General features: G+C 54.4%; 39 protein-coding genes. 27 read left to right on the top strand and 12 right to left on the bottom strand.

What is annotated here, in order from left to right; all coding sequences use genetic code 11:
- The first annotated feature begins 141 nt into the window (after window positions 1-141).
- The 7 genes from larC (at window position 142) to codA (ending at window position 8,400) form a co-directional block, all read left to right on the top strand.
- A complete protein-coding gene (gene larC, locus AC0QHF_RS26100) occupies window positions 142-1,392 on the top strand; it encodes a nickel pincer cofactor biosynthesis protein LarC (RefSeq protein ID WP_324707199.1) in 1,251 nt (416 codons plus the stop codon).
- Between the two features lie 402 nt (window positions 1,393-1,794).
- Complete coding sequence (hpsE, locus tag AC0QHF_RS26095; RefSeq protein ID WP_324707198.1) at window positions 1,795-2,778, top strand: hormogonium polysaccharide biosynthesis glycosyltransferase HpsE; 984 nt, start codon at window positions 1,795-1,797, stop codon at window positions 2,776-2,778.
- 59 nt (window positions 2,779-2,837) lie between these two features.
- A complete protein-coding gene (locus tag AC0QHF_RS26090; RefSeq protein ID WP_324707197.1) occupies window positions 2,838-4,028 on the top strand; it encodes a glycosyltransferase family 4 protein in 1,191 nt (396 codons plus the stop codon).
- 55 nt (window positions 4,029-4,083) lie between these two features.
- Complete coding sequence (locus AC0QHF_RS26085; protein ID WP_324707196.1) at window positions 4,084-4,989, top strand: sulfotransferase family protein; 906 nt, start codon at window positions 4,084-4,086, stop codon at window positions 4,987-4,989.
- Window positions 4,990-5,000: 11 nt separating this feature from the next.
- Window positions 5,001-5,915, top strand: coding sequence for a glycosyltransferase family 2 protein (locus AC0QHF_RS26080; protein WP_324707195.1), 915 nt, complete (start codon window positions 5,001-5,003; stop codon window positions 5,913-5,915).
- Window positions 5,912-7,108, top strand: coding sequence for a glycosyltransferase (locus AC0QHF_RS26075; RefSeq protein WP_324707194.1), 1,197 nt, complete (start codon window positions 5,912-5,914; stop codon window positions 7,106-7,108). The genes AC0QHF_RS26080 and AC0QHF_RS26075 overlap by 4 nt, the downstream gene beginning before the upstream one ends.
- Window positions 7,109-7,143: 35 nt before the next feature.
- A complete protein-coding gene (codA, locus tag AC0QHF_RS26070) occupies window positions 7,144-8,400 on the top strand; it encodes a cytosine deaminase (RefSeq protein WP_324707193.1) in 1,257 nt (418 codons plus the stop codon).
- A 129-nt stretch (window positions 8,401-8,529) separates the two neighbouring features.
- Here codA and AC0QHF_RS26065 read toward each other — a convergent pair whose 3' ends face one another.
- A complete protein-coding gene (locus AC0QHF_RS26065; RefSeq protein ID WP_324707192.1) occupies window positions 8,530-9,252 on the bottom strand; it encodes a carbonic anhydrase in 723 nt (240 codons plus the stop codon).
- Window positions 9,253-9,449: 197 nt separating this feature from the next.
- On the opposite strand from AC0QHF_RS26065, the gene AC0QHF_RS26060 reads away from it, so the two are divergent.
- On the top strand, window positions 9,450-9,599 hold the full coding sequence (locus AC0QHF_RS26060; protein ID WP_324707191.1) for a hypothetical protein: 150 nt from the start codon (window positions 9,450-9,452) through the stop codon (window positions 9,597-9,599).
- 7 nt (window positions 9,600-9,606) lie between these two features.
- Here the strand turns inward: AC0QHF_RS26060 and AC0QHF_RS26055 are convergent, their stop codons facing one another.
- A complete protein-coding gene (locus tag AC0QHF_RS26055) occupies window positions 9,607-11,940 on the bottom strand; it encodes a phosphodiester glycosidase family protein (RefSeq protein WP_324707190.1) in 2,334 nt (777 codons plus the stop codon).
- 579 nt (window positions 11,941-12,519) lie between these two features.
- Between AC0QHF_RS26055 and AC0QHF_RS26050 the strand changes: the two genes are divergently transcribed.
- From AC0QHF_RS26050 to AC0QHF_RS26030, 5 genes are all read left to right on the top strand, one after another.
- Window positions 12,520-12,729 (top strand): hypothetical protein, encoded by a 210-nt coding sequence (locus AC0QHF_RS26050; RefSeq protein ID WP_324707189.1) that lies wholly within the window; start codon window positions 12,520-12,522, stop codon window positions 12,727-12,729.
- A 515-nt stretch (window positions 12,730-13,244) separates the two neighbouring features.
- On the top strand, window positions 13,245-13,460 hold the full coding sequence (locus AC0QHF_RS26045; RefSeq protein ID WP_324707188.1) for a hypothetical protein: 216 nt from the start codon (window positions 13,245-13,247) through the stop codon (window positions 13,458-13,460).
- Window positions 13,461-13,550: 90 nt separating this feature from the next.
- Window positions 13,551-14,966 (top strand): HD domain-containing phosphohydrolase, encoded by a 1,416-nt coding sequence (locus AC0QHF_RS26040; protein WP_324707187.1) that lies wholly within the window; start codon window positions 13,551-13,553, stop codon window positions 14,964-14,966.
- Between the two features lie 48 nt (window positions 14,967-15,014).
- A complete protein-coding gene (locus AC0QHF_RS26035; RefSeq protein ID WP_324707186.1) occupies window positions 15,015-15,626 on the top strand; it encodes a pentapeptide repeat-containing protein in 612 nt (203 codons plus the stop codon).
- A 51-nt stretch (window positions 15,627-15,677) separates the two neighbouring features.
- On the top strand, window positions 15,678-17,525 hold the full coding sequence (locus AC0QHF_RS26030) for an AAA family ATPase (protein ID WP_324707185.1): 1,848 nt from the start codon (window positions 15,678-15,680) through the stop codon (window positions 17,523-17,525).
- 484 nt (window positions 17,526-18,009) lie between these two features.
- Here the strand turns inward: AC0QHF_RS26030 and AC0QHF_RS26025 are convergent, their stop codons facing one another.
- Entirely contained in the window at window positions 18,010-18,306 is a 297-nt protein-coding gene (locus tag AC0QHF_RS26025; protein WP_324707184.1) for a hypothetical protein, read from the bottom strand.
- 9 nt (window positions 18,307-18,315) lie between these two features.
- On the opposite strand from AC0QHF_RS26025, the gene AC0QHF_RS26020 reads away from it, so the two are divergent.
- Window positions 18,316-19,980 (top strand): S8 family peptidase, encoded by a 1,665-nt coding sequence (locus AC0QHF_RS26020; protein ID WP_324707183.1) that lies wholly within the window; start codon window positions 18,316-18,318, stop codon window positions 19,978-19,980.
- 19 nt (window positions 19,981-19,999) lie between these two features.
- Here AC0QHF_RS26020 and AC0QHF_RS26015 read toward each other — a convergent pair whose 3' ends face one another.
- Window positions 20,000-20,272, bottom strand: a complete 273-nt coding sequence (locus AC0QHF_RS26015; RefSeq protein WP_324707182.1) for a hypothetical protein — start codon at window positions 20,270-20,272, stop codon at window positions 20,000-20,002.
- Window positions 20,273-20,562: 290 nt separating this feature from the next.
- Between AC0QHF_RS26015 and AC0QHF_RS26010 the strand changes: the two genes are divergently transcribed.
- Window positions 20,563-22,437 (top strand): S8 family serine peptidase, encoded by a 1,875-nt coding sequence (locus AC0QHF_RS26010; RefSeq protein WP_324707181.1) that lies wholly within the window; start codon window positions 20,563-20,565, stop codon window positions 22,435-22,437.
- Between the two features lie 350 nt (window positions 22,438-22,787).
- On the opposite strand, the gene AC0QHF_RS26005 is transcribed toward AC0QHF_RS26010, so the two are convergent.
- Together AC0QHF_RS26005 and AC0QHF_RS26000 are read right to left on the bottom strand one after the other, a co-directional pair.
- Window positions 22,788-23,105: an ArsR/SmtB family transcription factor gene (locus tag AC0QHF_RS26005; protein WP_324707180.1), complete on the bottom strand. Its 318-nt coding sequence runs from the start codon at window positions 23,103-23,105 to the stop codon at window positions 22,788-22,790.
- 325 nt (window positions 23,106-23,430) lie between these two features.
- Window positions 23,431-24,747 (bottom strand): NAD(P)/FAD-dependent oxidoreductase, encoded by a 1,317-nt coding sequence (locus AC0QHF_RS26000; protein WP_324707179.1) that lies wholly within the window; start codon window positions 24,745-24,747, stop codon window positions 23,431-23,433.
- Window positions 24,748-24,968: 221 nt separating this feature from the next.
- Between AC0QHF_RS26000 and AC0QHF_RS25995 the strand changes: the two genes are divergently transcribed.
- The 5 genes from AC0QHF_RS25995 to AC0QHF_RS25975 all read left to right on the top strand — a co-directional run bounded on the left by AC0QHF_RS25995 (window position 24,969) and on the right by AC0QHF_RS25975 (window position 27,707).
- The gene (locus tag AC0QHF_RS25995) at window positions 24,969-25,373 is read left to right on the top strand and encodes a DUF302 domain-containing protein (RefSeq protein WP_324707178.1); all 405 of its coding nucleotides are present in this window, start codon (window positions 24,969-24,971) and stop codon (window positions 25,371-25,373) included.
- 118 nt (window positions 25,374-25,491) lie between these two features.
- On the top strand, window positions 25,492-25,701 hold the full coding sequence (locus AC0QHF_RS25990; protein ID WP_324707177.1) for a YgaP family membrane protein: 210 nt from the start codon (window positions 25,492-25,494) through the stop codon (window positions 25,699-25,701).
- 31 nt (window positions 25,702-25,732) lie between these two features.
- Entirely contained in the window at window positions 25,733-26,269 is a 537-nt protein-coding gene (gene petC, locus AC0QHF_RS25985; protein ID WP_324707176.1) for a cytochrome b6-f complex iron-sulfur subunit, read from the top strand.
- Window positions 26,257-26,634 (top strand): rhodanese-like domain-containing protein, encoded by a 378-nt coding sequence (locus AC0QHF_RS25980; RefSeq protein WP_324707175.1) that lies wholly within the window; start codon window positions 26,257-26,259, stop codon window positions 26,632-26,634. Before petC ends, AC0QHF_RS25980 begins: the two co-directional genes overlap by 13 nt.
- Window positions 26,635-26,726: 92 nt before the next feature.
- The gene (locus AC0QHF_RS25975) at window positions 26,727-27,707 is read left to right on the top strand and encodes an arsenic resistance protein (RefSeq protein WP_324707174.1); all 981 of its coding nucleotides are present in this window, start codon (window positions 26,727-26,729) and stop codon (window positions 27,705-27,707) included.
- A gap of 143 nt (window positions 27,708-27,850) precedes the next feature.
- Here the strand turns inward: AC0QHF_RS25975 and AC0QHF_RS25970 are convergent, their stop codons facing one another.
- Window positions 27,851-28,714: a GAF domain-containing protein gene (locus AC0QHF_RS25970; RefSeq protein ID WP_324707173.1), complete on the bottom strand. Its 864-nt coding sequence runs from the start codon at window positions 28,712-28,714 to the stop codon at window positions 27,851-27,853.
- A gap of 140 nt (window positions 28,715-28,854) precedes the next feature.
- On the opposite strand from AC0QHF_RS25970, the gene AC0QHF_RS25965 reads away from it, so the two are divergent.
- Both AC0QHF_RS25965 and AC0QHF_RS25960 read left to right on the top strand, forming a co-directional pair.
- The gene (locus AC0QHF_RS25965) at window positions 28,855-29,688 is read left to right on the top strand and encodes a Tab2/Atab2 family RNA-binding protein (protein WP_324707172.1); all 834 of its coding nucleotides are present in this window, start codon (window positions 28,855-28,857) and stop codon (window positions 29,686-29,688) included.
- A gap of 18 nt (window positions 29,689-29,706) precedes the next feature.
- Window positions 29,707-30,006, top strand: a complete 300-nt coding sequence (locus tag AC0QHF_RS25960) for a hypothetical protein (RefSeq protein ID WP_324707171.1) — start codon at window positions 29,707-29,709, stop codon at window positions 30,004-30,006.
- A 6-nt stretch (window positions 30,007-30,012) separates the two neighbouring features.
- On the opposite strand, the gene AC0QHF_RS25955 is transcribed toward AC0QHF_RS25960, so the two are convergent.
- Window positions 30,013-32,676: an AAA-like domain-containing protein gene (locus AC0QHF_RS25955; protein WP_324707170.1), complete on the bottom strand. Its 2,664-nt coding sequence runs from the start codon at window positions 32,674-32,676 to the stop codon at window positions 30,013-30,015.
- A gap of 238 nt (window positions 32,677-32,914) precedes the next feature.
- A complete protein-coding gene (locus AC0QHF_RS25950; protein ID WP_324707169.1) occupies window positions 32,915-34,987 on the bottom strand; it encodes an AAA-like domain-containing protein in 2,073 nt (690 codons plus the stop codon).
- A 330-nt stretch (window positions 34,988-35,317) separates the two neighbouring features.
- Between AC0QHF_RS25950 and AC0QHF_RS25945 the strand changes: the two genes are divergently transcribed.
- The gene (locus tag AC0QHF_RS25945) at window positions 35,318-36,988 is read left to right on the top strand and encodes an ABC transporter substrate-binding protein (RefSeq protein ID WP_324707168.1); all 1,671 of its coding nucleotides are present in this window, start codon (window positions 35,318-35,320) and stop codon (window positions 36,986-36,988) included.
- 73 nt (window positions 36,989-37,061) lie between these two features.
- On the opposite strand, the gene AC0QHF_RS25940 is transcribed toward AC0QHF_RS25945, so the two are convergent.
- The 3 genes from AC0QHF_RS25940 to AC0QHF_RS25930 form a co-directional block, all read right to left on the bottom strand.
- On the bottom strand, window positions 37,062-38,183 hold the full coding sequence (locus AC0QHF_RS25940) for a GDSL-type esterase/lipase family protein (protein ID WP_324707167.1): 1,122 nt from the start codon (window positions 38,181-38,183) through the stop codon (window positions 37,062-37,064).
- Between the two features lie 83 nt (window positions 38,184-38,266).
- The gene (locus AC0QHF_RS25935) at window positions 38,267-38,788 is read right to left on the bottom strand and encodes a methyltransferase family protein (protein ID WP_324707166.1); all 522 of its coding nucleotides are present in this window, start codon (window positions 38,786-38,788) and stop codon (window positions 38,267-38,269) included.
- On the bottom strand, window positions 38,785-39,477 hold the full coding sequence (locus tag AC0QHF_RS25930) for a HEAT repeat domain-containing protein (RefSeq protein WP_324707165.1): 693 nt from the start codon (window positions 39,475-39,477) through the stop codon (window positions 38,785-38,787). The genes AC0QHF_RS25935 and AC0QHF_RS25930 overlap by 4 nt, the downstream gene beginning before the upstream one ends.
- Before the next feature lie 160 nt (window positions 39,478-39,637).
- Between AC0QHF_RS25930 and AC0QHF_RS25925 the strand changes: the two genes are divergently transcribed.
- The 4 genes from AC0QHF_RS25925 to AC0QHF_RS25910 all read left to right on the top strand — a co-directional run bounded on the left by AC0QHF_RS25925 (window position 39,638) and on the right by AC0QHF_RS25910 (window position 47,151).
- Window positions 39,638-42,034, top strand: coding sequence for a CBS domain-containing protein (locus tag AC0QHF_RS25925; RefSeq protein ID WP_324707164.1), 2,397 nt, complete (start codon window positions 39,638-39,640; stop codon window positions 42,032-42,034).
- Between the two features lie 73 nt (window positions 42,035-42,107).
- The gene (locus tag AC0QHF_RS25920) at window positions 42,108-42,509 is read left to right on the top strand and encodes a phosphomannose isomerase type II C-terminal cupin domain (RefSeq protein WP_324707163.1); all 402 of its coding nucleotides are present in this window, start codon (window positions 42,108-42,110) and stop codon (window positions 42,507-42,509) included.
- A 255-nt stretch (window positions 42,510-42,764) separates the two neighbouring features.
- On the top strand, window positions 42,765-46,301 hold the full coding sequence (locus tag AC0QHF_RS25915; protein WP_324707162.1) for a PAS domain S-box protein: 3,537 nt from the start codon (window positions 42,765-42,767) through the stop codon (window positions 46,299-46,301).
- Window positions 46,302-46,695: 394 nt separating this feature from the next.
- Window positions 46,696-47,151: a response regulator gene (locus tag AC0QHF_RS25910; protein ID WP_324707161.1), complete on the top strand. Its 456-nt coding sequence runs from the start codon at window positions 46,696-46,698 to the stop codon at window positions 47,149-47,151.
- Window positions 47,152-47,311 lie beyond the last annotated feature (160 nt).

The following is a 47,311-nucleotide window of genomic DNA, read 5'->3' as shown; positions in this document are numbered from 1 at the left end:
GCAACCCTGTAAGGTGGCCCCACCTGGGCAACCCTGTAAGGTGGCCCCACCTGGGCAACCCTGTAAGGTGGCCCCACAGACCCTGGGAATTTAAGGTTTGAACTTTGGAGAGGTATCATAAGAAAAAATAGACCGCCGACCATGACGAAGATCGCTTATCTCCAATGTCCGACCGGAATCGCCGGAGATATGTGTCTCGGCGCCCTCGTCCATGCGGGGGTTCCGCTGGAGTATTTGGCCGAAAATTTGGAGAAACTGGGAGTGGCCGAGGAATACAACCTGCGGTCTGAGAAGGTATTGCGAAACGGCCAACAGGCGACAAAAGTTCACGTCGATTTGACCGAGCACCACCACCACACCCGCCACCTGTCGGACATCGAAAATCGGATCGGGGCGGCGGAACTGCCCCCACGGGCGAAAAACTGGAGTTTGGCGGTATTTCGCAAACTGGCGGAAGCGGAGGGGGCCGTACACGGGATCGACCCCCAGCAAGTCCACTTCCACGAAGTCGGGGCCACGGATGCGATCGTCGATATCGTCGGCACCTGTCTGGGACTCGACTGGCTGAACGTCGATCGCCTCTCCTGTTCTCCGTTTCCGGTAGGTGGGGGGACCGTCCGGACGGCCCACGGAAAACTCCCGGTGCCCGCCCCCGCCACCCTGAAACTCTGGGAAATGCGAAGCGTCCCCCTCTACAGCAACGGCATCGAACGGGAACTGGTGACGCCCACCGGCGCCGCGATCGCCGTCACCCTGGCCACAGATTTCGGCCCCCCGCCGCCGATGGTACTCGGACGGGTGGGGTTGGGGGCGGGTTCGGCCGATTTGCCCCTGCCCAACATTCTGCGGCTGTGGTTGGGGGAGGGGACGGAAGCGGAGGGTCATTCCCACGGGACTCATGCCGCCCATTCCCACGGCGAAACCGTGGCGGTATTGGAAACCCAAATAGACGACCTCAGCCCCCAGGCGATCGCGTACACTTCGGAGGCGTTATTTGAGGTGGGGGCGGTGGACGTGTTCGCCCAACCCGTGACCATGAAAAAATCCCGCCTGGGGACGTTGCTGACGGCGATCTGCCACCCGGAAAAAATTCGCGACTGCGAAACTATTCTATTCCGAGAAACCACAACTTTGGGGATTCGCCACAGTTATCAATCCCGGACAATTTTGCAGCGGGAATTGCAGGCGGTGGAGACGGAATACGGACCGGTGCGGATGAAGGTGGCATTTTCCGGCGATCGCATCATCAACGTCCATCCCGAATACGAAGATTGTGCCGCGATCGCCAAACGGCATCAAATCCCCTGGTTGGACGTTCACCGCAATGCTTTGCACCGTTGGTATTTGTCGGGGAACCCCACCCAACATAGCCCTCAGTCAGGGCGGGGCTAAAAACTGATGCGATCGCATGGAATCGGGGCGATGGTCGCTGGAAAGTGAGATTCCGAGCCGGATTCTCAACTTTACAAAATTTCATATTAAGTCGGACATTTTTTACAATAGCTTCTTGTTTGAACTATACAATCGGTGTTATATTGATAGCATTCGAGATTTGCATCTTCCTTTGTCGTTCCACTTTCGTCCCCTTCGGGAACTCAAGTTTCCGGAGCCGGCGATCGGGCTGGAACTGCTATATCAATCTTCGCCCAGCCTCCAGGGATTCAGCGCGTGTCTATCCAAGTGATCAGTGGAACGTCAGAACCATCACCGGGAAGATTCTGTCGGTTCCTTCTCCGGACAACTGCCAGCCACTTAAACGGTCAACCGAATCTTTTTTTTACCTCGTGAGAATCAATGGTTAACCCTGATTTTACCGTAGCAGTTAGAGCGTATAATGCCGAACAAAGACTGCCGAATATTTTAGATAAGCTGCGATCGCAAATCGACACAGAAAAGATTTGTTGGGACATCGTAATCGTCGATAATAACAGCACGGATAACACGGCTAAAATCATTCAAGAATATCAGTCAAGCCAGCCCGAATCATGTCCCATAAAATATTATTTTGAACCCCGACAAGGAGCCAGCTATGCCCGACAAAGAGCCATGCAAGAAGCCCGAGGTTCCCTGGTCGGATTTTTGGATGATGATAATTTACCCTCTCCTGACTGGGTCGCCAATGCCCATGCTTTCGGGGTTTCCCATCCAAAAGCAGGAGCTTATAGTGGTGTAGTTCACGGCATTTATGAAGTCGAGCCTCCCCAAAACTTTCGGAGAATAGCTTCCTGTTTGGCGATTATTGAATGGTCGTCAAAAGATGCTTTTTGCTTCAATTCCCAAGATCCCTTAAAAACAGGACTTTTACCGCCAGGAGCAGGTCTGGTTATCAGAAAAAAGGCTTGGGAAGAAAACGCGATCAAAAATTTAAAATTAAGGGGGCCAGTCCAGGATTCTTTAAATGTAAAAGGTGAAGATTTAGAAGCGCTGTGGTATATTAGAAAAGCAGGGTGGGAAATCTGGTTTAATCCAGAAATGCGTATCTACCATCAAATTCCTAAGCATCGTTTGGAAAAGGAATACTTGACGAGATTGTTGCGGGGTGTCGGTTTGAGCCGTCATTTCACCAGGATGTTGAGACATCAACCTTGGCAAAGACCTTTGGTTATTCCCTTATATATGGCCAACGATTTGCGGAAAGCGATCAACCACAAGCTCAAATATGGAAAAGAGTTAGACACCGATATTGTGGCGGCCAGCGAAATGGAAATGTATTGGGGGAGTGTGGAAAGTCACTTGAGGGCATTGGGGAAATTTTTGAAAGTCGAAAAAACGGAGTAAGAAACCTAAAAATATAGGCGGTTACGCTGGAAAGCATTCAGTCAAACATAACTTTAACAATGGACAATTCAAATCATAAATTTGAAAATAAAAGAATTAAATTAGGGATTATCGCCAACGAATTCTTTGAACTTTCCCAAGGGAGGATGGGTGGTTTCGGTTGGGCAACTCGTCAGGTGACAACCTTATTTAACTCCGATCCCAATCTGGGAGTAGAGCCGGTATTACTGGCGGGGGAAACTTATGGAAAACCAGGAGAGCCAGACCCGGTCGTTCATAATACTAAGCTGATTCTGCGCCAGCGCAATAAACTAGAATATATTCGTCGCCTCTGGGCTGAAAAAATCGATCTAATTCTGTCGATTGACTATCGCCCCAATTATCGTCCTGTATTCTGGAGCTTACCCAGAACTCCGATTATTTTATGGGTGCGCGACCCCAGACCGCCAGAAGATGTGGCTAAAATAGATACGGTTCGCGTTCCGGGGTCGGAAGATGTTTATCCCCAAGGGTTAAAGTGCTTTGATTGTACTTCTTTTGCTGGAGTCGTTCGGGTTTCTCAATGGGTGAATCGTCAGGTTTTATTTGCTACCCCAGCACGTTTTTTAAAAGCCAAAGTGCCGGGAACTTATGGGGTAGAACCGCCAGAGGTGGAATTTTTACCGAATATTATTGACATGGAACCAGCAGAGGTCGTAAAAAGTGATAAACCCACGGTAGTTTTCTTGGCCCGTCTTGACCCCTACAAGCGCCCCTGGTTGTTTGCTGAAATAGCCCGCCATTTTCCCGATGTGGATTTTATTTTTATGGGTAAACCTCATTTTGAGGGAAAGGGTGCTTGGGAACCGACGGGATTACCCGATAATGTTAAATTAATGGGTCATGTGGGGGAAGTGGATAAAATTCGGATGCTTTCGGAAGCCTGGGTTTTGATTAATACTTCCATTCACGAGGGGTTGGCGGTTAGTTTTCAGGAAGCCTTGAAGTGCGAAACGCCGATTTTGAGTTGTTTAGACCCGGAAAGTGTAGTGTCTCGGTTTGGGATTTATGTGGGGCGTTATGATGGTACGGGGATGGAGGGAATACCGAAGTTTGTTGAGGGATTGAAAACTCTTTTAGAAAACCATGAACTACGAACTAAGTTGGGGAAAGAAGGACGAAAATGGGTGAGCGAAGATCATAATAAAGAACGTTTTTTAGAGGCGTTTGTCGAGTTTTGCGATCGGGTTGGTGTTAAGCGTTCTAATTAAATGATTCTTGAGAAACGGATCTAGTAATTACAAAAAGAGAAGTAAAAATATGACAATGCCTAATTTTCTGATTATTGGTGCACCTAAGGCAGGAACTACAGCACTGTATCGTTATCTCAAACAGCATCCACAAATCTATATGAGTCCGTTAAAAGAAACTCAGTTTTTTGTATTTGTGGATGAGGAAAATCTGGCTTTTAATAGCAACGAACCATTTTTGAGAAAATACCAGCAAATTAAAGATATAGAGTCTTACCGCGAGCTATTTAAAAAAGTTTCAGGAGAAATAGCAATTGGTGAAGTATCTCCTTGGTACATTTATTTGCCAAATGTGGCTAGTAAAATTAAGCAATACATTCCTGATGTAAAAATAATTGCGATGCTGCGAGATCCAGTTGAAAGAGCTTATTCAAACTTTTTGCATTCAGTTCGTGACGATCTAGAGCCAATTAATGTTGATTTTGTGCAAGCAATGGAGTTAGAATCAGAACGAATCCTCAAAAATTGGTCTCCTCGTTTTCATTATAAACAAAAGGGATTTTATTATGGACAAATGAAACGTTATTTTGATTTGTTTGAAGCCGAAAAAATTAAAGTCTGTATATATGAAAATTTTCAGGAACAACAGATTGGCGTTTTGCAAGATATTTTTAGATTTTTGGGTGTAGATGATAGCTTCGTTCCAGATAACTCAAAAAAACATAATGATTCTCGTATCCCAAGGAGTAGAGTTTATAACAAAATAATGCTGAGAAACAATCCGGCAGAATATATGGGTTCAATGCTACCATTGAAGTTAAAAAATAAGATTAAGAATAAACTGATTAATATCAATCTTTCTAACAAAAAACCATCGTTACCAGGAGCGGTGAGGAAAAAATTTGTAGAGGAATATAGGGAAGATATTTTAAAGCTTCAAGATTTAATTCAGAAAGATTTATCTCACTGGTTAGAAGTTTAAGGAAAAAAATTATGCAAAAACTATTAATATCCGTGGTAATTACAACCTACAACCGGCTGGATTACCTTAAAGAAGCGGTTAGGAGTGTTGAAGCTCAAACATTTAAAAATTGGGAATTGCTCGTTATTGACGATGCTTCTTCCGATGGGACATGGGATTGGCTTACAGAAATCAAAAACGAACAAATACGGGTGTTTAGACAGGAGAAAAATAGCGAGCGATCGGCTGCTCGAAATCGAGGTTTGAGGGAAGCCAAGGGAGAATTTATTATGTTTCTCGATGACGACGATCGCCTCCGACCTAACGCTCTGACAGATTTAGTCAAACCATTAAGCAGCGACTCGAAGATAGTAGCGGCGGTGGGTGCGAGATGGAAGTTTAAAGAGGGAGCGTATGCTACAAAAATTGAGCATCCCAGGATTGGATTTAAACGAGTAATATGGCCCGAACTGTTAGCGGGTTGGTCTTCTGTTTCCGGTCAAAACTTGTATCGTAAGGCAATAATAACGGAGCTTGGCGGGTATAGACTCGATTTGAACATTGGAGAAGACCGAGAATTATGGTTTCGAGTTGCCAGGTTGGGTAAGGTAGCGATTATTCCCTCAATAGTTTTAGAGTATAGGACTCACCAAGGGCAGTGGAGGCCGACAAATCTTGTGGCAGTACGAGAAAATATTTTCCACGAATGTATTAATCATCTTCCTGCTGAAGAACGAAATAGAGGAAAGCAGATTCGAGAAAGTGCTAATTGTTCACAAAAAGCTGAAGATGAGTATAGAAAAGGTAATTATAGAGTTGCTTTAAATAGCTATCTTAAAGCTTGTCAAGCCGCACCAGAACTTGTTATTTCACCTCTGACAGGTCTACCTCTTGTTCGTGGGGTTGCTAAGTCGTTAGTGCGTTCTCTGTTACCACAAAAACGATGAAACCAGCAGTAATAATCTATCGAGACCAACTCATTCCCTACTCGGAAACCTTCATCCCGGCGCAAGTGGAGAACTTTTCATCCTATCGAGGTTTCTACGTTGGCACTTCGCGCTTCCCCACTGCTACATCGATGCTTCCCCAAGAGAGAACAATTGTTCTCGGCGACTTGGCATCTCCTCCCGGTTTCTGGAAAACGGCCTATAAATTAACTGGTTTCGTTCACCCGCGCTGGCTGAAACCTTTACAAGATTTATCCCCTCGTTTAATTCACGCTCATTTCGGTCTGGATGGTGTTTTAGCTCTGCCCCTGGCACGAAAATTAAATCTCCCTCTCATCGTGACTTTTCACGGTTATTTTGCCACCGCAGAAATAGAACTGAATCAGTCTAAAAGTTTCTACGCAAATACTAGAGATTTTGTTAAAAATCGCGGTCAATTTTATCGAGAACTGTATTTTAGGAATCGCGATCGCCTCTTTCAACAAGCGGACGGTTTCATCGCGGTTTCCGAGTTTATCCGCTCTCAAATTATCGAAAAAGGATGCCCCCCAGAAAAAATTCGAGTGAACTATATTGGCATAGATATTGATAAATTTACCCCCAATCCTGAATTGAAACGAGAACCGATTGTTTTATTTGTGGGGCGGTTGGTGGAAAAAAAAGGATGCGAATATTTAATTCGGGCAATGGCAGATGTTCAAAAGGTCAGGCCCGACATCGAATTGGTGATTATTGGTGATGGTGTCCTCAGATCTTCTTTAGAAGACCTGGCAAGCCGTTTACTCAATCGTTATCGTTTTCTGGGAGTACAACCCTCTAAAATAGTGAAGGAGTGGATGCAAAAAGCTTCGGTATTAGCGGCTCCGAGCCTGACCACCTCCCAGGGAGAATCGGAAGGATTGCCGATTACGATTCTAGAGGCAATGGCGATGAAATTACCGGTTGTGAGTTCCTATCATGCCGGAATTCCCGAAGCTATCAGTCACGAAAAAAATGGATTTTTAATCGGAGAAAAAAATCGACATGAACTGACCCAATTGATTTTAAAATTACTGCAAAACGATGCCCTGAGACAAGAATTTTCGGAGTCCAGTCGCGCAATCGTCGAACGTAAATTTGACTTAAAAAAGAATGCTTTTCAATTGGAAAAAATTTACGATCGCTCGGGAGACTATTCTCAGGAGTTATTGTGAGCTTTATTCCTGAAAGATAGACGAATAAAATTACCATGTCCTACGATTTAATCTTACGAAATTGTCGCCTGTTGCGATCGCCCGACGTCACAGAAACGGCGGATGTCGCCCTATCGGGGAAAAAAATAGCCGCCATCGCACCCCGCATCGAAGCACCGGGAGAAACGGAATATGATGTGGGGGGAAATTTGGTCAGTCCTCCCTTTGTGGAATCCCACATCCACCTCGACTCGGCGTTGACAGCGGGGGAGCCCCGCCCCAACGAAAGCGGGACGCTATTCGAGGGAATTTCCATTTGGGAAGAACGGAAAAAAAGTCTCACGGTTGAAGATGTCAAAAAACGGGCGATCGCCACTTTAAAATTACAGGCACAACAGGGGATTTTATTCGTCCGCACCCACGCCGATGTCAGCGAATCCAATTTAATCGCACTGCGGGGATTGTTGGAAGTGCGGGAGGCGGTGAAAGATTGGATGACTTTGCAAGTCGTCGCCTTTCCCCAGGATGGGATCTACAGTCGCCCCGAGAATGAATTGCTATTGGAAAAAGCGATAGAAATGGGGGCGGATGTTGTGGGCGGCATCCCCCACTACGAATTCACCCGGGAAGATGGGGTAAAGTCCGTTCACCGCACCTTTGAACTGGCGGAAAAATACGATCGCCTCATCGATATCCACTGCGACGAAATCGACGACGAACAATCCCGATTTTTGGAAGTGGTCGTCGCCTGTGCGGTGCGTTCCGGACTCGGCGCCCGCGTCACCGCCAGCCATACAACAGCTTTCGCTTCCTATCCGAATGCCTACGCACTCAAACTGATGGGATTGTTGGGGCGATCGCGCATTAATTTTATCGCCAATCCTTTGATTAATATTACCCTGCAAGGTCGCACGGATACCTATCCGAAACGGCGGGGAATTACCCGGGTAAAAGAGTTGTGGAAAAACGGATCGAACGTCAGTTTCGGACACGACTGCATCCGCGATCCTTGGTACGGTTTAGGAACCGGAAATATGCTGGATGTCGCCCACATGGCGGTCCACGTCTGCCAGATGACGGGGTTATCGGAAATTGATGCCTGTTACGATATGGTGACTGGGAACGGTGCGAAAACCTTATCTGTAGAAAACGATTACGGAATCGAAGTCGGAAAAACCGCCAATTTAATTGTTTTAAATGTCGGGAATCGCTACGAAGCAATCCGGATGCGATCGCCCGTCCGCCAGGTATTCAGTCGCGGCAAGTTGCTGGCGGAAACGAAACCGGTTCAGTCCATTTTTTACGATGGTTAAAGTCAAATATTTACAATTTCCTTGGGTAGACAAACTGTGAAACCCTGATATCGAGGTAATTTAATGACCCTATTTTCGATTCCCTATTCCCTGCACACAGCGCTATAGCAGGGCAGTTGGGTTTGAGATTTATTCGCTAACGAGTACGATTTCACCCGTCTCGAAATCGGAGTATCCGCCGACAATTTTGAGTTTGTTATCGGCCTTGAGTTTCGAGATAACGGGCGATTGATTGAGCAAATTGATTTGATATAAAATATTAGCCTCGGTCGCATTTCGGATCGCTGTTCGATCGTCTCCTTGTCCCAAGTAGTTTGCGATCGCCGGTTTAATTCGATCCAAAATCACTCCAATTTGACCCGGAACTTCCGCACCATTCATGGTTGAAATGACGGCTCCACAATCTTGATGCCCGATCACCATCAAGACCCTCGCTCCCAAGACCAATGTCCCAAATTCAAGACTTCCAATCGCCGATTCTGAGGCAATATTACCGGCATCTCGAACAACAAAAATATCGCCGAAACCGCGATCGAACAGAATTTCAATGGGAACTCTAGAATCCGCACAACTGAGAACAGCCGCAAAAGGAGTTTGCCCGGAGGCCACTTGTTGAAGATTGACGGTCGTTTGGTTGAGGTTTTCTTGCTTGCGTTTGACAAACCGCCGATTTCCTTGCATTAATTTCTCCAACGCTTCATCCGGGGTTAGATCCGTTTGGCTCATTCCGAGTTCGGGTCGAATGACCCCCGAACCGAGAACCGTTGCCATTAAACTCGTACCAATCATTCCGCCACCATATTTAATGAGGCTGCGTCGAGAAAACTCGGGAGTGACTGATTTTTTTTTCATGATGAATAATTGGGGCGCTCAAATGGTTTTCGATGCCAGATCTGTAACAAATAACAGATCGCTTTTGTGAGACGAGCTAACTTTACCATAGTTTCATCAACTGAATGCTGAATTTTTGGCAACAATTTTGCCGTTCGGTAAATATTCCCGACCCCCGTCCCGATGCCATACCGATTCTGGAATCAACACCGCGAGTTATGAACCGCCGTTGGAAGGGAAACCGCGACGAAGCCATCCGGATGCGATCGCCCGTCCGCCCGGTATTCAGTCGCGGCAAATTGCTGGCGGAAACGAAATCGGCACGCCCCGTCTTTTACGAACTCGCTATCAATAGCGAGTTCGGATGATTCGTTATCATAGAGTCATTTGAGCGGAATTGACAAAGATCCCCAACCCGTTGTGCACCCTCGCCGCGGTATCCGGCGTGCGGTTGAGTAAATGTCCGCCGAGCACCAAACTGGTGGAACTGCCGCCGTCCAAATTCAAGGCATCGATCGCCCCCAATTGTTGCATCAACTGTGCCATTTCCGTCAGATCGGGACCCGCCCCCCCAACGCGGTTGTGAACCGTGACGATCGCCAATTCTCCGGAACTCAGAAAAGCGATCGCACTGCGAATCGCCAACTGTTTTCCAAACCAATAATTGAACCCCTCCGCCTCCGCATCCAAGACGATGCGATGATTTTGAACCAGTAGAGGACCCGCCCCCAAAATATTGGGAAAATCGTTAAAATCTGAGGGAGTCGTCGCCGGCGTCACCGTCACCTGAGAACCCACGGCAAACGCCCCCGCCGCACTGCGGAACGATCGCAGCGTCAACAAATAACCATTTTGAGGAATTGAAATCGGCGTTTTATCGTCCGTCGCTTCGATCTGTCGGGCGACGCGATCGGCTTCCACCACTATCAGAATTTCATTCAACGTCAGGGGCGTATAATCCTCCCCCCACTCCGGCGTATAGCGGGCAATTCCCGCCTTCACATAGCCCGTATTTAACAGATCCACATCGAACTGTCGTCCCTGAGAAGTGGCGACGGTTTCCAGCAATTTTAATCTCGCCATCTTCACCCGTCCGGCATCGTCCCAGGCGATCGCGCCCCGGTTCAAAATCGGCCCGGAATACCAGTTTCCATCCCGGCGGATCGCCCCCAAGGGCAACAAATTGTTGCGGTTAAAATAGCCCCCGTTGATCGCCGCCATACTTTCCCAATTTTTGGCGATATCCGACAGCGAAGCCGTCCCCTTCATGCGGGTTTTATCCGTCCAAATCGGGCGCAGAATCAAACCGGAATTCGGGCGCACCGTCAGCCAAACCACCGGAAAGCGATCGCCCTCCAACGTCAAATATTGCTGCCGCCAGTGCAGCCCCGGAGTCCAGCGGATGTCCCGTTCCACCAACCCATCGCGGCGCAATTCCACGATGATGCGATCGGGGGTATTCCGCGTTTTTGTCGCCACCCGATAGCCGTCCGGCAGGGTTCCCCGAATCACGGTTTGGGTGTCGGAAATGCGGACGACGGGGCGCGAGGGTTTGTCCGAACTTGCCGTTGTTTCTCCCTCGTTTTGTTGTTCTTCGTCGTCGGGAGTCGTGGGCTCTGGCGGAGTCTCCGGAAAGCGATCGGCGAGGGATTGGGGCGCGATCGCATCCGCCACGATTTCCCACTCGCCACTCCGTTCGTACAGTTCCCACGGAGTCGCCCGACTCAGTTCGATTTCAACCCGGGAAATATTGCCATCTTCTTCAAAGGTGATATTATCGACATCGGCGGGGGTGGAAAAAATCCGCAGTGTTTTGTCATCGACGACCATTTCCCAATTCGCCCCCGTCGCGATATCGTCCAAATTCAAATAGCGATATTCGCCGTCAAATTCGGTCTTGACGCGGTAAGGTTTCAGGGGTGTCGAAAACCATTTTACAGACTCTAAATTGCTGTCATCGGAACTGATTAAATCCATCCCCAAAACCAACATCGCCCCTTTATCACCCACACCCGTATAGGTGGAAATTCCCGAACTCCACTGCCCCCAAGCCGCCCGCCAAGTTCGCCCGTTAACCGAGAGGTGAGTGCCCCGTCGAATCATTCCGGGGGCGGCGAGTTCGACGATATAAGGGGAGGCGATGCGATCGCTTTTTTCCAGATACGCCGACGCCTGATAGACGAAGGCGGCGACTTCTCCCCGGGTGGCGGGGCGGTTCGGGTTGAAAACGTCGATGCTGGGGGCGTTCGCCACCAGGCGGCTGCGGGTTGCCGCCGCGATCGCCGATCGCGCATAATCGGGAATGTCCGCCCCGTCATTGTAAATCGCCGTCAGGGACAAAGACTCCCCCGCCGGAATTTGCAAGCCAGACACCAACGACAGCAAAACGTGCAGCCGGGAAATGTTCTCGCCGGGGCGAAAATCCCCTTCCGGGAAGCCGGAAATAAATTGGGCTTCAAAGGCGTTGCGGATGGCTTCCGCCGCCCAAAAATCCGGGGAAACGTCCGAAAACGGGACGTAATCCCGCCGGGGAACCAGGGGAAAGGCGGCGTTGAGAATGGCGGCGAATTCGGCCCGAGTCATGGTTTGTTCGGGGCGAAATGTCCCGTCCGGAAATCCGCCGATAACCCCCCCAAGCCGGAGGCGTCGGATGAAGGGATAAGCCCAATGTTCGGCGATGTCGGCAAATGCGGGTTGAGTGTCTGTCATGGTCGCAATTGGATCGGGGTGGGGTAGAAGATTCGCTGGTCAATTCAGACTGCTATATCATTATTTTGAGTGATTTTGCGGATCGATCCGGATCTTTTGAGAAATGGGGGTGACGGGGGTGGGTTGAGGGGGAATTGTCGGGCGGATTATTGCGAAATCGGGGCGATCGCACCCCGTTCAAAAGTCAAAAATTCCCGATTCTCCACCCCCCGCGATCGATACCAGATCAGATCATGTCCGCTCAAACAGTTATGATTCCTGGGTTTCGCCCTCTTCTGAAGCGGCTTCAAACTTTTGCCGATTGCCTCCTGCCTATTGCCTTTTCTCGAACGATTGTGTAAGCATCCAAACGGACTTGATATCGCTCCCAAATATTACGGAGGTAGTTTGTATAAAAAAGACTCGACTTGATAGATTTTTACGAGAAAACCACATTGACCGACGGCGTTTTGTCGTGACAAGATAGTAAGGAGTGAACCGCAGCAATATCTTGAGGGTCGTTCGATCTATTTTTGGAGTCAGTTGAGCGCCGTCAAGTCCGGCTCAATTTTTTCAATACACTTTACCATCAATAAAGCCATGCTGAAATCCAATTGGGACGATTCTTTTTGGTACAATGATGCCGAATCTATGGCGATCATCATTCACAATAAAAGGGGAGGATTAGAAGGATACAGGACAAAAATAGAAGAAAAACCGGTTGACGATGAATTTTCAAAACCGCAAAATTGCCGCCCGAGTCCGAGTCTGATTCGCGCCGGTCTGTCCTTCCTGCATTGGTTCAAGTAAACCCTGCCAACGGGGTGCAGCTACCCAAACGCCCGAAACGGCCCGATATCGGGGGGAATTTTGCGGCCCTCCGCCTTCTGCCATCTTCTCACCGGATGGGCATTGACCCTCTCCTCCTCGTGATGCCATCCGCGCCATCGTACCCACTTCACCTCAATCTGTAGGGCCGCGCGCCGGGAGTCCCATCCGCCGGAAAGTCAATCCCCGACATCCGACACCCCCCAGCGAGCGCCCGGAATTTAACAATTTCTTTACAATTGGCGGACTTATGTAAAGTGCGATCGCCAATTTCACATCAAAGTTTTACATAACCCCCTAGATCCTTAATATTTCTTTGCAATACAATCAAATGTTATATATACTTACACAAGTATTGCAGCCGACTCCGACACCCACAAACCCCGCCCAGAAGACGTTTGAGCGGATTTTTTTAGGGTTGTGAGTCCGAGCTTTTGCGGGTGCATTGAATGGAACTGACCGAGTTTGAATCCGTTAAATTCACCTGACTTCCTGCCATGACTTCTGTCAAACTACTACCCGGCGCCCTGTCCGAAATCGCGGTTTCCGTCGCAGATACCCAATGCTTGACGAAAGCGGATTGCTACGCCCTGATGGCGGCAATTTTGGACGATTCTCTCGATTTAGAAGAACGATCCACCGTGGATCGGCTGTTATATTTTTTGCGTCGGGGTCGAATTCGCGTCATCGATCAAATTTCCCAGGTGATGTAGCGGGCGAGCTCTCGTCCGCCGGAGATCGAGTTTGCGCGGCGATCGATTCCAGTTAATATTTAAGTGAATAGCCGGGATCGCCAGTTTGCCATGAACCCAGAATCCACACTCAATCAGCTCAAAGCCTCTTTGCCCGACGGTCAACTCCCTTCGAGTTTCGGGGTCTACTTCAAAAATACCCTGGTGGCGCTCTGCCACGCCCTCGAGGACCACATTTTGCAAACTGGTGAAGCTCCCGAAGAGCGACCCCTCGTCTTGGTGACGTTTCAACAGGGAAAATGGTATCTCCAAGAAGCCGATCGCTACCTCGAGATCGCCGATCGCTCCAATCATATCGCCATCAGCGCCGTACCGGACAGCGGGTTTGCCAGCCACCGGACGGGGCAACTCGACAACGTATCCCTCATCCACCTGAAAGAATCGGACAGTTTGGTGATGGAGTGGAACCTGGTCATCGTCGCCCCCGGCTACACCGCGATGGTGCTGTGCCACGAACTCTCGGAGGACGAATACCGGCCCCACGGAAAGCCCTCGGTCGATAGCGAGCGCAAATTCTACGGGCTGTGGACCTTCGATCGCGCCCTGGTGTGCAAGGCCGCCGAGATTTTGATTGATCGCTTGAGCCCCTACGACCCCGAACTGTGCGATCGCCTCCTCGGGCAATATCAAGCCATCGTCGCCACCCCCAGCAAAGTGGTGCCCGACCTTAGCGGCGTGGTTTCCCGCATCGTCACCTACCTGCAATCCTCCCAACAGGAACTGATCGCCGTCAACCGCCAAACCCGGGAACTCTGGGAACTCGAAGGGCAGGCTAAACGAATCAGTCGCAACATCAGCGCCAACAAACTCCAGGCCTTCCTGCGGATGGCCCAGCGGGTGGACGAGCGCGACCCCTTCAACCCCTGCGCCTCCCTGCAAGTCGCCGCCCTGTGCGAAACCCTCGGTCAAATCCTCGACCTCCCCACCGTCAAGCTGCGGCGCCTGCGGTTGGCCGGCCTGCTGCACCGCATCGGTTTGGCCTCCGCCCCCGAAGAGATATTTTTAAAAACCCCCCCGGAAATGGACGAAGCGACCCGGACATTTTGGCGCGACCGCGCCTCCATCGGCGCCCGGTTGTTGGAGTCGATGCCCGAATTGGGCATCATCCGCGAAGTCGTCGCCCACCACCTGGAACATTGGGACGGAACCGGCGTCCCCTCCGGCCAGCAGGGGGAGGAAATCAACATCAAAGCCCGGATTCTCGGCCTGGTCGCCTATTTCCAAGGGCTGACCCAACCCCGAGGCAGCCGCAGTGCCCTGAACCTGACGGAAGCCTTCAACGCCTGTCGGGAACACAGCGGCACCCGCTTCGACCCCGCCCTGGTCGAAGCCCTGGGAACCGTGGTGCGCCTGACGGAGGTGGGGTTAATGCAACTGCCCGACAAACCCACCCAACTGCCGAACGTGTGGATCGAAGAAATGCCCACTTCCAAAAGCCAAGACTCCCAACTGACACCCCGTCCCTAGACCCGATCGCCCGCCCAACTGCCCCAGTCAACCCCAAGCCATTCCGCCATGAATCAACCCACACCCATCGACCGCGACGCCATTCGAGCCGGCAAAATCAAAGACCTCGCCCGCGCCAATTTGGCGGGTCTGGATTTGTCCGGCGCCGACCTCCGAGAAGCCGATCTCTCCCAGGCGAACCTGACGGGGACGAACCTGGCCGGGGCCGATTTGCAACGGGCGATCCTGCGGGCCAACCTTCGGGGCGCCGACCTGAGCGGGGCGAACCTCGTGGGGGCGGACTTTCGCAACGCCGACCTACGGGGGGCGACCCTGCTGGATGCGGATCTGCGGGAAGCCAGCTTCGCCGGGGCCTTTCTGACCGGGACAGCCCTGGGCAATTTGGATTTGAGCGGCGTCAATTTCCAAGGCGCCGATTTGCGGGGGGTGAACCTGTCCCAGGCGCTCTTGCAGTCCTGCGACTTCCGAAACGCCAACCTATCGGGGGCCGACCTCGCCTCGGCGGATTTGGAGGAGGCGGATTTGAGCGGCGCCGTGTTGCGCGGCGCCAACTTGGAACGGGCCAACCTCCTGTGCGCGATCGTCGAAGGGACGCAGTGGGACGGCGCCTGTCTCGACGGTGCCTGTGTAGAAGGGACGCCTTTAGACAGTGAAAAGTGAAAAGTTTCCTATTCCCTATTCCCGACTCCCTATTCCCGACTCCCCATTAAAATGAACGACCTATTTAAAAATTTTCAAGACCTCCTTGAATTGGCGAAAACCTTGGAGGACAAGATCGAAAAAGGAGAGGTCGCCGCCGATATTCAATATCGAACGCGATCGGTGAGCAATATTCCCCGCACCGGCAATATTCCCCGCACCGGCAGTGTGGGAACGAGTCATATTAAAACCCCGCCCCCCGGAAGTTCCGGCGAGTCCGCTGCCGATTCCGGGGCACAAGTCGTCCCCCCTCAGACAGAAAGCGTCCCCTCTCTCAAAGATGTGGGGGGTCTGGCGGAGGTGGTGACAGAATTGAAGGAATTGATCGCCATCCCCTTAAAAAGACCCGATTTGTTGGCAAAACTGGGGTTGGAACCGACCAAGGGGGTGCTGCTGGTCGGCCCTCCCGGGACAGGGAAGACGCTGACGGCAAAAGCGATCGCCCGGGAACTCGACGCCAACTATATCGCCCTAGCCGGCCCCGAGGTGATGAGCAAATATTACGGGGAAGCCGAACAAAAACTGCGGGGAATTTTCGAGAAAGCCGCCAAAAATGCACCTTGTATTATTTTTATTGATGAAATCGATAGCATCGCCCCCGATCGCTCCCAAGTCGAAGGGGAAGTCGAAAAGCGCCTCGTCGCCCAACTCCTGAGTTTGATGGACGGGTTCGCCCGAACCGAAGGCGTCATCCTCCTGGCGGCCACCAACCGCCGGGATGCTGTCGATCCGGCCCTGCGACGGCCGGGGCGGTTCGACCGGGAAGTTGTCTTCGGAGTCCCCGATCGCCAGGGACGTCTGGAAATTTTGCAAATTCTCACCGCGGCTATGCCTCTCGATGGGCAAGTCGATCTCGGTGCGATCGCCGATCTGGCCGTGGGGTTCGTGGGGGCGGACTTGAAAGCGATCTGCCAGAAAGCGGCCTACAGTGCCCTGCGGCGGCAGGTGCCCCACATTGATGCCCAAATTCCCGAGATCCTGACGGTGGAACAGTCGGATTTCCTGCAAGCCCTTCAAGAAGTCAAGCCGGCGGTGTTGCGGTCCGTGGAGGTCGAGACGCCGGAGGTGAACTGGTCCGATATTGGTGGGCTCGAAGAGGTGAAACAGATTCTCCAGGAGTCGGTGGAGGGGGCTCTGTTGAATCCGGAACTGTATCGGCAGGCCAAGGCGACCCCACCCAAAGGGATTTTGCTCTGGGGCCCGCCGGGGACGGGCAAAACCCTGCTGGCAAAAGCGATCGCATCCCAAGGACGGGCGAATTTTATCAGCGTCAACGGCCCGGAGTTGTTGAGTAAGTGGGTCGGCGCCAGCGAACAGGCGATCCGGGAATTGTTCGCCAAGGCGAGACAGGCGGCACCCTGCGTGGTGTTTATCGACGAAATCGATACCTTGGCACCGGCCCGCGGCAGTTACGGCGGGGATTCGGGGGTGAGCGATCGCGTCGTTGGCCAGTTGCTCTCGGAGTTGGACGGCGTGCAAGTCGGGGCCGAGATTATCGTCGTCGCCGCCACCAACCGGCGGGATGCCCTGGACCCGGCTCTGTTGCGGGCCGGACGGTTGGATTTGCAGCTCTTGATCGACCGGCCCGATGCGGCCAGTCGGCTGGCAATTTTGCAGGTCCACAACCAGGGACGTCCGTTAGAAAATGTCGATTTGGGTAATTGGGCCGATCGCACCGAGGGTTGGAACGGGGCGAGTCTGGCATTGCTCGGCGATCGGGCCGCGGTGGAGGCCATCCGCCGCCATCGTTCTCGAGGAGTGGAGGACCCGGCCGCGATCCGAATTACCGCCGACGATTTTGACGCCGCTTTTGGGATCCTCGACCGGCAGCGAATGAGAACCGGCCCGAACCGGGCTTGACTTGAGAGCGATCGCCTCCCGAACTTCACCGGGGGGGCGATCGGGCTTTTTGGTTTGAATATTCAAACATCGGGCAACCCTATAAGGTTGCCCCCACGGGAAACCGGCCTCCCCCCTTATCTCCCCCCTTACAAAGGGGGGTAGGGGGGGATGGGGGCCGGGGGGGTGCGAGGGGGGGGCGGTCAAACAAACGGATTTGATATGAGTCCCAATTGAATGGAATTTGATGCCGCGATAAAATACGGTTGAAAACGATATCAAATGAAGGGAAATTCAACCTTGAATTTGGGTATTTTTTCGATAAAAATGGGGTGAATTGAAACGGTTTTTACCCCGAGCCTCATCGCGTCCCCCCTTCAACGGGCGCGATCGCCCGGCGGAACCGACCGATCGCCGGTGATTCATTCTCCCCGACTTCGATGGTTTTAATCTGGACATCCAAGCTCTCTTTTATGAATGGAGAGCTATTTTTTGTATTTTTTAATCATTTTAAAATCGGCTCGGGCGTCGCGAGTGAATTTCCTCCTCCGCAATTGTGACCCGCGATCGCCATCTTCTTAATCCCGATAGAGGCGGATTGTTCGGAGGGGAGTTTGGGGGGAGTCTGACGCCAAGATTCATCCGGAAAAATACGCAAAAAAAAGATGTTATTTTCACCGATGTCGATAACAATAAAAAGCCATATATTGAAATTAATGGGGCGACAAAAACGGGTTATTTTTGCCAGCTTCACCCATAAATTATGCCCGCAAAAGACATGAATAATTATTTTGAAATCCATCAATTTTCAATGATTAATCGCGCCGAATCCGCCACCAGCCAGGGGGATATCGCCATGCAGGCGGACAACGCCCGGAGACTTTTTGATGTCGAAGGTCGGGGAATTTCGATCGCCGTCATCTCCGACAGCTACGATCGCGACCCGAGCGAAACCACGGCAGAAAATGACATTTTGACGGGCGATTTGCCCGGTATCGGCAACCCTCACGGCTACGGCACCCCCGTCAACGTCCTGCGGGAAGGCTCTCTCGATCGCGCCAAAGACGAAGGGCGAGCTATGCTGCAAATCATTCACGACATCGCGCCGGCGGCTGAACTGATGTTTCACGGTGTCTCCAGTCCCGAAGACATGGCGGAAGCGATCGCGACACTCACAGAAGCGGGGGCCGATATCATCGTGGACGACGTGGGATTCGTCAATGAGCCCTTCTTCCAGGATGGCATCGTTGCCCAGAGCGTCGATCGCGCCGCCGCCGCCGGAGTCGTCTACGTCAGCGCCGCGGGGAATGACGGCGATCGCTCCTACGAAGACGAATTTCGCAATTCCGGCCGCACCTTCACCCTCGACGGCATCCCCTACAGCGCCCACGACTTCGACTCCGGGGCGGGTGTCGATGTCTTCAACCGTTTTCGATTGAACCCGGGCGCCGATCTCGGGACGCTCTCCTTCCAGTGGGACGAACCCTTCGGAGATGCGGCCGGCGACCTCGATATTTTTATCGTCACCGACGATAACTTAAACACCCTGTCGGGTGACGACGTAGCCGCGGCGAGTACCGACGACAATATCGGCGCGAATCCCCTGGAACTACTGTCCTTTAGCAACTCCACCGATAGCGAAAATTTTCATATCCTGATCGGAAAGCGGCTCGACTCCGGTTCCGAACCCGAACGCATCAAATACATCAACTTCGGCGGTTCCGGGCGGGAGTTTGAATACGGCCACGACGCCGCCACCCTCTTCGGACATCCCAACGCGGCAGGTGCGATCGCCGTCGGAGCCCTGAGTTACCACAATACCCCGGAATTCGGAAATTCCACCCCCCGGGTGCGATCGTCCTCCTCCGTGGGGGGAATACCCATTTATCTCGACCCCCTCGGCGATCGCCTCCCCTCTCCGGAAATCCGGCAAAAGCCCGATGTCGTCGCCCCCGACGGCATCAACACCACCTTTTTCGGCACCGACAGCATCCTCGACGACGATTCCTTTCCCAACTTCCAGGGCACCTCGGCGGCGGCCCCCCATGTCGCGGGGGTGGCGGCGTTGCTGTTGGAAGCGGCGGGGGGTTCCGGCAGTCTGAACCCGGCTCAAGTCAGACAGATCTTGCAGGGCACTGCCTTGGATGCGGAAACCGAAGGTTGGGACAACTACAGCGGCGCCGGGTTCGTTCGGGCCGATGCCGCCCTGCAAGGGCTCGAATCCGAGCCAATCGACTCCCTGACGGGAGAATTGACCCCGGAAATCCCCTCGATATCGCCCGCTCCCTTCGCGGATATCCCCATCGGCGGTTCGGATAGCGATCGCCTGCTGCGGAATGCCGAGCCCGTCCCCCCAGAGCTTTCGGCGGATTTGATCTCCGGTTTGCCGGGGGGGTTCATCTGGCCCGAGTTGCCAGAAGTCCCGGAAATCGCCGGCCCGCCCGACATTTGGCACGAAGACCCGATGTTCGGTTGACATACCGAAAAAGGGACGTTCAACCCGGGCCGGTTTTCGTCCCTTTACAAATTCCGGCGGAAACGGCTCCGACCCCCGCCATGTGGGAGTTGGGGCGCGATCGCGACAGGGGCACCTCTCCGTGAAATTCCTGATTTTTCGCCATTAACCCTGTATAAAAAAGTGACCGCACGCGAGGGGTTTTAACCGTAAATTCTCGGAAAGCGGAATACATCGCCACGGTCAGTTTGTCAGTATTTTTCCGGACGAATTCCACGTCATCTACCCCCGTAAAATTACGGAAGTTTGCCAAAGCTTGCGAAAATTTGTCTCCGTATTTTTACGTTATTTGGGGCGATCGCCGACAAATGTTTTACACAAATAAATATCAAAAGTTCAGTAGTCTAACTGATGCCGAAACCGTGGTGGCGGGTCGATAATAAGGACAGATAGAAAAAAGCGAGAGACATTCGAGTTCTCGGCCTCCCTGCAGGGCCACCGAAATCTATCAAAAATCGATCTTCGGATCGTCCCTTTTTAATCCCATTTAATTTTGCATCGAAAAGTTTAGGGAATTTGCATTTGATTCCTCGGGAGGTTGTCATGAGTTTGGATAATACAGTCATCAATCGAGTCGGAACAGTTGAGAGCGAAGGCGACATCGCGATCGCATCCAATGACATCCGCAACCTGTCCGGAATCGACGGAAACGGCATCAAAATTGGCGTCATCTCCGACAGCTACGACGTATTATCCACCGGTTCCGGCGCGGCCGATAACATCATCGCCGGCGACCTCCCCGGACTCGGCAACCCCAACGGCTACACCGCCCCCGTCACCGTTTTAAATGAAGGCTCCCCCGAAAAAGGCCGCGACGAAGGGCGGGCGATGCTGCAAATTCTCCACGACGTCGCCCCCGGCGCGGAACTGTTTTTCTACAGCGTTTCCGACAACACCGACATGGCCGGGGCGATCGAAAGTTTGACCAATGCCGGAGTCGATATCATCGTGGACGACATGGGTTTCACCGACCAACCCTTCTTCCAAGATGGACTGGCGGCGCGGGCCGTCGATAACGCCGTCGCCCGAGGAATCACCTACTTTTCCGCGGCCGGAAATGACGGCGATCGCTCCTACGAAAATCCCTTCAGCAATTCCGGCCAAACCTTCACCCTCGACGGCATCGAATACGAAGCCCACAGTTTCGGCGGCAGCGACGTCTTCAACCGCTTCAGTTTGGCCCGCGGCGATTCGATGCGCCTCTCTTTTCAGTGGTCCGAGCCCTTCGCCTCCCTCGGCGGCCCGGGTGCGACGGGCGACCTAGACATCTTTATCACCACCAACGACGACCTCGGTACTTTAGATGCATCCGATATCATCATGGCGAGTATGGATGACAACCTCGGCGGCGACCCCCTGGAACTGCTCTCCTTCACCAACGACACCGACGGCCAGAGCTTCAACATTCTGATCGGCAAGCGGGTGGGAAGCGACGACCCGCAGTTGATGAAATACATCAATTTCTACGACGATGCCGAGGGGTTTGAATTCGACTACAATAGTTCTACCGTCTTCGGACATCCCAACGCCGAAAGTGCGATCGCCGTCGGCGCCGTCAACTACGACAGCACCCCGGCCTTCGGAGTCGCCACCCCCAGCGTCCGGTCCTCTTCCTCCACCGGCGGCACTTCGATTTTATTCGACACCACCGGCACCGCTTTGGCGACCCCCGAAGAACGCCTGAAACCCACGTTGGTCGCCCCCAACGGCGTCAGCACCACGGTTTCCGGGTTTGAGTCCTTCTACGGCACCTCGGCGGCGGCCCCCCACGCGGCGGGGGTGGCGGCCCTGATGTTGGATGCGGCCGGCGGTTCGGGGAGTCTGACCCCCGCAGAAATCGAGGCGGTTCTCAACGGGACGGCGATCGATGCGGATGTCGCCGGAGTCGATTTTCGCAGCGGTTCCGGCCTGATTCAGGCGGACGCAGCCGTTTCCCTGGTGGATTCCGGTTTGGTGCGGGTGTCCCGGGATGCGACTTCTGAGCCCAACCTGGGGACTCCGGCGAATGACGAGTTGACGGGAAGCGCGGCTTCCGAGGTTTTGGCGGGGTTCGGCGGCGACGATGCGATTCTCGGGGAAGCCGGGGACGACCAGTTATATGGCGGACAGGGAAATGATATCCTGTTGGGGCGCCAGGGTCACGATATTCTCAGTGGCAATAAGGGAGATGACCTGCTCATCGGCGGGGAAGGGGGCGATCGCTTCGACTTGCAACCGGACGGCGGTTTCGACACCTTCGGCGATTTCGTCCCCGGCGAAGATATCATCGGTTTGGCCGGCGGTTTGACGTTCTCGCAACTGTCCCTGAGCGCGACTCCCGGCGGCACGTTGGTGGAGATGACGGACGGCACGGATTTGGCGACGGTTGAGGGGGTTTATCCCCAGGAATTGGGCGCCGACAATTTCCTCAGCTTCTAATTTTGGGCGATCGGAATTTTCACCACAGAGGCACAGAGAACACAGAGAGAATATGTCGTTACCGTTTTGTGGGGGTCGGAGATTCCCCCAACCCCCTGTCGTTTCGCGGACTGCCACAAACCTCAGTCTGGATGGGGGTGTAAACTTGAAGACCGTGGGCGGCTCAATCCCCACAACAAGGCGATCGCACATTTTTGTTGTTGCGCTTCAGCGCTTTCGGTCGGGCTCAATCCCAACAACTCGGCGATCGCACATTTTTTGTTGTGGCGCTTTAGCGCTTTCGGCGGGACTCCCACCCCTACACCCTACACCCTACACCCTACACCCTCTTCTAGCAGCGCTATAATCGTTTATTCTTGAGTGCAATCTTTGGATGGTTTGTCTCCCTTAAAGACAGATTGGGCGCACAGCCCCAGCAAGTCGGAATCGATGATGCGGTAATAGCGGCAGACGCCCACGCGGCGACAAGCCACCACCCCCGCCGATCGCAACAATTGCAGGTGTTTGGAAACGTTGGCTTGGTGGAGTCCGGTGCGCCGACAAATTTCCTTGACGTTGCACTCCCGGCGACAAATTGCCGCCAGAATTTGTAACCGACTCGGTTCGCTTAAAATTTTGAAGCGATCGGCTAGAATTTCAAAGTCGTCGATGGAGGTGCTGTTTTCCATTAGGCGATCCGCGAAGTGTACCTATCGCAGGGGGAATTTGGCAGATTTTGACAAGCCGGAGGACGGATCGATACGGCCGTCCGATCTGTCCTCGTCAATCGATCGGAAGATAGCAATCCCCAATGATCAGTCAGAGCCAATTCTGATCATCAGTTCTCATGTAGATTTCTGACGGTCGAATTTTAAAAATCCTTTCGATCCCAACTATTTGAACGGACCTGATATCAAAGGTGTGAATCGGATTCCCTGCCCTCCCTTTGATAACGGGAGGGTGGGGTGGGGTTGTCGGGGTTGACGAAGGATTGAAGTCGGCTCAAATTTCACATCAACCCACGGCGGTGGTGGATTTCTCGACGGACTGGCGGAAATTTTTGGGCAGGTTTTTGAACAGGGACAGCCGGAACAACAGCCGCAGCCCGAATTTCTCGAACCAGGGCAGTCCCAAACCGAAGCGCATTTTCAGCAGGAAATACTCCTCGAAGGCGGCCTTCGCCCAATTCACCCACGGCCCTTTCAACGCCAGAGAATGGCGGCGCTTGCCCACTTCCGGATCGGGGATCACCGGGGCGGCGATGTAGAGGATGCCGGTATCGCCGAATTCGGCAAAACACAGGGCCTCCAAGGTGGGCGTCAGGTGGGGTTCGGAAATCGCCCCCAGTTCGATCGCGATGTTGTGGGCGACGGCCACCCCCATCACTTCCGTCATTTCCCCGCTTTTCGGCAGTCCGATGGGGACGGGGGTTTTGTCCGGCTGTTCCAGGTGGACGGCGACGCCGAGGGCGTAGACGGCGGGAAATTCCGGATGCTGGTAGGTGGGTCCGACGGGGATAAATCCTTTTTCATTGCCCAGGCGCGGTGTCTCCCGGATGAATTTGGCACCCCGGAAGGCGGGCAGGATCATGGAGTATTTGAACGGGATGCGGCGTCCGTCGGAGAGGATGATGGTGTCGGGTTCGACTTCGGTGATGGCGGCGTTGTCGATGATTTCCACACCCCGCGATCGCATCAGATCCCCCGTCAGTTCTTCGGCGTATTTCACCCCCCCGACTCCCAGATGGCCGGCGTAGGGTTCCGGCGTGATATAGGTTAACGTGACGCGATCGCGCAGTCCCAACCGCCGCAGTTCCCAATCCGCCATTAATAAGAATTCATAAGCTGGCCCGAAACACCCCGCCCCCGGCATCGCCCCCACGACAAGGGGCCCGGGATCTTTCAAGAATTCCAACCACGCCTCCCGCGCTTCTACGGCGTGGTCGGGGGTGCACACGGACTGGGTGTAGCCACCGTGGGGGCCGAGTCCCGGCGCTTCGTCGAAGGCCAGGGATGCCCCGGTGGCGATCGCCGCATAGTCGAACTCCAGGGTTTGCCCATCCACGATCAAATGGCGATTTTCCGGGTCGAAGTGGGTGATGTGTCCGCAGATCAAGTCCAAACCGTGCCGCCGCGCCAGGGGTTCGAGCTCCAGTTGGATGTGCTCCAAAGGGTTCAGATTCAACCCGACCCGAATTAATCCGGGGACGAACGTGAACTCCGGCTTGTCGGAAATTAATGTCACCTTATGCTCGGCGGGCAAGTGGTGCCGCAGTTCGTAGGCCGTCGGCAATCCCCCGAGTCCCGCTCCAATCACAACTACATGAGCCATTTATCTGAAATCCTCCAGGAATAATTCCGCCCGATGCCTTGCCACATCGATGTTTGAGCCGACATCGGGCGAACGTCTTGCAACTATACAACTAATTAGTTATAAACTAATGGTACTTTGGTACCGCCCTCCCCGTCAACCCCAAATAAAAAAAAATTTAATCCTTGACTAAATTACTATCTAGTTATTAAGATAAGTAAAGCAGCCCACAGGAGTATTCGATGTATCACTTCAGCCAAATTCTGGACACCCCCTTCGAGCAAGCGATCGCCCAGGTGACGGAAGCCCTGAAACAAGAGGGTTTCGGCGTCCTGACCGAGATCGACGTCAAAGCCACCTTCAAGCGGAAGCTCGACGCCGACTTCCACCCCTACCTGATTTTGGGTGCCTGCCACGCCCAGATCGCCTACCGGATGCTCAACGCCGACGACAAGGCGGGGGTGTTCTACCCCTGCAACGTGGTGGTCCAGGAACATCCCGACGGTCGGGTAGAAGTGTCCGCGATCGATCCGGCGGTCATGTTCCAGGCCGTCGATTCCCCGGCGGCAAAAGAAATTACCGACGATGCCCGCCAGTTGATGCAGGCGGTGATGAACCGTCTGGGCGCGGCGACTCCCGTCGCTTGAGGGAGAGGGAATAGGCAATAGGCAACAGGCAACAGGAGAGTCAATTTGTTGTCGGTTTCACGCCCTGCTGATCCACTTTCAATTTGTACACAACCCATCGATATAAGGAGAAAACACCATGTTTAACAATGTCGGAATGCTCGATCGCGTGCTGCGTCTGGCCTTCGCCGGAGCCCTGCTGTACCTTGGTCTGGTCGTTTACGGCGGCACCGCCCTCGGCACCGGACTCGCCGTGGTGTCGGCCGTCCCGGCTCTGACCGCAGTTTTCGGGTCCTGTATGCTTTACGGCCTGCTGGGTATTAACACCCGCGCCCCGGAAAATCAGTAGATGTTTATTTGGTATTTAGGAGGTAAAAACGATGGATAACACCCTTCCCATAGATAATAGCCCGTCGATGTCCCGGCGGCAGTTGCTCAACTTCCTCACGGGAGCCGCTGTCGCCACCACCGCCGGAGTGGTTTTGTATCCCGCCGCCAAATATGTGACCCCGGTCAAAGAAGGCGCGGATGACGGGTCGATTATCGCCAAAGACAAGCTGGGAAATCCCATTCCCGCCAGCCAGATTTTGGCTGAACCCCCCGGAACCCGGGCGCTGATCGCGGGATTGGCCGGAGAGCCGACCTACCTGACGCTGCTCGAAGGTGGGAATCTGGACAGCCGGGGAATTGTGAATAACTGCACCCACTTGGGCTGCACCTTCCCCTGGAACGGCAACGACGGGCAGTTTCAATGTCCCTGCCACGGTTCCCGGTTCGCCCCGGACGGCTCCGTGGAGCGGGGGCCGGCCAACCGTCCCCTGAAACTGGTGCAGGTCGCGGTTCTCGGCGATCGCATCTGGATTTCGCCCTGGCAGGGGGTCGATCCGCGCACGGGGGAAACGCCGTGGTGGACGTAACTGCTTCTACAACGAGGGCGACCGATATTTCGCCGCAGGAGTTCCTGGAACTCTCTCCCAAGCCCCTGTTGATCGACGTCCGGTCTGAGTTGGAATATTCTTTCGGCCACGCCGCCGGGGCGGTGAACCTCAGCCTCCCGCGCATCATGATGGGCCAAGTGTCCTTCCTGCGTCGGTGGGTACTTCCGGAGTGGTTTCGGGAACTGCCCCGCGAGCGCGCGATCGCCCTGATCTGCCTGACCGCCCACCGCAGTCCGATGGCCGCGACCCAACTGGTGGCTCAAGGCTATCATACCGTCTATAACGTCACCGGCGGAATGCGGGAGTGGTGGAAATTATCTCTTCCAACCCATTCACCGTCATAGCACTCATACCATTGCTCGAAATATTAATCCGTAGGGATAATTCATGAATTATCCCTACTACAAGAACTCTAGAGTTTGGGACATTAAATAAAATGTGGAAATTCTTATTGCTACTCAAGCAGAACCTAATTTGGTCGGTTCCCTCATTTATGATTGCGGGGATTATCTTTGGCAGTATTTTCGACCCGTCATTTTTGAAGGCGACGATCATTCCCCTCACCTTCTTGATGGTTTATCCCATGATGATCAACCTGCAAATTTCCAAAGTCTTCGGGGGTGGAGATTTGAAGTTGCAGGGGATCACTCAGTTGATTAACTTTGCGGTCGTTCCCTTTTTTGCCTTCGGGGTTGGGAAGTTGTTTTTTAACGATCAACCGTTAATTTTGTTGGGATTATTGCTGACTTCCCTACTCCCCACCAGCGGGATGACGATTTCTTGGACGGGATTCGCCAAAGGAAATCTCAATGCCGCCATTAAGATGACGGTCATCGGTTTGATCGCCGGGTCTTTGGCGACTCCCCTCTACGCCAAATATTTGATGGGTGCGGTGGTCGAAATTCCCCTGATCGATGTCTTCAAACAAATCGTGATTATCGTCTTTTTGCCGATGATCCTGGGATTTGTCACCAAGCAAATTCTGATCAAAACCGTCGGGGAAAGCAAGTACAACAAGAATCTGAAACAAAAGTTCCCGGTTTTCTCCACCGTCGGCGTTTTGGGTATCGTGTTCGTGGCGATGGCACTGAAATCGAAATCAATCATCGAAAATCCGGTGGCGATTTTATCTTTCTTCGTGCCGCTGATTATTATTTATGGGTTTAACTTCGCGCTGAGTACGTTTGTCGGTAAAGCGTTATTTAATCGGGAAGATGCGATCGCGCTGGTTTACGGGACGGTGATGCGGAATCTGTCTATCGCATTGGCGATCGCCATGACGGTTTTCGGAGAAGCCGGATCGGACATTGCCCTGATTATCGCGATGGGATATATCATCCAAGTGCAGTCCGCCGCCTGGTATGTGAAACTGACGGATAAGATTTTCGGACCCGCACCGGTGGCGGCGACGGAATGATTTAGTATTCTAAAAATCGGTCTAAACTTCCACCCCCTGCGTCCTCGGACATGAAAGCAGGGGGATTTTTTTGAGGTCAGGGCGCAAGGCTTGCGCCCCTACAGCCACCACATATTTTGGGTGTTAATTATCAGGATTTGATATTAATAAAAAACTCGATCAATCAACTGAGAGACAGTTTGATTCAAGCGATCGATAATGGCGATATCTTCTCGATTGAAACTGGTGCGCCAGCGTTCCGGCGCGGTGGGGTGGGTTTCCGGATGATAGGGGGGAAAATTGCCGGGTTGGGTTTTATTGATCAGGTGCATCACCCCCAGCAATTCCCCCGAAGCTTTGCGGACGGGAATGGTTAGGGTGCTACAGGTGCGGTAAAAAACGCGATCGTCGAGGGCTTTGATCGCTTCGACTTGGGGATGGGAACTTTTATAAAAATCGAACGGAATGGCAATCATTTCGCCCGATTCGGCGACCTGTCCCATCAAGCCTTGACCGATCGCAACTCGGACGGTTTTCTGTTTGTCGTTGACGACAACTTTCGTCCGCACCTCCTCCTTTTCTCGGTCAATTAACCAAAAGCTGGCGCGATCGCAATTGACCAGTTTCTGGGCGACTTCGCCGACTTTACGGAAAAAATTATCCGGCGTCAGGCGCTTGTTTTCCAGGGAGTGCAGCAGCGTTTCGACGGTTTCCGGGGGACGGTTCAGGTGTTCCTGATAGGATCGGAGGAGAAAAATCGACATCAAGTCCGGGTTGAGTACGTTCATATCGTGAAAGTGCTGCGCCAGCCGGCTACCCAACCACAGCCCCCAATTTTGGCGCATCCATTCCCCCAGGGTGAAGTGATAATCGAAGAGATTGTTAGCCGCTTTCAGTTCGGTTTTTACGGTGTCGGAGAGGGCTTTATCCAATTCGGCGATCGCATCTTCTATGTCGATGGGAATATAGATTCCGGTGGAGGAATAGGGGTCGCGGGTCGGTGTCAGCGTATATTGTTTGTAGGGCATAGGTGTTGTCAGAGCGTTCCACCCTCCCATCGTGGCGCGGATCGATCGCCGGAGTCAAGGGTAGAATCCCCCAGTTTGACACCCAAATATTTTTGGTGTCATGCTAAAAAAATTGTAGAGTCTTAATTGCCAATTTTTCTATGCCGATCTGGCAAGCCGATTTTTACCGCCGTCCCCTGAAAGACGAAACCGGACAGCCGCTGTGGGAACTGCTGCTGTGCGACGAAACTCGCGATTTCGAGTTTGTGGCGACCTGTCCCCAGTCCCGGGCGAATGCCGATTGGTTGGCGGGTCAGTTGCGACAAGCCGCTGGGGATGGAAAACCGGATGGGATTTGGGTGTTTCGCCCCCAATGTCTGAGTCTGCTGGAGGTGGCCGGGGAACGGTCGGGGATCGCCGTGGAGGCGACTCGCCGGACGCCGGCGTTGAAGCGGTGGTTGCGGGAACGGGCGGACATTTATCCCCAAATGGCGGGGTATACCGGGGAAGCTACCGATCCGGCGGCGATCGAAAAGCCGCCCCCCACCCCCCTGCCCGAGGATCTGTGGGGCGATCGCTGGCGGTTCGCGACGCTTCCGGCGGGGGAAATTGAGGAGGTATTCGGCGATCGCCCGATGCCGTTTTTGGAGATGCCGCCGTCCCTGATCCCCCTCAATTTGGGACTGGCTTCGACGGTTCCGATTTCCGGTGTCGTCATTGACGGGGGACGCCAGTCGATGCAGTTGGCGACGTGGTTGGCGGAGGCGAAACCCGTCGGACTCAATTACGTTCCCGGGCCGCCGGACGGGTTGATTTTGGAGGCGGGATTGTGCGATCGCTGGGTCGTCGCCACGTTTGAAGATGAGGAAGTCGCGGCGGCGGCGCGGATGTTTGAAACCCGAAAACAGTTGGCGAAAGGCTTGCATTTTCTGCTGGTTCGCCCGGACGATTCGGGTATGACTTACACCGGGTTTTGGTTGCTGGGGGGAGAGTAGGAAGGAGGATTGCCCGAAATGAAAATTTTGATATCCGGAATCAAGATACTTTCAACGCTATTAATTACGGGGGCGATCGCCCTGGAGGTGTGGGAATTGACCGTCGCTTCCCTTCCGCCGGTGTTTGACTGGGTTATTTTTATCGCCCGATTTGCCCTGATTAGTCATTTGGTAGAAGCGATCGCAGCCGTATTTTTTGCCCGCCGACGGGGGGGAAATCTCCTCAAAGCCGGGATTTATACCCTGTTTGTCGGCACGGTGGGTTTGCTGGAAATTATCGGGGGCGATCGCGATGGTTTATTGTCTTCTGAACCTTGATGAAAATTACTGATTTTTCAATTGTTCTAATACCTCATCGGTAAACGGACTTTCACCCTTTTTAAGAGTATCGATCCAAGCTTTTCGTTTTGCCTTTTCATTTTCATCACCCATCCATTCCTCCCATTCACTGTACGCCATCTCCAAATCCTCAATCGCCCCATCAAAATCACCCGTCAAAGCCATCGCCAAACCCCGAATCTCACGAATCCGCCCATTTTTCGGTTCGATTTCGACCGCTTTATCGCAGGCGAACATCACCTTCTCAGCTTGTCGATTCAGCCCGCCGTACCGACAGAGCACATTCCAAGACCAAGCCGAAATTTTGACATCAGCATCTAATTTTTGAGCATCCTTAAATTTTGCGATCGCCTCATCGATTTTACCCGCTTCTGCCAAATCTCTCCCCTCGAAAATTGAAGCGATCGCACGGGCTTTATTATCAGGATCAAACTTTAAATCTGAATCCAATTTTACAGCGTTCTGAAAAGCCAAAATGGCTCGATTAACTCTCTCCTCATCCCGAGCCAAAAACTCTCCTCTTTTGACCAAAATCTGAGCCGAACTTGAACGAAAGTTCGGGTCGAGCTTGACAGCCTGTTGAAAGCGAGAAACCGCCTCATCAATTTGAGCCTCCGCTGCCAACTGTTCGCCTTGCAAAAACCGAGCCGTTGCCGAAGCGTCCACCCCACAGTAACGGCGTTCCTCATCGGTGACATTGGGGTTATTTTTCAAGTAGTCCCCTACCACCTGACACGCTTGCGCCATCAGGTCATCTAAATCGACTGTCCACAACTTCACCGTGTTGTCTGCACTGGCCGAAGCGATGGTTTCCCCGTCCGGGCTGAAGGCCACGCCGTTGACATAATCCCGATGCCCATCGAGGGTTTGGAGGAGGGTGCCGTCGCGCTTCCACAATTTCACCGTGTTGTCATTACTGGCCGAAGCGATGGTTTTCCCGTCCGGGCTGAAGGCCACGCCGTTGACCAGACTCCGATGCCCCTCGATACGATTGTATTCTCGGGAACCATCCAGGACTGCATGAAGGATTGAGATCACTTTCCCCCGGGTATCGTCTTTTGACCACAAGGAAACTGGTAATTTTTTCAAGTTGTGGCTGGCTTGCAGTGCGGTGACAATTGAACTGAGTTCCTGGCCTCCGGAGAGGTGCAATTCCTTTGCTCCAGCACTGGTGAGGCGAATTTCAGCTAAGTTGAGATTGGTGTAGGTTCGTCTCAAATAAAAAGCCGCCATCCCGAAAGACAAACCCAAGATTCCGATCGCAATCCAAGACAGCAGAGAAGCCCGTCTTTTTGCTTTCGTTAAAATTTCCTTTGCTTCCTGTTCCGCCGCCAATTTCGTTTCCAACGCCGCCTGAATTTCCTGTTTGTCGAGTTGTTCGCTCGCCGCCAAAAACTGATAATCTTTGTCGCTCAAACTTTTTCCTCTCGCCCAGGCTTTCGCCTCAGTTAACGCCTCCCCCTTCAACAATCGTGACTCATCCTGACGCCCGGACTTCTCCCAAGCCTCGAAAGCTTCGGCATAGGGTCGCAGTTGGGCGAGTTCCTGCGTCACCCAATCTTGATTAAAAATTCCTTTGTAAGTGGGGTTTGCAACTTTCAATTGACCGCCAGTTTTTACGACCAATCCACTCAAGCGCAGTTCCATTTGTTCGGGACTATCATCGGCGGCAATCCCTCCGTCGATCGCATTCAAGACCCGCTGATACAGTCCCAGCAGCCGACCGGCTCGTTGGGGATTGCGGAGGAGGCGATCGCGGATCGTTTTGAAGTGTTCCGGTTCGTCGTTCGCCTCCCAATTTTTGATGATTTGTTGGGAAATAATATCGGCAACAACCTGAGCTTCTTCCCCGGCAATAATTTGGCCGGAATATTCTAAAATTAATCGGCAAATTTTTTGAGTCAAAAACGGCTGTCCGTTCGTCCAATTTAGGATTTCAGTTAAGACCGCTTCCGGGTTTTCACAGCGGGATTCCAACCCTCGGGCGAGGGGCAACGCCGCGGGCATCCGGAAACCGCCGAGGGCGATCGCTTTTCCGATATTGAAGGGCGTTCGAGTTTTGTCCGCGATCAAATCTGACGGAGTGGCGACACCGCAGAGAGTAAAGCTGAGGCGTTTATAATGGTGGCGATCGGCGCGTTTGTTGTAGCTGGCGCGAATCAAGGCGAAAAAGTCATCGACATCAAAATTGAGGCTGATGACACTATCAATTTCATCGATGAAAATAACGATATTATTCTCAATTTCTTTTAGCAATATATCTTCGATAAATTCGCCCAGTCGTTGTACCGGAGAAATCAACTCGCGATCGCGCCACCAAGCCGCCAGTTTTGCCCGTTTGCCGAGGGAAGTCGAGAGGGTACTGGCGACGGTTCTTATCATCCCCAAATACCACTGATCGGGGGTGATATTGTGACTGCCAATTTGGGTAATATCGATCGCGACACAAGCCACACCCTCAGCTTGCAATCGCCGCATCGTCTGCACCCGCAAGCTGGATTTTCCCATCTGGCGTGAGTTGAGGACGTAGCAGAATTCCCCCCGTTTGAGGGCATCATATAACTCGTCGTCGGCTTCGCGTTTGACGTAGGTGGGGGCATCGGCGGGGAGGCTTCCACCCACTTGATAAATCGGGTTTTGATGATTCATAGTGATTCGAGAAAGTAATTTTTGATAATATTTGTTTTTCCTCCCCTCGCCCAAGATTGGGAGAGGGGCCGGGGGTGAGGGCTGAATTCTTCTCCCCTCGCCCAAGATTGGGAGAGGGGCCGGGGGTGAGGGCTGAATTCTTCTCCCCTCGCCCAAAATTGGGAGAGGGGCCGGGGGTGAGGGCTGAGTTTTCCTCCCCTCGCCCAAGATTGGGAGAGGAGCCGGGGGTGAGGGAAAACTAAAGGCGATCGCGGAAATAAAGCCGATACAAATCCGATCGCACCCCGGCATCATTTCCGCACAGCGTCACCAGCCCCAAACTGTGCAGCTTAAATGCCACTATCGACTCCAACCGCACGGGTTCGTCACTGTTGACAACCTGTTCCATCGCCGCCGCCAACTCGGGATATTGTTGCAACTTCCACAGGTGTCCCCGCAGGTGATCGCCGTAATATCCGGCTTCCGTGGGGGCGGTTTTTAAAAATTCTGAAATCGTCGTATCTTGACGGGAAATATAGTAGAGTGCCACCCGAATTAAATAGGGATGTCCGCCGACAATTTGCATCAGAGATTCCAATTCGTCGGCGGTGAATTTCAATCCGTGCAATTCGACCAATTCTTGTACCTGTTCCGTGGTCAATTCCGATAATTCAATGGGCAGTCCCACATTGAAGGGCGATTGGTTGATATCCATCGGCACATAAACTTCCGTGGAATGCACGACCACGAGGCGCAATTTTTTCCAAATGTCGTTATTTTTGGCTTGTTCATGCCACGCCCGCAACAGTCCCAAAAAGTCTCCCGCAATTTCCGGGTGTTCAAAGACGCGATCGACTTCATCGAGTCCCAAAACGAGCGGACTGTCGATATTTTCGAGCAGATATTCCTCAAAGTAAACCGTACTGTTATCTTTGCTGCCGAAAATTTCATCCCAGTAGTCATTCAACTGATTGGGGAGGCGCAACCTCCGCCCCACGCTGGCGCAAAACCAGCGCAAAAATTTGTCCAAATCCGCAAAAATTTTCCCGTCTGCCAACTGAAAGCTGAGGGGGACGGAACAATATCCGTGTTTCTTTTGGGCGTGGTGCAAAACTCGCGCCATCAGAGAGGTTTTTCCCATCTGGCGGGGGGCTTTGATCCGAATGAGTGCCCCCGATTGGAGGATGGTTTCATAACATCGAGATTCGGCGGGGGGACGTTCTACATAAAAGATAGAAGCGACATCCATTTGCCCTTCCGGAAGTTCGGGCACCGCCGCCGGTTGGGGACGGGATGTGCGATCGCCCCAGGCTTTAGGTTGGGAAATATTGGACGCTTCCGGAACCTTTCCGGTTTGAATTAAATTGATGACTTCTCCGATCAGTTTGGGCGTGTCCGCGTCCGAATTCCACTCCCGCTGATGAATCCGATCCAAATAACCCCGCAGGTTGTAGTTGAGGGGAGAAGTCAAGGGAAATTGGACGCGAATGGGTAGGATGATCGGTTTTCCGTCGCGTTTTTCTTGCAGTTTTTTGACCTGCCGCACTTCCTCCGTCACCATTTCGCTGGTCGCCGATCGCTCCGATAATAGCAATAGTAAATAATCGCATTGTTGCAATTCGGTTTCGATCCGGTACGGCCAATCTTCCCCCAATTTTAGGCTGGCGCCGGCCATAAATGCGGCCTGTCCCGCCTCCGACAAGGCTTCAAAGAATTTTTGGGCGAGGGAGGTGTCGGGATCTTTGGCGGAATAGGAAATAAAAACCCGTTTCCGGGAGCGATCGCGGGTCAGGGAAGAGGCGATATGGTAGAGGGGGACGGGTTCGGAAATGCCTTTGAGTTTTCGCAGTCCGATATAGGTGGGTTTGGGGGTGAGGCTATTTTTGACGACCTCGTAAACGGTGGCGGAAAGGCAGACTCCTCCCGGGGGTGCGAGGGATTGCAGTCGGGCAGCGATGTTGACCCCATTTCCCATCACGTCCCGGCCGTCATCAACTAAGTAAATATCCCCCAGGTGGATTCCGATGCGGTGAACTAAAATATCCCGTTCGGGGAGGTCGGCGGCGGTTTTGGCGATCGCGGTTTGGATCTCCGTCGCACAGGTAACGGCCTGTTCGGCACGGTTGAAGTACATCAGCAATCCGTCCCCCAGGGATTTGATCGTTTTTCCCTCGTGATGCTGACAGGATCGCCGCATCATTCTGAAGTCCCGGTCTAGCAAACCGAGGGTATGTTTCTCATCGGCCGCCATTTTGGGGGTAAACGACTCAACATCCGTAAAGACGATCGCCGCTAAGGTACTTTCACTGCTGGCATTGTCTGGTTGTTCCATTGGTGATCGGGCCCCATATAACATCCAGTATAGCCCTCAGTGTACAGAATCCGAACAATTATTGATCGAATCAACAATCTCGAATCATTTTTGTGAAATCTAAATCTCCAACACTTCCCACTTTTCCCGCCATGGACAATAGGTCGAATCGTTCCGATCGCCACCAGCCTCGAACGCGATGGGAGAAGTTCACATTGACAAACACTCGAATTTTCCCGCCCATTCTACCGCCGGCCTCCCATTCCCATCTGGAAGCGCTATTCCGAACCGCGAAAATGTTACTATCAACAGTTCAGAATCGAATGTAGAGCAGAGATTACACCCCACCAGATGCAGAAAACACACCCGATGCGATCGCCCTCTCCGGGATGGCATCGCCGCCGCCGAATTCCCGCAATCGCCCGATTTCTGGCTTTATTTTGTTTGGTCGCCTTCGTTGCGATCGCCTGCGGAACCGGACCCGAGGGCCAAACCCCCGCCACTTCGGACACCGATCGCATTGTCGTCGGGACGACCCAGAACCTCCGCACCCTCGACCCGGCGGACGCCTACGAGGTGATCTCCGGAACCCTCCTCTACAACCTCGGCGATCGCCTCTACGCCTACAAACTGGGCACCACGGAACTCCAACCGGAACTGGCGACGGATTTTCCCACCGTCGGCGACGACAACCTCACCTATACCATCCCGCTGCGGGAAGGGGTGGTGTTCCACGACGGGACCCCCTTCGACGCCGAGGCGATGAAATTTTCCCTGGACCGGTTCATCCAAAAAGGCGGGCCCCCCTCGTCCCTGCTGGCGGACACCATAGACACAATTGAGGCGACGGGGGAATACGAACTCACCATCACCCTCAAACGGCCCTTCGCGGCGTTTCCGTCCCTGCTGGCCTTTTCGGGCACCTGTGCGGTGTCTCCCGCCGCCTACGCCATCGACGGACCCTTCCAACCCGATATGTTTGTGGGCACCGGACCCTATGTGTTGGCGGAATACGGCGTGGACGTGATTCGCCTTGACCCGTTCGAGAATTATTGGGGGGAAAAACCCGCCAACGAGGGGATCGATTTGCAGCGATTTACCAGTTCCGCCAACCTGTTCAATTCGTTTCGCAGCAATGCGGTGGATGTGGCTTACGTTTCCTTGGAACCCGACCAGATCGCGAGTTTATTGGAAGGGGCCGAAGCGGGGAACTGGCAAGCGATCGCGGCGGACGGAAATACGGTCAATTATATGGTGTTGAACGTCAATTCCGAACCCCTGAATCAACCGGAAGTCCGGCGGGCGATCGCGGCTTTGATCGACCGCAATTTAATCAATAATCGCATCTTGCGGGGACAGGCCGAACCCCTCTACAGCCTCATCCCTACCACCTTTGAAAGTTACAGCCCCGTCTTCCAACAAACCTACGGCGACGGCAATTTTGACCAAGCCAAACAACTCCTCGCCGAGGCCGGATATACCCCGGAAAATCCCGCCGTGGTGGAACTGTGGTACGGCGCCAATTCCAACAAGCGAGCCTCACTGGCGGCGACGCTGAAAGCCCTGGCCCAGGAAAATTTGGGCGGCGCGTTGCAACTCGAACCCAAGAGCGTGGAAACCACCACCGCCTATCAAAATTTGGACAAGGGAATTTATCCGACGTTCATGTTGGATTGGTACGCCGATTTCTTGGATGCGGACAATTACATCCAGCCCTTTTTGGGCTGCGCGAAAGGTTCGGAAGAAACGGGATGTGAAGAGGGGGCGAGTCAATATCAGGGATCGTTTTATTATAGCGATCGCGTCAACGAATTGATCGACCAGCAGCGGACTGAACAAGACCCCCAAAAGCGTCGGGCGATCTTTTTGGAAATTCAAGAAAGCCTCGCCAGCGACGTTCCTTTCATCCCCCTCTGGCAAGATAAAACCTACATCTTCGCCCAAAATAATATCGGGGGAATCCGCCTGCAAGTTAACCAGCAGTTTCCGTTCTGGCCCCTGGAGAAAGTAAATCCGGAGTAAATCGGATCTTTTTTTGACCCTACGGTATCGAATCGGTAGCACAGGCATCCTGCCTGTGCGACTTGATGGTTGTTTAATTCAAAATATTGTTGGTTTCGATGAATTGTTTCAATTCTGACGCCATTTTTTTGGACTCGACGCGATCGGGGTGTCCGTTTTGCGCTTCAAAAGAATAGTTGTAAAACCAGGTGTTGTAACCCTCCTGTTTGAGTTCGTTCGCCACTTCTTCCGCGTATTTGTCCGCATTTCTCGCCCATATGGGAGCCGGGGCAAAAATGAACGGGCGGTTTTTGTCATTTCCATATTTTTCGTAAATATCGCGGGCGATCGCTTTGTAGGCATTTTTCCACGTCGGCACGTCGTCCAAACCGTTGCCATATTCGTCGTTGACACCCATCGCCATAATCACCAAATCGGGGGTGTAGCGGCCGAAATCCCAGTCCGTCCGAGAAAAGCCGCCCTCCGACGAAGGGCTCAGTTTGTCGTAGGTGGCATCGAGTCCCGTATTGCCGCTCTCAAAATAGCCGGTTCCGCTCCGCACAGCCAAACCGGCGATGCCGTTATTGTGAATGTCCGCATTCAAATCTCTCGCCAACGTATTGGCGAAACTCAAATAGGCATTGTTATCGCCACAATCGCCGTCGCCTTCGGCACAACCTGCACTGGCCCCTTCGGTGACGGAATCGCCGAACACTTCTATTTTTAAAGCCGGTTTCTCGCCGGCGAGAATGCCTTTTTCTTCGTCGAGTACCAACCCGTGAAACACCAAACCCCGGTTGCCATTTCCCGGCCCTTCCAGTTTGATAATTTCCAAGGTGTGCGTGCCGTCGGAGAGTCCGGTGGCGATGGTTATTTCTTGTTTTGAGGCATTTTTATCGACTTCTTTGATAATCAGATCGCCGCCGTCGATGATAAATCCGACTTTCGTATCGTTGTTGGAGTTGTCGGAAAATTTGGCTTTCAGGCTGGTGCCTTTAAATTTGACGTTGATGATCGAACCCCCGTAGAAAATGACGGGGTTGGCACTGTCGCTAAAATCGATTCTGCCGGAATATTTGTAGCGAGAATCGGAGGGGTCGGTTTCGTCTCCGACTGCCGATAAAAAGGCGGCTAAATTCGTTTGCATTTTGCCGTCGGCTGCGCCGCAACCCAAGAGCCAGGAGCAAGCCACCGTCAGACTTGCAAATCGAATCATTTTTTTCAAGGTTGTCGAGATCCAAATCGATGCGATCGCCCGATCGCTTCCAGAAACGCCTTTCGAGGGAATGGGGGGGCGATTCAGTAAACCAGCGGAATCAGTTTTTTGACCCGCCGTTTGTACTCCGAATATTCGGGATATTTGTCGATCAGCCATTGTTCCTCCCGCCGAGATTTGATGTCCAAAAATAAAAACAGAATCGCAGTTATTGCCAAATGGGAGAGGCTGAGAAAAAAGAGCGTCCAGCCGAAGGTGACAAAGATTAAGCCGCTGTAAAGGGGGTGGCGGACGACGTTGTAGACGCCAGATTGAATCAAATTTCCGGTGTCTTTGGGGTAGGGGAGCGGGGTGAGGTTTTCGCCCAAATCCATCAGTCCCTTGACCATGAGAAAGACGGCGATCGCGTCAAATAGAATGGAAATTCCCCAGATTAAATACATCCACGGGGACGATTTCAGGGCCACCAATCCGGGGATCGGATAGACGGGAAGCAGGACGAATCCGACCAGCAGGAGTCCCTGGATCGCCACCAAATACTCCCCCCGCTTTCCGGTTTTCAAACCCTCCCAGGTCAGTCCCCAATCTTTGAAAATTTCGTTCATGATTCCAACAGTTTTTCATCCAATTCTCGGAGGCGATCGAGGGCAATTTTGGCAGCTTCCGATACCTGCGGGTGGCCGTCTTTCGCCAGGTATTTGAGGGCCGCCGCACTCTTGGAAGTCGGGAGATTTCCGAGGGCTTCCGCGAGTCGCTGCCGTACCAGCCAATCCTCCGACTGGGCGAAATCCAAGATCCGGTCGATCGCCTCGAGATCGCGAATTTCTCCCAACGCCGCGATCGCAGCCTGTTGGAGGATCACCTCGTCGCTGTTGAGGGCCGAAATCAGCACCTCGTGGGCGCGGAGATCTTTCAAATTGCCCAGAGACACCGCCGCGCTGAAGCGCACCAGCCAATCGGTATCCTCGTAAAACGCCCGCATCAGGGGTTCGACGGCGCGGCGATCGCCCAGGTAGCCCAGGGCCCCGGCCGCGTCGGCGCGGATGCCGTAGTCCGGATCGCTTTCGAGCAATTTTACCAAAATCCCGTAACATTCGGCAGTGGGTTTGATTCCCAGGGCGAAAACCGCCATCGAGCGGATTTGCAAACTCTGGTCGTCGAGGACTTTTTTGATCAGGGGGACTGCATCTTCCGGGGAGACCTGCCGCAGGGATGCCAGGGCCAACATCCGATCACGGGTATTTTGACTCTCCAATTGGGCGGCAATTCGGTCGAGGGGAAAGGTCGCGCTCATCTCAACTTATTAAAACTTTACATTTTGAATTCCCCCACATTATAGAGAAAATCAAAAAATTGGGTCATTCCCTTCACCCCCCAGTGTTAGGATTACCATACAGGAAAAATAGCAAACGGTTCTCGGGTGCGACCCGCACCGGCCAACGCCTCCATCGGTTATGCCCTACTCAGCGCCCCACTACTCCTCCGCCCTCGAACAGGCGGTCGATCGCTACCCCCTCACCGTGACGCCGGACACCTCCCTGGCCGACGCGATCGCCCTGATGGGTCAGTTGCTCAACCGCTCCGCGATGCCCCAAAACACAACGGACGACCCCGGAACCTCGGAGGGGGCGACGGCAGGGGTGCGGCCGGCCGAAGGGCTGCGGGCCACCTGCGTGCTGGTAGTGGACAAGTCGGCCCCCGGCGGCCCGGACATTCTGTCTCCCCCGCCGGAGGGGGCGAACCTGTTGGGCATCTTCACCGAGCGGGATCTGGTGCAACTGATCGCCACGGGCATTTTGGACAACCCCCGGGAGGCCCCCCTGCACAAAATCCGCATCGGGGAAGTCATGTCCGAGGCCGTCCACCAACTGACCGAATCCCAAGATCAGGATATTTTTACCGCCCTGTCGATGTTCCGCCAGCACCAGATCCTGCACCTCCCCGTCCTCAACCGCGACGGCCATTTGGTGGGGGCGATCACGCCGGAGCGAATTCGGCAAGTCCTGCAACCCTCCAACATCCTGAGAACCCGGCGGGTAGCCGACGAGATGATCGCCGACGTACTCAGGGCGCCGGCCAACACCTCCGCCCTGAATTTGGCCCAGCGGATGGCGACCCACCAGACGAGCTGCGTGGTCATCCACGAGGCGTCCCGGAAAAAGAAAGTGAAGCCCCTGGGGATCGTCTCGGCCCAGGATATCCTCCTGGCTCAGTTTTTGGAGTTAGACCTCAGCCGCACCCCGGCGGCGACGATCATGGGGAAACCCCGCTTTTCCCTGACGGCCCAGGATTCCCTGTGGGTGGCGCACCAGGAGATGCAGGCCCGCCAGGTGCAGCGGCTGCTGGTGTGCGGCGAGGGGGGGGAACTGCGGGGGATCGTCACCCAGATGAGCCTGCTGCGGATGCTCGACCCCACGGAGATGTACCGGGTGGTGAAACAACTGCAGCAGTCCGTCTACCAGCTCCAGGCGGAGAAGATGGAACTGCTCAGGAGCCGCAACGTGCAGTTGGAGAAGCAGGTGGCCGAACGGACGGCCCAACTGCACGAACAGTTGCAGCGGGAGCGGCTGCTGGCCAAAATTTCCCTGCAGATCCACCAATCCCTGAATTTGGAAGACATTCTGAATACCACCGTGGCCGAGGTGCGATCGCTCCTGGAGGCAGACCGCGTCGTGATTTACCACGTCGTCAACGGCGAAACCGGACAACTGGTGGCCGAGTCGGCCGCTTCCGGATGCGGTTCCCTCTCGCACCCCCAGCTCACCCAAACCGCGATCGCCCACTACCTGCAGGCCTTCGAGCGGGACTACATCTACACCGTCCCGGACATCCGCGCCGGCGACCTGCCCCCGGCGGAACGGGTGCGCCTGCACCAAGAACAGATCGAATCCTATTTAGGAGTCCCCATCCTCCAGGACGGGCAACTGTGGGGCGTGATCGAGGTGCAGCAGTGTCACAAATCCCGCCACTGGCTGCCCGCCGAAACCAACCTCCTGCAACAACTGGCGACCCAACTGGCGATCGCCATCTACCAAGCCCAACTCTACCACCAAGTTCAAGCCCTCAACACCGACTTGGAAAAACAGGTGCTCGACCGCACCGCCGAACTGCAACACAAAGTCCAAGAACTCCAGCAGTTGAACATCCTCAAAGACGACTTTCTCAGCACCGTCTCCCACGAACTGCGGACGCCTTTGGCCAACATGAAGATGGCGATCCATATGCTGAAATTGGCACCGACGCCGGAGCGGGGCGAGCGGTATCTCAGCATTTTGGAGGCGGAATGTTCCCGGGAAACCAACCTGATCAACGACCTGTTGGACTTGCAAAAATTGGAGGCCTCCACCGCCCCCATCAGCCTGGAAGTATTGAACCTTTCCAACTGGATTCCCCGCATCACCCAACCCTTCTATTCCCGAGCTCAGGAACGCCAGCAGGTGTTGAGCGTGGACTGTCCCCCCGACTTGCCGCCCGTCCGCACCAACACCGGCAACCTGGAGCGGATCATCGCCGAATTGTTGAACAATGCCTGCAAGTACACCCCCGACGGCGGGGAAATTCACCTGGGAGTTGAACGCGGCGCCGGCGGGATTTCCGAAGCGCCTCAAAAGACCGCCCGCTCCGGCGATCGCCTGCGGTTTAAAATTGCCAACCAGGCCGAAATCCCGGAAAAAGAACTGCCCCGCATTTTTGACAAGTTCTACCGGGTGCAAAACGCCGACCCCTGGAAGCAGGGGGGGACCGGTTTGGGATTGGCGCTGGTGGAAAAATTGGTCGAACAACTCGACGGCAAAATTCGGGTGACGAGTCAGGACTGCTGGACGACATTTACCGTCGATTTTCCGGTTTAATCTCGATGGGAAGATTGCATATAATTGGGTTGACTGGAAACCGAACGACTGTCTTTTATTCTGGAATGCCAAGATGACGAAAGCCAAAACCGAAAAACCGAGCGAAACCCCCGCCACCTCCCAGCCCACCCGTACCCCGCCCTGGGGCCACGTCACGGTTTTGGAGGAGGGCGATCGCTACCGGATCAATCGGATCGTGATCAATCCGGGCTACCACATCAGCACCCAAATGCACTACCACCGCAGCGAACACTGGATCGTTGTGGCGGGGACGGCCAAGGTGGTCTGCGGCGGTCAGGACATTACCCTCACCCCCAAACAGTCCACCTACGTCCCCATGAATACCCCCCACCGGGTGGACAATCCCGGGGTGATCCCGCTGGTGATGATCGAGGTGCAGAACGGCGAATATTTGGGCGAAGACGACATCACCCGCTTTCCGGAAGAAGATCGAAAAGTTGACGACAAAAAATAAAACAATCAGATCCAATTCCGACCGCAAAAGATCTGGGGCAGGGGGGCGACCGGAGGAAAATCCTATCTGTATTCTTCCTCCCCTTGACCGTTGCCCCCTCGGCTCCCTCCGCCCCCTCCCACCCGACACTCTCTCTTGAGGGTGAGTCGTCGCATCGGTCACCGGGTTAAAATCCAAAGTTGAATCGATCGACACATCGGCGGTCGATCGCCGCGATCGCGCCCACTTTCTGAACACCATTTGGGGGAAAGACACTTGAACCGTCCGACCTCGGCCGTCACCCAACCCGATCCGGTGTCGGAAGTCGAGTTAATCCAACAGTTTTCGCGAGTGAGCCGGTGGGCTGCGATCGCGATCGCAGCGGTCGGGTTGCTGGGATGGGCGGCGAACCTGTGGACGGGAACCCCCACCCTCCCCCACTGGCTCACCATCCGGGGCTACATCGCCCTGGCTGCCATCGGGTCGGGGGTCGCCCTCGACCTGTGGCAGCGCCACCACCTGCGGGGCATCAGCCCGCCCCCCCCGATCCGGGCGTTGATTTGGGGCGGTGGCGCGACCGCCGTGCTGATCGGGGCGGTCGGCCTGCTGGATTTCTTCGCCGGCGGTGGACTCGCGGCCGTCAATTGGCCGATCGCCCCCAACACCGCCGGCGGCGCGATCACCCTCGGCGGCGGCGTGCTGCTGTCGGTGAGGGGCCGCAACGCCGCCGCCCAGTTCTGCGGCCTGCTGGCCCTGCTGATCTCAATTTTGGCCCTCGTCGGCCACCTCTACCACTTCGCCCCCTTTTACAACGTCGGCTCCCCCAACCCGATGGACATCCAGACCGCCGTCGCCCTGCTGCTGCTCTCCCTGAGCATCTTGGGTGTCCGCCCGGACCGGGGGTGGATGGCGGAAGTCAGCAGCCCCTACGCCGGGGGCATGATGATCCGACGCCTGCTGCCGGTGACGGTCGCCATCCCGATCCTGCTGGGATTGTTGATGTTGGCGATCGCAGTTTACTCCCCCGTCGGCATCGAAAACTTGACCGCCCTCCGCACCATTCTGGGCATCCTCGTCTTCGCGGCCGTCCTGTGGTGGAACGGCCGCAGTTTGAACCGCATCGACGCCTGCCGCGAAGAGGCGCAAACTTCCCTGCTGCAATCGGAACGGCGCTACCGGGCCATCTTCAACCAATCCTTTCAGTTCGTCGGGCTGCTAGACCTCGACGGCACCCTCCTGGAAGCCAACCGCACCGCCCTCGACTTCGCAGGGGTGCAGGCGAAAGATGCCATCGGCAAGCCCTTCTGGGAAGCCCCCTGGTGGCGGGGGTCGGCCGAGAACCGGGCACAACTGCGGGAGGCGATCGCCGGGGCACTGCGGGGGGAGCCAGTCCGCTACGAAGTTGACGTTCTGGGGCGGGGTGATGCGACGGCCACCATCGACTTTTCCCTGCGCCCCATTTTGGACGGCGACGGAAAAACCATTTTCCTCATCCCCGAGGGGCGGGATATCAGCGATCGCAAGCGCCTCGAAGAACAAATCCGGCAGTTCAACGCCCAACTCGAAGCCCGCATCGAGGAGCGCACCCGGCAACTGGAAACGAGCAACGACCGGTTGCGGCGGGAAATCGCCGATCGCCGGCGGGCTGAAACCGCCCTGCGGGAGTCGGAAGAACTGTTCCGCGCCACCTTTGAACAGGCGGCGGTGGGCATCGCCCACGTCGGACTTGACGGCAGTTGGCTGCGGGTGAATCAAAAATTGTGCGATATCGTCGGCTACACCCGGGAAGAATTACTGCAAAAAACCTTTCAGTCGATCACCCATCCCGAGGATCTCTCCGAGGATTTGGAACGGGTACGACAACTGATAGCCGGTCAGGTCGAGAGTTATGCGATGGAAAAGCGCTACATCCGCAAAGATGGTTCCTCCGTTTGGGTCTCCCTTGTCGGTTCCCTGCGCCGCCACCCCACCGGGGAACCCAACCACTTTATTGCCGTCGTCCGGGACATTTCCGATCTCAAACGGACCCGGGAAGAACTCGAACGGCGTCACCGGGACCTGAAAGAGTCCGAGGAAAAATTCCGGCAGTTCGCCGAACACATCCGGGAAATTTTCTTCAGTTTCACCCCCGACTACGGCCGGCTCCTCTATGTCAGCCCCGCCTACGAGGAGCTGTGGGGGCGCAGTTGCCAGAGCCTCTACGACCGCCCCGACAGTTGGTTTGAAGCCGTCCACCCCGAGGACCGCGATCGCGTCGGAACGGCTTTGGAGCGGGCGATCGCCGGGGCCCCCTTTGAAGAGGAATATCGCGTCTGCCGGCCGGACGGCTCCGAGATCTGGGTGCGCGTCCGCACCTCCTTCGTCCGCAACACGGCCGGGGAAGTCCTGCGGGTCGTCGGCGTCACCGAGGAGATCACGCAACGGAAAAACGCGGAACTCAACCTCGCCGCCCAACTCCGCCAACAGGCCGATGTCGCCCTCCTGTCCCAGAAGGCTCTCTCGGGCTTGGAGCTCTCCCAATTGTTTGACGAGACGGCCGCAGAAGTCGCCGAGAGCCTCGGCGTGGAATACAGCAAAATCCTGCAACGAATCCCCGGGGGAGACGGCCTGCTGTTGAGGGCGGGGGTGGGTTGGGCTGAAGGCTTGGTGGGGCGGGCGGTCGTCGCGGCTGACCGGGATTCCCAGGCGGGTTACACCCTCCTGAGCCGCGAACCGGTCGTCGTCGAATCGCTGGACTCGGAAACCCGGTTTTCCGGCCCGGAGCTGTTGAAAGATCACGGGGTCGTCAGCGGCATCAGCGTGGCGATCGAGGGGGCCGACGACCGTCCGTTCGGCGTTTTGGGGGTTCACACCCGCCACCGACGCCACTTCGAGCACTCCGACGTCAACTTCCTGCAGTCCGTGGCGAATTTGTTGGCGTCCGCCATCGCCCGCCGGGAGGCGGAGCGGGAACTCCGGCAACTCAACGCCCACCTTGAAGAGCGGGTGCGGGTGCGGACGCGACAACTCCAGAAGAGCAACCGGGAACTCGAATCCTTTTCCTATTCGGTTTCCCACGACCTCCGCGCCCCCCTGCGGGCGATCCAAGGCCTGACTCAGGCGCTGTGGGAGGATTACGGCAGCCAACTGGCGGACGACATGGCCCGGGAGTACACCCACCGGATCATGGCCGCGGCTACCCACATGGACACCCTGATCCAAGATCTGTTGGCCTACAGCCGCCTGGGGCGGGCCGAGATCCACCTGAACCCGGTGGCCCTCGACGGTGTGTTGGAGGAGATCCGGGACACCCTGGATTTGGAGCTGAGTGACGCGGGGGTGCAACTCAAAATTGCCCCCGATCTGCCCGTCGTCTACGGGAACTACCGCATTCTCTACCAGGCGATCGCGAATTTGGTCGCCAACGCCGCCAAGTTCGTTGCCCCCGACGTCCGGCCGACGGTTTCGATCTGGGCGACCCAAAGCGACGGCTGGGCGCGGTTGTGGGTGGGAGACAACGGCATCGGCATCGACCCCCAGTACCACGATCGCATCTTCCGGGTGTTCGAGCGCCTCCACGGCGTGGAATCCTACCCCGGCACGGGGATCGGGTTGGCGATCGTCAAACGCGGGATCGAGCGCATGGGCGGGCGCTGCGGGGTCGAGTCGCAGCCGGACGTGGGGAGTCAATTTTGGCTCGAACTGCCCACCTCCCCCCCCGGGGAGGGCGCACCGAATTCCGCCCCCGGCCCGTCGGTCTCCGCAGACCCGCTCACGGTCAAGTCTTCAAATGGTTGGGAAAAAAGCGAAAAATTTGACCAAAATATGAGATAATTTGGAGAAGTAAGGAATTGAAATTTTCATTCCGAGATGACCTGGAAAGGATGAGCTTCCCATGGGGTTCCTGATTGATTTCCGGCTAATTGTTTCCCAGTTTTTTGAGTGGAGGAGAAGTGGGAGGGGTTGATTGAATTTTCAGGGAGCGGTCGGACGACCTTTCGGTTGGATGAGAAAACGTGCTGAGGATTTCTAAGATCGAGACCGGCCAGACCACAAACAGCGCCAGTCCGGTCAGAATTGCCGTAGAGCTGGGCTTTGACCGGACCGAAAGTCTGGGTTGGTGGACGGCGATCGAGCCAATGGGATATCACATCGTAAGCTAGAAGCAGCCACAGCCATGTCCCACTCCACTTTAAAATCCCCACACCTCGAAAGGAGATTGATACCCGTGTCGGAACGGAACCCGTCGGAAATTTTGCTGATCGAAGATGACTCCAACGACGTCTTTTTGATTCGGCGCGCCTTCGGGCGGATCGATGCCAAGTTGCCCCTGCGGGTGCTCGAAGATGGAGAGGTCGCGATCGCCCATCTGAACCAATTGATCGCCGAGGGGAACCGCGAACAGCACCCCCTGCCCCTGTTGATACTGCTCGACTTGAAACTCCCCCGCCGTTCGGGACTCGAAGTTTTGGAATGGCTCAAACGACAGTCCGCCGTCTGCCGCATCCCCGTGGTGGTACTGACCTCGTCCCGGGAAAGTGTGGACGTCGATCGCGCCTACGATTTGGGGGCCAATTCCTATTTGGTCAAACCCGTCTCCTTCGACGCCCTGTCGAACATGATCCAAACCATCGACACCTACTGGCTAAAATTCAACCAGTCTCCCTCCATCCAAAAAGCGTGATCTCCAGTTCCGATCGTCCGCGATCGTACAGATTTTTGCTCCGGAGAAATAATTTTTGTTCAAACAATTCTGGCGGATATGATGTAAGCTCACCCCGGTCTAAAGACGCGGGGCTTTCGCACTAACCCGTTACAGTATCTAGCCAAGAGCAAGATAGAGG

It is taken from the genome of Lyngbya sp. CCY1209 (assembly GCF_055795065.1).
The sequence above is the reverse complement of the archived record's forward strand: the minus strand, read 5'-3'. Positions and strand labels throughout refer to the sequence as shown.

Excerpts from the sequence above, each read along its gene's own strand:
- AC0QHF_RS26075 (WP_324707194.1), top strand. The coding sequence starts at position 5,912 with ATGAAACCAGCAGTAATAATCTATCGAGACCAACTCATTCCCTACTCG.
- AC0QHF_RS26040 (WP_324707187.1), top strand. The coding sequence starts at position 13,551 with ATGAACCCAGAATCCACACTCAATCAGCTCAAAGCCTCTTTGCCCGAC.
- AC0QHF_RS25990 (WP_324707177.1), top strand. The coding sequence starts at position 25,492 with ATGTTTAACAATGTCGGAATGCTCGATCGCGTGCTGCGTCTGGCCTTC.
- AC0QHF_RS26055 (WP_324707190.1), bottom strand. The coding sequence starts at position 11,940 with ATGACAGACACTCAACCCGCATTTGCCGACATCGCCGAACATTGGGCT.
- AC0QHF_RS26050 (WP_324707189.1), top strand. The coding sequence starts at position 12,520 with ATGCTGAAATCCAATTGGGACGATTCTTTTTGGTACAATGATGCCGAA.
- AC0QHF_RS26030 (WP_324707185.1), top strand. The coding sequence starts at position 15,678 with ATGAACGACCTATTTAAAAATTTTCAAGACCTCCTTGAATTGGCGAAA.
- AC0QHF_RS25965 (WP_324707172.1), top strand. The coding sequence starts at position 28,855 with ATGCCGATCTGGCAAGCCGATTTTTACCGCCGTCCCCTGAAAGACGAA.
- AC0QHF_RS26065 (WP_324707192.1), bottom strand. The coding sequence starts at position 9,252 with ATGAAAAAAAAATCAGTCACTCCCGAGTTTTCTCGACGCAGCCTCATT.
- AC0QHF_RS25960 (WP_324707171.1), top strand. The coding sequence starts at position 29,707 with ATGAAAATTTTGATATCCGGAATCAAGATACTTTCAACGCTATTAATT.
- AC0QHF_RS26090 (WP_324707197.1), top strand. The coding sequence starts at position 2,838 with ATGGACAATTCAAATCATAAATTTGAAAATAAAAGAATTAAATTAGGG.
- AC0QHF_RS25955 (WP_324707170.1), bottom strand. The coding sequence starts at position 32,676 with ATGAATCATCAAAACCCGATTTATCAAGTGGGTGGAAGCCTCCCCGCC.
- AC0QHF_RS25995 (WP_324707178.1), top strand. The coding sequence starts at position 24,969 with ATGTATCACTTCAGCCAAATTCTGGACACCCCCTTCGAGCAAGCGATC.
- AC0QHF_RS26000 (WP_324707179.1), bottom strand. The coding sequence starts at position 24,747 with ATGGCTCATGTAGTTGTGATTGGAGCGGGACTCGGGGGATTGCCGACG.
- AC0QHF_RS25930 (WP_324707165.1), bottom strand. The coding sequence starts at position 39,477 with ATGAGCGCGACCTTTCCCCTCGACCGAATTGCCGCCCAATTGGAGAGT.
- hpsE (WP_324707198.1), top strand. The coding sequence starts at position 1,795 with ATGGTTAACCCTGATTTTACCGTAGCAGTTAGAGCGTATAATGCCGAA.
- AC0QHF_RS26035 (WP_324707186.1), top strand. The coding sequence starts at position 15,015 with ATGAATCAACCCACACCCATCGACCGCGACGCCATTCGAGCCGGCAAA.
- AC0QHF_RS25970 (WP_324707173.1), bottom strand. The coding sequence starts at position 28,714 with ATGCCCTACAAACAATATACGCTGACACCGACCCGCGACCCCTATTCC.
- AC0QHF_RS26085 (WP_324707196.1), top strand. The coding sequence starts at position 4,084 with ATGCCTAATTTTCTGATTATTGGTGCACCTAAGGCAGGAACTACAGCA.
- AC0QHF_RS25935 (WP_324707166.1), bottom strand. The coding sequence starts at position 38,788 with ATGAACGAAATTTTCAAAGATTGGGGACTGACCTGGGAGGGTTTGAAA.
- AC0QHF_RS26010 (WP_324707181.1), top strand. The coding sequence starts at position 20,563 with ATGAGTTTGGATAATACAGTCATCAATCGAGTCGGAACAGTTGAGAGC.
- AC0QHF_RS25940 (WP_324707167.1), bottom strand. The coding sequence starts at position 38,183 with ATGATTCGATTTGCAAGTCTGACGGTGGCTTGCTCCTGGCTCTTGGGT.
- AC0QHF_RS25925 (WP_324707164.1), top strand. The coding sequence starts at position 39,638 with ATGCCCTACTCAGCGCCCCACTACTCCTCCGCCCTCGAACAGGCGGTC.
- AC0QHF_RS26045 (WP_324707188.1), top strand. The coding sequence starts at position 13,245 with ATGACTTCTGTCAAACTACTACCCGGCGCCCTGTCCGAAATCGCGGTT.
- AC0QHF_RS26060 (WP_324707191.1), top strand. The coding sequence starts at position 9,450 with ATGAACCGCCGTTGGAAGGGAAACCGCGACGAAGCCATCCGGATGCGA.
- codA (WP_324707193.1), top strand. The coding sequence starts at position 7,144 with ATGTCCTACGATTTAATCTTACGAAATTGTCGCCTGTTGCGATCGCCC.
- AC0QHF_RS25920 (WP_324707163.1), top strand. The coding sequence starts at position 42,108 with ATGACGAAAGCCAAAACCGAAAAACCGAGCGAAACCCCCGCCACCTCC.
- petC (WP_324707176.1), top strand. The coding sequence starts at position 25,733 with ATGGATAACACCCTTCCCATAGATAATAGCCCGTCGATGTCCCGGCGG.
- larC (WP_324707199.1), top strand. The coding sequence starts at position 142 with ATGACGAAGATCGCTTATCTCCAATGTCCGACCGGAATCGCCGGAGAT.
- AC0QHF_RS26025 (WP_324707184.1), bottom strand. The coding sequence starts at position 18,306 with ATGGATTTCAAAATAATTATTCATGTCTTTTGCGGGCATAATTTATGG.
- AC0QHF_RS26020 (WP_324707183.1), top strand. The coding sequence starts at position 18,316 with ATGATTAATCGCGCCGAATCCGCCACCAGCCAGGGGGATATCGCCATG.
- AC0QHF_RS26005 (WP_324707180.1), bottom strand. The coding sequence starts at position 23,105 with ATGGAAAACAGCACCTCCATCGACGACTTTGAAATTCTAGCCGATCGC.
- AC0QHF_RS25975 (WP_324707174.1), top strand. The coding sequence starts at position 26,727 with ATGTGGAAATTCTTATTGCTACTCAAGCAGAACCTAATTTGGTCGGTT.
- AC0QHF_RS25945 (WP_324707168.1), top strand. The coding sequence starts at position 35,318 with ATGCAGAAAACACACCCGATGCGATCGCCCTCTCCGGGATGGCATCGC.
- AC0QHF_RS26080 (WP_324707195.1), top strand. The coding sequence starts at position 5,001 with ATGCAAAAACTATTAATATCCGTGGTAATTACAACCTACAACCGGCTG.
- AC0QHF_RS25950 (WP_324707169.1), bottom strand. The coding sequence starts at position 34,987 with ATGGAACAACCAGACAATGCCAGCAGTGAAAGTACCTTAGCGGCGATC.